39 protein-coding genes and 1 tRNA gene are annotated in these 40,816 nt (G+C 65.9%); 26 read left to right on the forward strand and 14 right to left on the reverse strand.

What is annotated here, in order from left to right; genetic code table 11:
* Positions 1-127: 127 nt before the first annotated feature.
* Positions 128-985, reverse strand: coding sequence for a maleylpyruvate isomerase family mycothiol-dependent enzyme (locus ACWDTF_RS22815; protein ID WP_240862277.1), 858 nt, complete (start codon positions 983-985; stop codon positions 128-130).
* Between the two features lie 113 nt (positions 986-1,098).
* Here ACWDTF_RS22815 and ACWDTF_RS22820 point away from each other — a divergent pair, with 113 nt between their 5' ends.
* The 3 genes from ACWDTF_RS22820 to ACWDTF_RS22830 all read left to right on the forward strand — a co-directional run bounded on the left by ACWDTF_RS22820 (position 1,099) and on the right by ACWDTF_RS22830 (position 3,938).
* Positions 1,099-2,760, forward strand: a complete 1,662-nt coding sequence (locus tag ACWDTF_RS22820) for a serine/threonine-protein kinase (RefSeq protein ID WP_449755115.1) — start codon at positions 1,099-1,101, stop codon at positions 2,758-2,760.
* A gap of 56 nt (positions 2,761-2,816) precedes the next feature.
* Entirely contained in the window at positions 2,817-3,791 is a 975-nt protein-coding gene (locus ACWDTF_RS22825) for a helix-turn-helix transcriptional regulator (RefSeq protein WP_449755116.1), read from the forward strand.
* Between the two features lie 75 nt (positions 3,792-3,866).
* Positions 3,867-3,938, forward strand: a tRNA-Val gene (locus ACWDTF_RS22830).
* A 75-nt stretch (positions 3,939-4,013) separates the two neighbouring features.
* On the opposite strand, the gene ACWDTF_RS22835 is transcribed toward ACWDTF_RS22830, so the two are convergent.
* Positions 4,014-4,862: an oxygenase MpaB family protein gene (locus ACWDTF_RS22835; protein ID WP_449755117.1), complete on the reverse strand. Its 849-nt coding sequence runs from the start codon at positions 4,860-4,862 to the stop codon at positions 4,014-4,016.
* Between the two features lie 286 nt (positions 4,863-5,148).
* Between ACWDTF_RS22835 and ACWDTF_RS22840 the strand changes: the two genes are divergently transcribed.
* Positions 5,149-5,997, forward strand: a complete 849-nt coding sequence (locus ACWDTF_RS22840; RefSeq protein ID WP_449755118.1) for an SGNH/GDSL hydrolase family protein — start codon at positions 5,149-5,151, stop codon at positions 5,995-5,997.
* A gap of 157 nt (positions 5,998-6,154) precedes the next feature.
* On the forward strand, positions 6,155-8,800 hold the full coding sequence (locus ACWDTF_RS22845; protein ID WP_433255286.1) for an acyltransferase family protein: 2,646 nt from the start codon (positions 6,155-6,157) through the stop codon (positions 8,798-8,800).
* 50 nt (positions 8,801-8,850) lie between these two features.
* Here the strand turns inward: ACWDTF_RS22845 and ACWDTF_RS22850 are convergent, their stop codons facing one another.
* Positions 8,851-9,822 carry a GlxA family transcriptional regulator gene (locus tag ACWDTF_RS22850; protein WP_240862269.1) on the reverse strand — a complete coding sequence of 324 codons (972 nt, stop codon included), beginning with the start codon at positions 9,820-9,822 and terminating at the stop codon, positions 8,851-8,853.
* Positions 9,823-9,904: 82 nt separating this feature from the next.
* Between ACWDTF_RS22850 and ACWDTF_RS22855 the strand changes: the two genes are divergently transcribed.
* Positions 9,905-10,123 carry a hypothetical protein gene (locus tag ACWDTF_RS22855; RefSeq protein ID WP_240862267.1) on the forward strand — a complete coding sequence of 73 codons (219 nt, stop codon included), beginning with the start codon at positions 9,905-9,907 and terminating at the stop codon, positions 10,121-10,123.
* A 16-nt stretch (positions 10,124-10,139) separates the two neighbouring features.
* Here the strand turns inward: ACWDTF_RS22855 and ACWDTF_RS22860 are convergent, their stop codons facing one another.
* From ACWDTF_RS22860 to ACWDTF_RS22870, 3 genes are all read right to left on the reverse strand, one after another.
* Positions 10,140-10,622 carry a peroxiredoxin gene (locus tag ACWDTF_RS22860; protein WP_240862264.1) on the reverse strand — a complete coding sequence of 161 codons (483 nt, stop codon included), beginning with the start codon at positions 10,620-10,622 and terminating at the stop codon, positions 10,140-10,142.
* The gene (locus ACWDTF_RS22865; protein ID WP_240862262.1) at positions 10,619-11,053 is read right to left on the reverse strand and encodes a DUF3052 domain-containing protein; all 435 of its coding nucleotides are present in this window, start codon (positions 11,051-11,053) and stop codon (positions 10,619-10,621) included. Before ACWDTF_RS22865 ends, ACWDTF_RS22860 begins: the two co-directional genes overlap by 4 nt.
* 139 nt (positions 11,054-11,192) lie before the next feature.
* Positions 11,193-11,789, reverse strand: coding sequence for a hypothetical protein (locus ACWDTF_RS22870; protein ID WP_240862260.1), 597 nt, complete (start codon positions 11,787-11,789; stop codon positions 11,193-11,195).
* 220 nt (positions 11,790-12,009) lie between these two features.
* Here ACWDTF_RS22870 and aceE point away from each other — a divergent pair, with 220 nt between their 5' ends.
* From aceE to ACWDTF_RS22900, 6 genes are all read left to right on the forward strand, one after another.
* On the forward strand, positions 12,010-14,844 hold the full coding sequence (gene aceE, locus ACWDTF_RS22875; RefSeq protein WP_449755119.1) for a pyruvate dehydrogenase (acetyl-transferring), homodimeric type: 2,835 nt from the start codon (positions 12,010-12,012) through the stop codon (positions 14,842-14,844).
* 58 nt (positions 14,845-14,902) lie between these two features.
* Complete coding sequence (locus tag ACWDTF_RS22880; RefSeq protein WP_433255293.1) at positions 14,903-16,174, forward strand: helix-turn-helix domain-containing protein; 1,272 nt, start codon at positions 14,903-14,905, stop codon at positions 16,172-16,174.
* Between the two features lie 195 nt (positions 16,175-16,369).
* Complete coding sequence (locus ACWDTF_RS22885; RefSeq protein WP_240862253.1) at positions 16,370-17,278, forward strand: ACP S-malonyltransferase; 909 nt, start codon at positions 16,370-16,372, stop codon at positions 17,276-17,278.
* Between the two features lie 134 nt (positions 17,279-17,412).
* Positions 17,413-17,718 carry a meromycolate extension acyl carrier protein AcpM gene (gene acpM, locus ACWDTF_RS22890; RefSeq protein ID WP_240862251.1) on the forward strand — a complete coding sequence of 102 codons (306 nt, stop codon included), beginning with the start codon at positions 17,413-17,415 and terminating at the stop codon, positions 17,716-17,718.
* A complete protein-coding gene (locus ACWDTF_RS22895; RefSeq protein WP_308221091.1) occupies positions 17,715-18,986 on the forward strand; it encodes a KasA/KasB family beta-ketoacyl-ACP synthase in 1,272 nt (423 codons plus the stop codon). The genes acpM and ACWDTF_RS22895 overlap by 4 nt, the downstream gene beginning before the upstream one ends.
* Before the next feature lie 40 nt (positions 18,987-19,026).
* Positions 19,027-20,478, forward strand: coding sequence for an acyl-CoA carboxylase subunit beta (locus ACWDTF_RS22900; RefSeq protein WP_240862249.1), 1,452 nt, complete (start codon positions 19,027-19,029; stop codon positions 20,476-20,478).
* A 203-nt stretch (positions 20,479-20,681) separates the two neighbouring features.
* Here the strand turns inward: ACWDTF_RS22900 and ACWDTF_RS22905 are convergent, their stop codons facing one another.
* The 5 genes from ACWDTF_RS22905 to ACWDTF_RS22925 form a co-directional block, all read right to left on the reverse strand.
* Complete coding sequence (locus ACWDTF_RS22905) at positions 20,682-21,200, reverse strand: DUF3145 domain-containing protein (protein WP_240862248.1); 519 nt, start codon at positions 21,198-21,200, stop codon at positions 20,682-20,684.
* 253 nt (positions 21,201-21,453) lie between these two features.
* On the reverse strand, positions 21,454-22,272 hold the full coding sequence (locus ACWDTF_RS22910; RefSeq protein WP_449755120.1) for a serine hydrolase domain-containing protein: 819 nt from the start codon (positions 22,270-22,272) through the stop codon (positions 21,454-21,456).
* An 88-nt stretch (positions 22,273-22,360) separates the two neighbouring features.
* Positions 22,361-23,491 carry an NDMA-dependent alcohol dehydrogenase gene (locus ACWDTF_RS22915; protein WP_449755121.1) on the reverse strand — a complete coding sequence of 377 codons (1,131 nt, stop codon included), beginning with the start codon at positions 23,489-23,491 and terminating at the stop codon, positions 22,361-22,363.
* A 230-nt stretch (positions 23,492-23,721) separates the two neighbouring features.
* Positions 23,722-25,326, reverse strand: coding sequence for a fatty-acid--CoA ligase FadD5 (gene fadD5 / locus ACWDTF_RS22920; RefSeq protein ID WP_449755122.1), 1,605 nt, complete (start codon positions 25,324-25,326; stop codon positions 23,722-23,724).
* A 95-nt stretch (positions 25,327-25,421) separates the two neighbouring features.
* Positions 25,422-26,270: an enoyl-CoA hydratase-related protein gene (locus tag ACWDTF_RS22925; RefSeq protein WP_374247956.1), complete on the reverse strand. Its 849-nt coding sequence runs from the start codon at positions 26,268-26,270 to the stop codon at positions 25,422-25,424.
* A 218-nt stretch (positions 26,271-26,488) separates the two neighbouring features.
* Between ACWDTF_RS22925 and ACWDTF_RS22930 the strand changes: the two genes are divergently transcribed.
* Positions 26,489-27,697 carry a TetR/AcrR family transcriptional regulator gene (locus tag ACWDTF_RS22930; protein ID WP_240862239.1) on the forward strand — a complete coding sequence of 403 codons (1,209 nt, stop codon included), beginning with the start codon at positions 26,489-26,491 and terminating at the stop codon, positions 27,695-27,697.
* A gap of 12 nt (positions 27,698-27,709) precedes the next feature.
* Here the strand turns inward: ACWDTF_RS22930 and ACWDTF_RS22935 are convergent, their stop codons facing one another.
* Positions 27,710-28,693, reverse strand: a complete 984-nt coding sequence (locus tag ACWDTF_RS22935) for a hypothetical protein (RefSeq protein WP_449755123.1) — start codon at positions 28,691-28,693, stop codon at positions 27,710-27,712.
* 116 nt (positions 28,694-28,809) lie between these two features.
* On the opposite strand from ACWDTF_RS22935, the gene ACWDTF_RS22940 reads away from it, so the two are divergent.
* Positions 28,810-29,949 (forward strand): acyl-CoA dehydrogenase family protein, encoded by a 1,140-nt coding sequence (locus ACWDTF_RS22940; protein WP_449755124.1) that lies wholly within the window; start codon positions 28,810-28,812, stop codon positions 29,947-29,949.
* Complete coding sequence (locus tag ACWDTF_RS22945) at positions 29,906-30,646, forward strand: GntR family transcriptional regulator (RefSeq protein WP_449755125.1); 741 nt, start codon at positions 29,906-29,908, stop codon at positions 30,644-30,646. The genes ACWDTF_RS22940 and ACWDTF_RS22945 overlap by 44 nt, the downstream gene beginning before the upstream one ends.
* 274 nt (positions 30,647-30,920) lie before the next feature.
* Here the strand turns inward: ACWDTF_RS22945 and ACWDTF_RS22950 are convergent, their stop codons facing one another.
* Both ACWDTF_RS22950 and ACWDTF_RS22955 read right to left on the reverse strand, forming a co-directional pair.
* Positions 30,921-31,346 (reverse strand): pyridoxamine 5'-phosphate oxidase family protein, encoded by a 426-nt coding sequence (locus ACWDTF_RS22950; RefSeq protein WP_240862230.1) that lies wholly within the window; start codon positions 31,344-31,346, stop codon positions 30,921-30,923.
* 58 nt (positions 31,347-31,404) lie between these two features.
* Positions 31,405-33,009 (reverse strand): DUF222 domain-containing protein, encoded by a 1,605-nt coding sequence (locus ACWDTF_RS22955; RefSeq protein WP_449755126.1) that lies wholly within the window; start codon positions 33,007-33,009, stop codon positions 31,405-31,407.
* 877 nt (positions 33,010-33,886) lie between these two features.
* Here ACWDTF_RS22955 and ACWDTF_RS22960 point away from each other — a divergent pair.
* The 11 genes from ACWDTF_RS22960 (at position 33,887) to ACWDTF_RS23010 (ending at position 40,717) form a co-directional block, all read left to right on the forward strand.
* A complete protein-coding gene (locus ACWDTF_RS22960) occupies positions 33,887-35,074 on the forward strand; it encodes a tyrosine-type recombinase/integrase (protein ID WP_449755137.1) in 1,188 nt (395 codons plus the stop codon).
* 293 nt (positions 35,075-35,367) lie between these two features.
* Positions 35,368-35,562, forward strand: coding sequence for an excisionase family DNA-binding protein (locus tag ACWDTF_RS22965; RefSeq protein WP_449755127.1), 195 nt, complete (start codon positions 35,368-35,370; stop codon positions 35,560-35,562).
* Positions 35,563-35,647: 85 nt separating this feature from the next.
* Positions 35,648-35,914, forward strand: a complete 267-nt coding sequence (locus ACWDTF_RS22970; protein WP_449755128.1) for a DUF6011 domain-containing protein — start codon at positions 35,648-35,650, stop codon at positions 35,912-35,914.
* Positions 35,911-36,189, forward strand: coding sequence for a DUF2742 domain-containing protein (locus tag ACWDTF_RS22975; RefSeq protein WP_449755129.1), 279 nt, complete (start codon positions 35,911-35,913; stop codon positions 36,187-36,189). The genes ACWDTF_RS22970 and ACWDTF_RS22975 overlap by 4 nt, the downstream gene beginning before the upstream one ends.
* Before the next feature lie 263 nt (positions 36,190-36,452).
* Positions 36,453-37,409, forward strand: coding sequence for an AAA family ATPase (locus tag ACWDTF_RS22980; protein ID WP_449755130.1), 957 nt, complete (start codon positions 36,453-36,455; stop codon positions 37,407-37,409).
* A complete protein-coding gene (locus ACWDTF_RS22985) occupies positions 37,406-38,047 on the forward strand; it encodes a hypothetical protein (RefSeq protein WP_449755131.1) in 642 nt (213 codons plus the stop codon). The genes ACWDTF_RS22980 and ACWDTF_RS22985 overlap by 4 nt, the downstream gene beginning before the upstream one ends.
* Positions 38,044-38,364 (forward strand): WhiB family transcriptional regulator, encoded by a 321-nt coding sequence (locus ACWDTF_RS22990; protein WP_449755132.1) that lies wholly within the window; start codon positions 38,044-38,046, stop codon positions 38,362-38,364. Before ACWDTF_RS22985 ends, ACWDTF_RS22990 begins: the two co-directional genes overlap by 4 nt.
* A complete protein-coding gene (locus tag ACWDTF_RS22995; protein ID WP_449755133.1) occupies positions 38,361-39,395 on the forward strand; it encodes a hypothetical protein in 1,035 nt (344 codons plus the stop codon). The genes ACWDTF_RS22990 and ACWDTF_RS22995 overlap by 4 nt, the downstream gene beginning before the upstream one ends.
* Positions 39,379-39,717 (forward strand): helix-turn-helix domain-containing protein, encoded by a 339-nt coding sequence (locus tag ACWDTF_RS23000; RefSeq protein ID WP_449755134.1) that lies wholly within the window; start codon positions 39,379-39,381, stop codon positions 39,715-39,717. Before ACWDTF_RS22995 ends, ACWDTF_RS23000 begins: the two co-directional genes overlap by 17 nt.
* On the forward strand, positions 39,714-39,932 hold the full coding sequence (locus tag ACWDTF_RS23005) for a hypothetical protein (protein WP_449755135.1): 219 nt from the start codon (positions 39,714-39,716) through the stop codon (positions 39,930-39,932). Before ACWDTF_RS23000 ends, ACWDTF_RS23005 begins: the two co-directional genes overlap by 4 nt.
* Complete coding sequence (locus ACWDTF_RS23010) at positions 39,929-40,717, forward strand: hypothetical protein (RefSeq protein WP_449755136.1); 789 nt, start codon at positions 39,929-39,931, stop codon at positions 40,715-40,717. Before ACWDTF_RS23005 ends, ACWDTF_RS23010 begins: the two co-directional genes overlap by 4 nt.
* Positions 40,718-40,816 lie beyond the last annotated feature (99 nt).

A 40,816-nucleotide genomic window follows, 5' to 3' on the forward strand; every position in this document is an offset into this window, starting at 1 on the left:
CGCCACGCCGATAGCCGGCACCCACGACAACCAGTGCCGAGTTGGAGAACGCGAGTGCTGCAGCACTCGCGTTCTCCAACTCAACTCGAGTTCTCACAGTTCGACGACCGAAACAGTCTTCTTCGAATCAGATCACGTAGTTCAGGTTCGTCAGAATCCGGTCGGCGATCTCCCGGTCACCCTCGACCGTCACTGCTGCGGGGTCGGCGTCGCGTCGTCCGCCGGCGAGTCGAGCCAGATCGATCGCGTCGAGCGTGAGCCGGACAGTGGCGGCGTCGTCGCCGGGCAGATTCGGCCCGCTCGCTGCGTTCCCGGCGCCGGCCTCGAATTCATCAACCGCGACGGCGCGCTCGGCGACCACGATCCGAACGTCGGTCGGCGCGGCGCCGGTGATCCGAAACAGGACCGAGGTGCCCGCGGGCGCACCTGCGCGTTTGCCGACCACGAACGGCAGCGAGGCCGCGATCTCGGCGATCGCCCACTGCGCAGCGCCGGTATCGGCCGGTGACGCGACGCCGATGCCGTCGCTCAGGTCGATCTCGTGCATCCAGCAGTCGAAGATGCGAATCCGCATGAACCGGCCGTAGGTGTCGGGACCGGCAGGGGTCATCGACGCGGCATCGAAGTCGTTCTGGCCCATCGCCGCAAGGGCCTCGGTGCGCAGGGCGACGATCTCGTCGAACGCTGCGAGCACATCTGCGCGTGGCTGCCCACGAAAATGCTCGACCCACTTCTCATTCAGTTCACCGATCGGATTGCGCACGTGCGCAAGCGCACTCACGTCCACTGCCGCGACATCACGCCCGGCGAGCAGGCTCTCGGTCCCGATGATGTGGGCCACGATGTCGGCGTTGGTCCAGCCCGGGAGCACAGATGGCACGCCCCACTGATCGGCGTCCATGGTCTCGGCGAGGCCGCGGATACCCGCCCAGGCGGCCACGAGGCCTTCGGTCACCGGGCCGATGGGCAGGATCGTCGTCGCCATCCGAACTCCTCACATGTGGGCTGTGCTTTCACCGTATCGGGCGGACATGGACGCATCGGTGCGATCGGCTGCAACGGTCGCGACCGTCGGCGTCGAGCCACTACGCTGATCACGTGCAGGAGGATCGATCCGGTTCTGTGTTGGGGCATTACAAGATCGACGCCCTGCTCGGACGCGGCGGTATGGGCGAGGTCTACCGCGCCACCGACACCCGCAAGGGCAGGGTGGTCGCGCTCAAACTGCTGCGCGAATCCGTCGCCGACGACCCCGCATTCCGGGATCGCTTCCTCCGTGAATCCCGGGTTGCCGCCTCGCTGAACGACCCGCACGTGATCCCGATTCATGACTGGGGCGAGATCGAGGGTCTGCTCTACATCGACATGCGACTGGTCGACGGCCACGATCTGCGGGCGTTGCTCGACGCAACAGGTCCCCTCGCGCCCAGTCGTGCGCTATCGATCCTGAGCCAGATCGCCGACGCCCTCGACACCGCGCATCGGGGCGGGTTGATCCACCGTGATGTCAAACCCGACAACATCCTCATCGACCGTCGCGATTTCGCTTACCTGGTGGATTTCGGTCTGGCGCAGGCAGACACGGACACCCGGATGACGAGCGCCGGGACCGCCATCGGATCGTTCGGCTACATGGCACCCGAGCGGTTCGGCGACTCCCCACTGGGTGCGCCGGCGGACATCTACGCACTCGGATGTGTGCTCTACGAATGTCTCGCCGGAGCGCACCCGTTCGCGAGCGCGACGACCGTCGAGCAACTCATCGCCGCCCACCTCGCCAAGCAGCCGCCCAGCTTGTCGTCGCCGCTGGACTCGGTGATCGCCCGCGCCATGGCCAAGGATCCGGCGCAGCGATACCTGAGCGCCGGGGACATGATCGACGACGCCCGGGCCTTACAGACTGCCACCGGCATCAAGACCTTGACGCCGCGCGTCGCTCCCCCGACGGTCACCCCTTCAGCGCCTCCGACGATGCCGCCCGCCTACCTCTCGACGGCCGCGCGCCCGGTGTCGCCTCCCCCGCCCACCGGGGGTCAACCGACGTTGCGGGCGTCCGCGGATCGCTTCTCCGGGCCGCATCCCAACCCGCAGTATCCGAATCCGCCGAATCCGAATCCGCAGTATCCGAATCCGCCGTATCCGAGCTACCCGGCTCCAGAGAAGTCACGGTCGATCGCGGTCCCGGCGGCGCTCACCGCGATCGTCGTGCTGGTGATCGCGATCGGCGCCGTCGGGTGGGTGCTTTTCACGTCGGGTTCCGACGACTCGAAGAACGCGGCCGACGTATCGCGGGAGCCGCAGACCGTGACCGTCGAACGCGCGACACCGCAGGTGACCGAGACGACCGCCGAAACGACGGTCGAGACGACGGCCGGACAGACCCCGCCGTTCGTGCCGACGACGACCCAGCCGACCACCCCGCAGCGGGGTGCCGGCGATCTCGGCCTGGCCACCCCGATCTCCCGCCCGGCCTGCGACGGCACCGGGATCGTTGTCGTCGCGAACGCCGTCACACCGGGGCAGTACGCGTCCGAGGTCCAGGGCTACCTGAATTCGTATCCGGGCTTCAGCTACCTGCGCACCGACCAGTCCTGTCCGTCACTGCGGCAGAATCTCAACGGCAATCCAATCTACGCCGTGTACAAAGTCGCGGGTACAACGCTGAGCGAGATCTGCGCCCTGCGCAGCCAGATCGGCGGCGACGCCTACGGCAAGTGGCTGGACACCACCTCCAACCCGACGTCGTACATCACCTGCTGATCCGCTCTTGTCAATGCGGTCAGAAGTTGTCCGCAACATGCGGCAGCATGTGAACCATGCTGGAAACGTCGGCTCGTCTTCTCGCCCTGCTGTCACTGCTGCAGATGCGGCGTGAGTGGTCGGGCAACGAGCTCGCCGACCGTCTGAACATCACCACCCGGACCGTCCGCCGCGACGTCGACAAGCTGCGTGAACTGGGGTATCCGGTCGATGCGACGGTCGGCGTCGGGGGTGGTTATCGCCTGGGCGCCGGTGCCGAGATGCCGCCCCTGCTGCTCGATGACCAGGAAGTGCTCGCGGTCGCGCTCGGGCTCGACGCGGTGACCACCGGGCCGGTCGCCGACATGGCCGAGGCGTCCGCCGGGGCGCTCACCAAACTGCGGCAGGTGATGCCGTCGCGACTACGCCACCGTCTCGACGCGCTGCGGGTCGAGGCCGTGCCCCGCGAGCAGCCGCACAGCGCCCTCTCCGCGGACACGCTGACCGAAATAGCGACGACGTGCCATCGCCTCGAGCTTCTGCGCTTCGACTACCGACGCCGCAACGGCGAGGAAAGCCGCCGCGAGGTGGAGCCCTATCGTCTGGTGCGCAACGGTTACCGCTGGTATCTGGTGGCGTGGGATCTGGCCCGGGAGGATTGGCGTTCGTTCCGGGTCGACCGGATGACGCCCAAGACACCGACCGGTCCGCGATTCACGCCGCGAGAGTTGCCCGACGACAGCGCCGCCGCCTACCTGGCCCGCAATCTCGGTGCCGTGTATCGCCAGGCCACCGCACGCGTTCGGATCCACGCGCCCATGGAGACGGTCGCCGCGATGGTCGACGACTCCTGGGGCGTCATCGAAGCCGGGGACGACCACAGTTGCGAGCTGATCGTGTTCAGCACGTCGCTCACCTCGATCGCGCGCTGGCTGCGCGCGTTCGACGCGGATTTCACCATCATCGAGCCCGACGAGCTACGCGCCGAATGCGCCGAGGTCGCCGCCTACCACGAACGCGCGGCGCAACGGTACCGGCGAGCCGTCGGCTGACGCCTACTAACGGTTTTGCCGTCCCGGCAGGTGAGCCGCTACATTCGTTTGTTGGCGCGCCCAGCAGGCGCCCGAGCGCGTATAGCTCAGCGGTAGAGCTCTGGTCTTACACACCAGCGGTCAGGGGTTCGAATCCCTTTGCGCGCACCGTTACACCCTTGCCGGCCTCCGACCGGTGTGCTCCCACTGACGTGTGAAAAGAGATATACGCGGGCGCACCGTCTACACGGGACAGCCCGATCGCCCCTCTGGGACGGCGAAGGATTCCAAGCCGTACTTGCGGTGCGCCCTCACCAGCTTCTCGTACTCGAGCCGGTTGCGAGCGAGTGGCAGTAGCAGGACACGGTCCGGAAGTACCTTCCAGGACAACTGCAGGAACGCACAAATGATGGCGAACTCGACGTCGTGGTGCGGTCGCAGGCGGAACCCGGTGAGCTTCTGCACGCCCGGATGCATTGCCTTGGAACAGGAGACAACAATGGCGCGGCCAACCACCGGGCGCAATGCATACCAGAGGGGCCGCATCACCACCCGTTCCAGGGGCTTCATGCCCAAGGTGGGCATCGGCAGTCGGGTGAGCCCGGCAAACTGCTCCACCAGGAAAGGTGTCGATGCCAGCTTGGTCTCGACCATCTCCTCGTAGTACGAATCGGCGTCGGCGAGCGTCGGCGGCAACTTTCCCGCAGCGCTCGGCAACTCCAGGTCCATGAACACCTCGCGCAGCATCTGATAGCCGACTTCGCGCTCGGCGGCATTCATCCGGATGCCGGTGCAGAACTCGAAAGTGTTGAGCGACAGCATCATCCCGCTGACCGCGATCCACTTCCAGTTCTCCGGTTTCAGGGCGCTGTACCGGACATCGCGATATGCGCCCCGACCACGGCCACGAACTGCCTTGTGTTGCTCCTTGAGCCACCGAGCCTCGGCAGCGCGGTCGGCCGGGTCGCCCCATGTTGCGAGCATCGCCGACAGACCCCCACGAAAGCCACGATCACTGAAGTTCTCGGCAAACCTGCCCGAGCGGTCGACCGCCGCAGCAACCTCGGGCAAGGCAACCTGATCGAAGGCCACGCCACCGAAGAGTCCCCCAAGCGCACTCCCGGTGTGCTCCGGAACTCTTTCATGACGTCGGCGCGCACCTCTGCGCTGTCCGAACTCGCTACCGGTGCCACCCCGACGTTTGTCGCCACGAAAGCCGCCCCTTGCCTCGCTCGATTGACGCTTGATAGACGCAATGAGTGAATTCTATCACCCATCGAGGGGCGTCGAGGTTGCACTTCCGCGACGTCCGCTTGACCCAATCGTTGTGCTCTTCGGATTGCCAGCACTGTTACAGGTGTTGTTTAGTGGGGTCATTGTGACTAACAGACGCCCACGCCCCGCCCGCACGCTGGTTAGACGTGCGGGCCTCGTCGCTGCGGTCGCTGCAGCGCTGACCGCTTTCGGCGCGGCCGGTGCCCACGCCGCCCCGAACCCCGACATCAAAACCCCAGACGCCAACAGCTCCGTCGACCTGCTCGGCCAGCTCACGCAACTCCCGATCATCCGCGACCTCCTACCGAAGCCGGGTACCGGCAACGGCCGCACCGGATGCGATCGAGTGATCCAGATCGGCGATTCGACCTCGGTCGGCGTCGATGACGCCGCACGCGTGCCGACTCCCGGCGATCGCCTCACCGCGCAGTACCAGCGAGTGGGCGCACGCACGGTGACGCTCGACGCACTCGGCGGGCGCTCCATCGTGGAACGCGTGAACGGCGAACCGAATGCTGCCGACGCCACTGCGGCGCACCTCGCCAAAGGCGAACGCGGCTGCTGGGTCATCGCGATGGGGGTCAACGACGCGGCGAACATCGCGGTGGGCAGCCGGGTCAACGCCGATCAACGCATCGACCGGATCATGACTCAACTTCGCGGACAACCTGTCCTGTGGCCGACGGTCTCCACCACGCCGGCGGCAAGCAACAAGGCGTACAACGCCGCCGCCATGCGCGGCTTCAACGACGCGCTGCGACGAGCGACCTCGAGGTACCCCAACCTCGCCGTCTACGACTGGGCAGCACACGCCAACGCCAACCTCTTCTCCGACGGCATCCACTACACCGCGGCCGGGACCGCCCAACGCAACGCTCGATTCGCCGACGCGCTTGCCACCGCATATCCCAACCCGTCTCCGACGACGCCGCGGATGAACTGGATCGCCTGACCGCTCGCTCCTGCCCCCAACTATTCGACCGACCGGGGGACGCGGAACTGAAGTCGGCCCGTATACACTCGCAAGCTGACTCCACTGGTTCGTTCGACGCTGCCGTCGACGATTCCAGGCTTGTTTCCCATCCCCCACCGAGGTTGAGCCACAACCAATGCCACGTCCCGCCCACGCGGGGACGACCTACCTGCCAGCGCTGGACGGACTCCGTGCGCTGGCAGTTGCCTTCGTCGTCCTCTATCACCTTCATGTGCCCGGGTTCACCGGTGGGCTTCTCGGCGTCGGTGTCTTCTTCACGCTCAGCGGCTACCTGATCACGTCGCTGCTGCTGCGTTCGCGCGAACGCACCGGCGGGTTCGAGCTGAACAAGTTCTGGCTCTCCCGCGCGCGCCGTCTGTTGCCGGCACTGATCCTGGTGCTCGTGACGTCGCTCGCCGCAGCGGCCATCGCTCGACCGGCAAAGCTCGGCGAGTACTCACAGCAAGCATTGAGCGCGTCGTTCTATGTCAACAACTGGCACAACATCGCCGTCTCCGACGACTACTTCAACCGCTTTCTCGGCCCGGGGCCGTTCGATCATCTGTGGTCGCTGTCGATCGAGGAACAGTTCTACATCGTGTGGCCGCTGCTCCTTCTGGGACTGATACTGCTCTTGCGGCGCCGGGTCTTCGTGACGGTGGCGATCATCGGACTCGCACTGATTTCGTTCCTTCTGCTCGACGCCGTCGCGCACGCAGGAATCGACAACACGCGCGCCTACGAAGGCACCGACACCCGCGCCGGCGGCCTTCTTCTCGGTGCGGCGCTTGCGTTTTGGTGGCCGGCCCGCCCACGGACGGTGACACACAACCAGCGCTGCGTGATCGACGTGATCGCCCTGATCGGACTGGCGACAATCGTGCACCTGGTCCGCGCCACCCCAGACGGCGCGATGTCGCTCTACAGCAGTGGCATCGCCGTTCTCACGATCGCGACCTGCGCGGTCCTGGTCGCCACCGTCGTCCCCGAGACCCTCGTCGCCAGCGCGCTGGGAATCGCCCCGCTGCGATGGATCGGCGAACGGTCCTACGGCATCTACCTGTGGCACATGCCTGTGATCGCCTTCCTGCCGGCCAACGTCCGAGTCGGGCATCCGGTCGCCGCGGGCACCCTCGTCATTCTGGCCACTCTGTTGCTGTCCTGGGCCTCGTGGCGCTACGTCGAAGATCCCATCCGCCGCCACGGCCTGCGCGCCGCCTTCAGTACCCAACCGATTGCGAGGAAGCCCATGGGCCAGCAGCTGGTACAGAAGCTGATCGACCTGCTCACCCGCCTGCTCGGTGTGCTGACGGGGCTGGCCGCCCGGCTGGAAGCGCGCGGCGAGAAGAGCCCGAGGCCTGACGCCGTCGAATCCCCGGTGCCAGTACTCGACTCCGACGCGCATGCCCCCGACGCTGACTCGCCCGACACCGACGCCCCCGACGCTGACCGGACAGACGAGCCGATCGAGGTGGAGATCGCCCTCGACGAGACCGTCGCACATGCGCCCGACGATGGACCCAAGTACGACACGCCCGAGCCGGTTGAGTGTGAGGACGCCGAAGGCTCCGACGGTGAACTTGCCGAGGACGCACCGGTCAGCGAGCCTGCTGACGCGGTTGTCCTCAACGAGACTGCCGACGACACCGTCGACGAATCCGACTCCGAGGTCCGCGTCATCGAGACGGCAGCGGTCGACGCCGATACCGATACCGGTACCGACAGTGCCGAACCGGACGGCGAGATCGCGGCGTCCGCCGACCCCGCACCTGACACCGACCCTGCTCCGGAGACCGACCCCGCACCTGACACCGTCAGGGCCCTCACCGACGAACGCGAACTGGAGACGGTCCCCGCAGGTCCGCCCGAGTCGCAACGACTGTTTGACCGGGTGCCGCGATTGGCGGTCTCGCTGGTTGTGGTGACAGCGCTGGCGGTCGGGACGCTGGTTGCCATCAGCGCTATCAAGGCGTCTGCGCCCGACGACGGGGGCGCGGACCCGGCACTGGCCACCGAGCTCGCTCCAACGTCACCCGCCGTCCGATACGGCCCGACGATCCCCGTTGTCGACCGGCGCACCAGGTGCCGAACGGTCATCCACATCGGCGACTCCACCTCGATCGGCATGAACAGCATCGACACCCTCCCGCGGGCGTCCGAGCGGATCACCGGCCGCTACCAGCAGGTCGGGGCGCGGACGGTCATCACCGACATCGTCGGCGCACGGTCGAGCCTGGAGACGGTCAACGGCGAACCCAACGCGGCCACCGCGATTGCCGGGCATCTTGCTCGTGGGGAACGCGGATGCTGGGTGATGGCGATGGGCATCAACGACACCGCCAACATCGAGGTCGGCGGCCCGGGTCCGCTCAGCATGCGCATCGACCGACTCCTCGGGCCACTGAAGGATCAGCCCGTCATGTGGCCGACGGTGATCACCAGCAGCCTCAACGAGAATCCGGCCTACAACAACGCAGCGATGCGCCGATTCAACCGCGCACTGGTGAAGGCCTGCGAGCGGTACCCCAACCTGCGCATCTACGACTGGGCCGCCGAGACCAAACCGTCGTGGTTCATCGACGGCATCCACTACACCGCACCGGGATACGTCGAACGCGCCTACCGGTTCTCGATCGCGCTCGCGACCGTCTTCCCCGCCACCGACTTCCCGCCGGCGACGTGCCTGCTGCGGTCGTCGGACGTGGTTGCGGCCCCCAAGCCTGTCCCGCCGCCGGCCGCGGCCCCGCCGAACCGGCTCGCCATCGGAACTCCGACGCCCTGACGCGAGTCGGCAACCGGCGTTGCCTTGAATCTGCGTCGGCGTGAGTCCCATCATTGCGACACGGGGACGTCGCTCGCACACGCGAACCGACGCCGATAGGCCAGCGGCGCGACGCCGACTGCCGAGGCGAAGTGATGCCGAAGAAGCGTTGCCGACGCGAACCCGACGAGCCTCGCCACCTCCTCGATGGGCAGGTCGGTCTGTTCGAGCAGCCCCTTGGAAGCCAGCACGCGTTGTTCGGTGAGCCACCGGCGCGGTGCGACGCCCACCTCGTCGACGAATCGCCGAGCAAAGGTCCGCCCCGACATGTGCATCCGGGCCGCCAGATCGTCGACGGTGAGATCGCGGTCGAGGTGTTCGACCATCCACTCCAGCAATTCCCCGAACCCGGCGTCGGCGCAGGTCGGCATCGGCATGTCGACGAACTGTCGCTGGCCGCCGTCGCGGTGCGGTGGCACCACCATGCGCCGAGCGATTCGGTTGACCACCGCCGGACCCCACGACTCGCGCACGAGATGGAGTGCGGCATCGATCCCGGCGGCCGTGCCCGCGCTGGTGGTGATCGGACCGTCGTCGACGAACAGGACATCGGTGTCCACCCGCGCCTGTGGGTACATGCGTCCCAGCTTCGCGCCGTAGCGCCAATGCGTCGTACACCGCCGACCGTCGAGCAGGCCGGCCGCGCCGGCGACGAAGGCGCCCGAACACACGGTGAGCACACGTCCTCCGTTGTCGACCACCGTGCGCAACGTCTCGAGGATCTCGCTCGGGTAATCGCCTGAGGTACTGCCACCGGGAATCGCCACCAGGTCGACGTCGCGGCAGTCCTCGAGCGAGTGCGGTGCCGCGATCGTCACCCCGTTTCCCACATTCAGCGCTGCGCCGGGTTCGGGCGACGCGACGCGGAAGTCGAACGCAGGCACACCGTCGTCGGTGCGGTCGAGGCCGAAGACCTCACTGAGCACGCCGAACTCAAAGAGCGCGACGTCTCCGAACAGGAGTACTCCGATGGATCGCAACACACACCCAGTGTGGCAGATTCTTTGCGAACAATGTCTTTCCCGCCTCTGTTGGCAGGAACTTTATGCGCGCATGATTTCTTCCATGACCGCACTCACCATCGTTCTCGCCATCGCCATCGTGCTACCGATCGCCGTAATCGTGTACCGCACGCACCGCCGGGTCGACGACCCGAGGCCGATCCCACTGGGATATCTCGTCGACTGGGCAACCCGCGCCCAAACACGTCGCTACGGACCCGACACCGACCGCATCATCGCCGAACTCGACATCCTCGCCCGGTCCGATCGCACTCGGAACTGAACCACTGGGGCGTGTCTCAGCCCAGCGCGGTGAATGCCTTGTCCCACAACGCTTGTTCGCGCACCTCACCGGGGCCGACCACGTCGGAGAACACGATGTCACCGTCCGGTCCGACGAGGAAGGTGCCGCGGTTGGCGATCCCCCGCTCGGCGTCGAACACCCCGTAGGCCTGTGCGACCGCACCGTGCGGCCAGAAGTCCGACAGGATCGGGAACAGAAATCCCTGCGCCGACGACCAGACCTTGTGCGTGGGTGATGCCCCGACCGATACCGCGACCGTTGTGAGCGCGTCGTTGTCGAACTGCGGCAGGTTGTCGCGGATGTGGCCGAGTTCGCCCTGACAGGTTCCGGTGAACGCCAGCGGGAAGAACACGACCAGCACCGAGCCGTCTGCGCGGAGTCGTTCCAGCGACACGACCTGATGATTCTGGTCGCGCAATTCGAAATCGGGCGCGCGGGTACCGACGGGCAACGGCCCTGTCGGTGACGCGTCGTTCATGCGCGCTTTCCGGGGCGGGCCTTGGGCTGAACGAGCCGGGACCCCGACCACTCACCCAGGTTCACCACCGACGTCTGCGTCAATCCGGCAGTCGTCGCGGCCTCGGCGATCTCGCTCGGATCGACATAGCCCGTGTTCCCGGTCTTCGGCGAGACCACCCACACGAACCCGTCGTCGGCCAGCGGCGAGATCACATCCATCAACTCGTCGACAAGATCGCCGTCATCGTCGCGCCACCAGAGGAGGACCATGTCGATGACGTCGTCGGCGTCATCGTCGAGCATTTCGGCTCCGATGGCGTCTTCGATGTCTGCACGCAGGTCGTCGTCGGTGTCCTCGTCCCAACCCAGCTCCTGCACAACCATGCCGGATTCCAGACCGAGTTTGTCGGCCCTACTACCCCCCGAGCTACCGTCTGTGGCGGCTACCACCGCGCGAAACCTCCTACAAGTGCCAATGTGGTGCTGGACGAACTTAGAGAACAGCCTAGGGCATGTCTTTCAGTTCCACTGGGAGGCATGAACGGATTCGTTTTGTTGCACTCCCCCGGCCACTGCGTCGAGCGGGCGCTCACCCGGGCGTCGCCGACGGACGCGGTGTCGCGGACGTGGCCGCGGGCATGGGTACGTACGGTGCACAGGCATCGAGGAGGCGCTGCTTGTCGCCGGTCCAGCCGCTCGCGATCGGGTTGAGTGCGACCAACAATTCGCGACGGATGCCGTCCTCCAACCGCCCACTCGACGCCAGGAACGCCCGGGCCGGAGCAGCGACGTCTGCCGGGGTCACGCCGGTGATGTGCGGACGAATCTGATCGGCACCGGCGATGAGGCTTGCACGGGCCTTGTTGTCCAGATCGCCCACCGCCGGGTAGTTGTGCGCCTGGTTCAACCGACCGACGAAGGTGTTGTAACCCCGCACCATCACCACCATCGCGGCCATCGCCTCACGACACAGCTCGACACCGGCCGTCTTCGCCTTCGACTGACGCGCCGCGGTCACCTCGGACCGGTAGGCGGCAACCTCGCCCGGCGCCGCCACGCCGTGTCCGGGCAGCGTCGTCGCGCACGACGACAGCACGAGAGCACCTGCGGCGAGACCCACGAACAGCGCCACCAGACGAGTCGCCGACGCCGCGGCGAAACGTCTCCGCGCCGGTCCGCCCCACATGCTCAACTCCTTACGCGTCAGTAATAAGGACCAAACGCTACCGCACCCATGACGCGCGAGATGGCCAACACCGCCGCACCCGGTGCCAAGCGACCTCACATGGGGCACGATGTGAGAGGGACACCGCAGTTCTCACCATCTCCGAGGAAGCGGCGCCCATGTCATCGGACGCCGGACCTCCACCCGTTGGCCCGGCCGAGTCGAGGGAGTAGGCAACACAGTGACCCATGAGGCACCGACCGAACAGGCAAGCGCGAGCGGAAGCGACACATCGACAGGGAGCGACGGCACCGTCGATCTCTCGCGGAATGGTCACTCCAATCGCGTCCGCGTCATCCGTGAAGGAGTCGCGTCGTACCTGCCCGACATCGATCCAGAGGAGACCGGCGAGTGGCTGGAATCCTTCGATCAGCTGATCGATCACGCCGGACCATCCCGAGCGCGCTATCTCATGCTGCGGCTGCTGGAACGGGCCGGTGAGAAGCAGGTCTCCATCCCGTCGCTGACCTCGACCGACTACGTCAACACGATCACCACCGAACGCGAGCCCTGGTTCCCGGGCGACGAGGCGGTCGAACGCCGGTTCCGCCGCATCCTGCGCTGGAACGCCGCGATCATGGTGCACCGTGCGCAACGACCCGGCGTCGGCGTCGGCGGCCACATCTCGACCTACGCGTCCTCGGCCACCCTCTACGAGGTCGGCTTCAACCACTTCTTCCGCGGCCTCGACCACTCCGGCGGCGGCGACCAGATCTTCATCCAGGGCCATGCCGCGCCGGGAATCTACGCACGTGCCTTCCTCGAGGGCCGCATCGACGAGGCCCGCATGGACGGCTTCCGCCAGGAACACAGCCACGCCGGCGAGGGTGGCGGCCTGCCGTCGTATCCGCACCCCCGACTGATGCCCGAGTTCTGGCAGTTCCCGACAGTCTCGATGGGTCTGGGACCGATGAACGCCATCTACCAGGCCCGGTTCAACCACTACCTGCACGATCGGGGCATCAAGGACACCTCCGACCAGCACGTGTGGGCGTTCCTCGGCGACGGCGAGATGGACGAAACGGAGTCGCGCGGATTCGCGAGCTTCGCCGCCACCGAGGGTCTCGACAACCTCACCTTCGTCGTCAACTGCAACCTGCAGCGACTCGACGGCCCGGTCCGTGGCAACGGCAAGATCATCCAGGAGCTCGAATCGTTCTTCCGCGGCGCCGGCTGGAACGTCATCAAGGTCATCTGGGGCCGCGAGTGGGACAAGCTGTTCTACGCCGACCACGAGGGCGCGCTGGTCAACCTGATGAACACCACGCCCGACGGCGATTTCCAGACCTACCGCGCCAACGACGGCGGTTTCATCCGCGACCACTTCTTCGCCCGCGACCCGCGGACCAAGGAACTCGTGAAGAACATGTCCGACGCCGACATCTGGGAGATGAAGCGCGGCGGACACGACTACCGCAAGGTCTACGCCGCCTACGCGGCAGCGATGGCCCACAAGGGGCAGCCGACCGTCATCCTCGCGCACACCATCAAGGGCTATCTGCTCGGCAGTCACTTCGAGGGACGCAACGCGACCCACCAGATGAAGAAGCTGACCCTCGACGATCTCAAGGCCTTCCGCGACAACAACCGGATCCCGATCACCGACGAGCAGCTCGAAAAGGACCCCTACCTTCCGCCGTATTACAACCCCGGGCCCGAGTCGGCGGAGATCCAGTACATGCTCGACCGCCGCAAGGCGCTCGGCGGATCGCTGCCGGAACGGCGGACCAAGGCGAAGGCACTGAAGCCCGACGTCAGCCAGGCGCTCAAGACGAGCGGCAAGGGATCCGGCAAGCAGCAGGTGGCCACCACCATGGCGCTGGTCCGCATCTTCAAGGACCTGTTGCGCGACAAGGAGATCGGCAAGCGCATCGTCCCGATCATCCCGGACGAGGCCCGCACCTTCGGCATGGACTCATGGTTCCCGAGCCTCAAGATCTACAACCGCAACGGGCAGCTGTACACGGCCGTCGACGCCGAGCTGATGCTCGCCTACAAGGAGAGCTCGGAAGGGCAGATCCTGCACGAGGGCATCAACGAGGCCGGATCGGCGGCGTCGTTCACCGCCGTCGGCACGTCGTACTCCACGCACGGCGAACCGATGATCCCGCTCTACATCTTCTATTCGATGTTCGGTTTCCAGCGGACCGGCGACAGCTTCTGGGCCGCCGCCGACCAGATGGCCCGCGGTTTCGTCATCGGCGCGACAGCCGGACGCACGACGCTCACCGGTGAGGGACTGCAGCACGCCGACGGGCACTCACCGCTTCTCGCGGCGACCAACCCGGCGGTGGTGGCCTACGACCCCGCGTTCGCCTTCGAACTCGGCCACATCATCGCCGACGGTCTCAAGCGCATGTACGGCGAGAATCCGGAGAACATCTACTACTACCTGACCGTCTACAACGAGCCGTTCAGCCAGCCCCCGCAGCCGGAGAATCTGGACGTGGCCGGCGTCCTCAAGGGCATCTACCGCTTCGCCGACGCGCCGGAGGGCAAGGAACACCCGGCCAGCATCCTGGTGTCCGGGATCACCATGCCCGATGCCCTGCGCGCCCAGGAGATCCTCGCCGAGGAGTGGAATGTCGGCGCCAACGTCTACTCGGTGACGTCGTGGAGCGAACTCGCCCGCGACGGCATCCGGGCCGATCGGGCCGCGGTGCGCGAACCGTCGACCGACGGCGGCCGCGCGTACCTGACCGAGGTTCTCGGCGAGGTTCCCGGTCCGTTCGTCGCGGTCAGCGATTACATGCGCGGCGTGCAGGAACAGATCCGCGCCTACGTGCCGGGCACCTACCTCACCCTGGGCACCGACGGGTTCGGCTTCTCCGACACCCGACCGGCCGCGCGGCGATTCTTCAACGTCGACGCGCAGTCGATCGTCGTCGGCGTTCTGGTCGCACTCGCCCGCGACGGGCACATCCCGATGACCGTCGCACGCGAGGCGGCGGACAAGTACAAGATCACCGACGTCTCGGCGGCCGAGGTCTCGTTCGCGGATACCGGGAGCGCCTGAGCAGACCGGACCGTCGAGCACGGTCTCGACCACCTCCACCGACCACTACATTGGAGTGGTGTCGGACGCACGGATCAACCAGCAGCCCCCGAGCATCGACGTGTTCGGGGAGCGTGGTGCACACGTGCCTGCGCCGGCCACTGTGCACGACGCCCTGCCGGACACACTGCTGCGCCGGGTGAAGCAGTACAGCGGCCGTCTCGCCACCGAGGCGGTTCACTCGATGCAGGATCAGCTGCCGTACTTCGGCGACCTCGACGCCGCGCAGCGGGCCAGTGTGCAACTGGTGGTGCAGACCGCCGTCGTCAACTTCGTCGAGTGGATTCAGGACCCCGAGGGCAACGTCAAGTTCACCGTCCAGGCATTCCAGGTGGTGCCGCAGGATCTGGCCCGACGCATCACGCTGCTGCAGACGGTCGAGATGGTGCGGGTCGCGATGGAGTTCTTCGAGAAGTGGTTGCCGCTTCTCGCCCGCAACGACGCGCAGCTCCGAGCGCTCACCGAGTCGGTCCTGCGCTACGGCCGCGAGATCGGTTTCGCCGCGGCCTCGATCTATGCGTCGGCGGCGGAATCACGTGGCGCGTGGGACTCGCGCCTGGAGGCACTCGTCGTCGACGCCGTGGTCCGCGGCGACACGGGGCCGCAGCTGCTCTCCCGAGCCGCAGCCTTGAACTGGGATTCCGACGCCCCCGCTACGGTCATCGTCGGCGCGCCACCGCCCGAGCAGAACGTGTCGGTCCCCCTCGCGATCCACAACACCGCACGTGCACACGACCGGTCGGCGCTGTCGGTGGTGCAAGGCTCGCTGCTGGTGGCCATCGTCAGCGGCCCGATCAAACCGACCGAGAAGTTCACGACCGCCCTGCTCGGCCATTTCGCCGACGGTCCGGTGGTGATCGGTCCCACCATGCCGAACCTGGGAAGTGCGCACGCGAGCGCCACCGAGGCCATGTCCGGAATCACCGCCGTGGTCGGGTGGCCGAACGCACCACGACCGGTGCACAGCCTCGAACTTCTCCCCGAACGCGCTCTGAACGGGGATGACTCCGCGATGGCCGCATTGAGCGAATCCCTCGTCCGACCGCTGGAGAAGGGTGGGGCCACGCTGAACTCCACTTTGGAGGCATACCTCGACTCGGGCGGTTCGGTCGAGTCGTGCGCCCGTGTTCTGTATATCCATCCAAATACGGTTCGTTACAGACTGAAGAAAATTTCAGAAATCACAGGACGTGATCCAACTAACCCGCGCGACGCGTACGTACTGAGGATCGCAGCGACTGTGGGTCGACTGACACACTTCCGACACGAATCGCCTTCACAAGCAACATAGGAAACATCCGTAACACGGCCATTTCGACGTTTCCGCAGTTAGAGCGCCCGAAGACACGGTTGGGTAACGAATCTCAGTGTGATGACGAACCAGGTGACGCCAAGGTGAAGTTTGTAGGAACCCCACAAAAGTGCTCGACAAGGTTCATGCTTCTCTACACCCACATATGTCGTTCAAACGGTGTTCTCTGGTCACGTGCTAACGATGCTTGCCCCCGGACAGGGTTCCCAGACGCCCGGCATGCTCACGCCGTGGCTGGATCTTCCTGGCGCGCGTGATCAACTGGCGACCTGGTCGAAGCTGACCCGCCTCGATCTGGAACGCCTCGGCACCTCCGCGACCGCGGAGGAAATCACCGACACCGCAGTCACCCAGCCGCTCGTCGTCGCCTCGGCGCTCCTGGCCTTCGACGAGGTGCGCAAGGGTGGCGAACTCCCCGACGACGCGGTCGTGGCCGGCCATTCGGTCGGCGAACTCGCCGCGGCCGCCATCACCGGAGTCATCAGCTCCGACGAGGCTGTGACCCTCGCCGCCGTCCGCGGCGCCGAGATGGCCCGGGCCTGCGCACTGGAACCGACCACGATGGCCGCCGTTCTCGGTGGTGACGAAGCGCAGGTGCTGGCACGTCTCGCCGAACTCGACCTCGTACCGGCCAACCGCAATGCCGCCGGGCAGATCGTCGCCGCCGGCGCCGAATCGGCGATCGACGAACTCATCGCCGCTCCGCCGGAAAAGGCGCGCATCCGTAAGCTCGCCGTCGCCGGTGCATTCCACACCCGCTACATGGCGCCGGCCCAGGAGGCTGTCGCCGAGGCGGCTGCGCGGATCACCCCGGCCGACCCCAACCGCACCCTGCTGTCGAATTCCGACGGTCAGCCGGTCGCGAACGGCGCGGACGCACTGACGAAGCTCGTCGCCCAGGTGACCAGCCCGGTCCGCTGGGACCTGTGCTCGGCCTACCTCCGCGACAACGCCGCGAACGCAATCGTCGAACTCCCGCCGGCCGGCACGCTGGTCGGCATCGCGAAGCGCGAGCTCAAGGGCACCCCCGCGGTCGCCCTCAAGGCGCCCGCCGACATCGCGAAGATCACCGAACTTGGATAGCGGTCACGGCTTAGTTGCCTGACCCCCGGAAGATCGGCAGTGTGCCGGTTGTCCAAGCGCCCGTGGGCGAATGCTGCCCTCGTCGCGCTCCGGAGCGAGTAATCACCCAAGAGAATCAAGAAGGGAACCACACAGTGGCTGCCACCCAGGAACAACTCATTGCCGGCATCGCCGAAATCATCGAGGAAGTCACCGGCATCGAGCCGTCCGAGGTGACCTTGGAGAAGTCGTTCGTCGACGACCTCGACATCGACTCGCTGTCGATGGTGGAGATCGCCGTGCAGACCGAGGACAAGTACGGCGTGAAGATCCCCGACGAGGATCTCGCCGGCCTGCGCACCGTCGGTGACGCGGTTGCCTACATCCAGAAGCTCGAAGCCGAGAACCCCGAGGCCGCAGCTGCCATCGCCGCCCAGGTCGAGGCAGACAAGAACTCGTGAGCTCCCCCTCCCTCCGCGAATATTCGACGCTGGGCGGGAACTTCCCGAGCGTGGTGGTCACCTCCATGGTGGCCACCACCTCGCTGGGCGAAGACCTCGACTCCACGTGGAAGGGTCTTCTCGCCGGCGAGTCCGGCATCCGGCTGCTGACCGACGACTTCGTCACCCAGTACGGCGAACTGCCGTGCCGTATCGGCGGGCGGATGCTCAAGGACCCCGCCGAGGAGGTCACCCGCATCGAGGCGCGTCGTATGGCCTATGTCGAGCGCGTGTCGCACGTCATGAGCAAGCGTCTCTGGGCGCACGCCGGTGAGCCCGAGGTCGATCCCGAGCGTCTCGCTGTCGTGATCGGTACCGGTCAGGGCGGCGGTGACGCGATGGTCGACAACGTCAAGGCGATCGAGCAGTCCGGCAACTACCGCAAGGTCTCCCCGCTGGCCGTCTCGATGGCGATGCCCAACGGTCCGGCCGCGGTTGCCGGCCTCAATGTCGGCGCGCGCGCCGGAGTGATCACCCCTGTCTCGGCTTGCTCTTCGGGCGCCGAGGCGATCGCACACGCGTGGCGTCACATCGTCATGGGTGACGCCGACATGGTCGTCGCCGGTGGCGTCGAAGGTCATATCGATGCGATTCCGATCGCGGCCTTCTCGATGATGCGGGCGATGAGCACACGCAACGACGATCCTGCGGGCGCCTCCCGGCCGTTCGACAAGGACCGTGACGGATTCGTGTTCGGCGAGGCCGCCGCGATGCTGATCCTCGAGCGTGAAGAGCACGCCAAGGCGCGCGGCGCTCACATCCACGCCCGCGTTCTCGGTGCGGGCATCACGTCCGACGGTTTCCACCTGGTTGCCCCCGACCCCAGCGGTCAGGGCAACGCGCGGGCCATGGCCCGCGCCATCCAGACCGCAGGTCTGAGCAAGACCGACATCACCCATATCAATGCCCACGCCACGGCGACACCCATCGGTGACACCGCCGAGGCCGTCGGCATCGTGTCGGCGGTCGGCCAGCACGCTGCGGTCTATGCACCCAAGTCGGCACTCGGACACTCCATCGGCGCAGTCGGGGCGCTGGAGTCGGTGCTGACCATCAAGAGCGTCGAAGAAGGGGTCATCCCTCCCACGCTCAACTTGGAGAACCAGGATCCGGAGTGCGACATCGATGTCGTCCACGGCGAGCCCCGCTATGGACAGATCGACTACGCGATCAACAACTCCTTCGGATTCGGTGGGCACAACGTGGCGATCGCCTTCGGTCGTTACTGAATCCGCCAACACACCCCCGACACCCTGCAGGAGACCGCGAATGACGACCTTGGCTCCGATCAGCGGCCATGAAGAAGCTGCCGACCCCCGCGACCCGTTGCTGCGGTTGACCAACTTCTTCGACGAAGGCTCGATGTCGTTGCTGCACTCGCGCGACAAATCGGGCGTTCAGGCGGCGATCGGCCTCGTCAACGGCGTTCGTACCGTCTCCTACTGCACCGATGGCACCGTCATGGGCGGTGCCATGGGTGTCGTGGGGTGTGCCCACATCGTCAACGCCATCGACACCGCCATCACCGAACAGGCGCCGGTCATCGGCATCTGGCATTCGGGCGGTGCTCGACTGGCCGAGGGCGTCGAAGCTCTCCACGCGGTCGGCCAGGTCTTCGAGGCGATGGTCCGCGCGTCGGGCTACATCCCGCAGATCTCCGTCGTCGTCGGTTTCGCCGCAGGCGGCGCCGCCTACGGTCCGGCACTCACCGACGTGGTGATCATGGCTCCGGCCGGCCGGGTGTTCGTGACCGGCCCCGACGTCGTCCGCAGCGTCACCGGCGAAGACGTCGACATGGAATCGCTCGGCGGGCCCCTCACCCACGGCAAGAAGTCCGGCGTGTGCCACATCGTCGCCGACTCCGAGCCCGACGCGTTCTGGCGCGCACGGCGTCTCGTGTCGACCTTCAGCCGACAGGGCCACTTCAACCGCGAGCAGGCGCAGGCCGGTGACACCGACCTCAAAGCCCTTCTCCCCGAGTCCAATCGACGCGCTTACGATGTGCACCCCATCGTCGAGCAGCTGCTCGACACCCAGCTCGCCGCCGACGGCGAAACCGAGATCTCCAGTTTCGAAGAGCTGCAAGCCCGTTGGGCCCCGAACATCGTGACCGGATTCGGCCGGCTCGCCGGCCGCAGCGTCGGCGTGATCGCCAACAACCCGCTCCGCATGGGCGGCTGCCTCAACTCCGAGAGCGCCGAGAAGGCGTCCCGATTCGTCCGCCTCTGCGACGCGTTCGGTGTTCCCCTCGTGGTCATCACCGACGTCCCCGGTTACCTGCCCGGTGTCGGCCAGGAATGGAACGGCGTCGTTCGACGCGGTGCAAAACTGTTGCACGCCTTCGCCGAATGCACCGTTCCGCGGGTCACCCTGGTCACCCGCAAGATCTACGGCGGCGCCTACATCGCGATGAACTCGCGTGCCCTCGGCGCCACCGCCGTCTACGCCTGGCCCGGCTCCGAGGTCGCCGTCATGGGCGCCAAGGCAGCCGTCGGCATCCTGCACAAGAAAGCCCTCGCCGCCGCACCCGACGACGAGCGAGAGGCCCTGCACGAGCGTCTCGCAGCCGAGCATGAGGCCATCGCGGGCGGCGTGGGACGCGCTCAGTCGATCGGCGTGGTCGACGAGATCATCGATCCGGCCAAGACCCGCAGCATCATCGCCGAGGCCCTCGCGGCCGCACCGGCACGACGCGGGCGGCACAAGAACATTCCGCTGTAGGCTGCCTGCCACCACTGCCTGAGGTGTGAACCACCACTGCCTGAGGTGTGAACCACCACTGCCTGAGGTGTGAACCACCGCTCCCTGAGGTGCGAGCTTGCGAGCCTCCACCGCTCCCTGAGGTGCGAGCTTGCGAGCCTCCACCGCTCCCTGAGGTGCGAGCTTGCGAGCCTCGAAGGGCAGCGCCCGCCCGCTGACGAAATTCAGCCGACCCGTTGCTGTAGCCAGGTGACCTCGGCGCCCGCACCGCCCATGCGATACGGCTCCAGCGCCTCGTCCCACGCGGTTCCGAGAGCGGCTTCCACTTCACCGGCGAGGCCGGCGCTGTCGGGCTGCGCCTCGATCATCGTCCGCAGCTGCATCTCCCCGATCACCACGTCGCCGTTCGCGCTCGTCGAACCGCGCCACAGACCAAGACCCGGTACGTAGCTGAAGCGTTCGCCGTCGACGCCGTCGCTGGCGTTCTCGGTGACCTCGAAACGCAGCGCCGACCACTCGCGCAGCGCAGTGACCAAGCGGGCCGCGGTACCCACCGGGCCTGCCCAGTCCACCGTCGCGCGCTGCAATCCGCGGTCGGCCTCTTGCGCGGACCACTTGAGGTTGGCCCGCGCATTCAGGGTCGACGACAGAGCCCACTCCACATGCGGGCACAGCGCCACCGGCGCCGAGTGGATGTACACCACTCCAGTCGTCATGTCCGCAAACTGGTTCAGATTGCGCACCGTCTTCACCTCCGGTTGTCGACGAGGAACGTCTTCCCCAACACACCTCGCGATACCGGATATCACATCGTTGTGGTTTATTGTGCCCCATGGTGCACGTGTTGCGCCAGTTTCTCGTGCGATTATCTATCACTTACGTGACGAAACTGCCGTCGGAAAGCGGTACGCCCCGGCCCGACCGACTGCACTGTGCACTTGGGCGGCCTCGCACGTACAGATTCCCGTAGCTCAACGGCCCCGGTCACCGGCCGGATCAGTCCGACGACCGGATCGCCGTTACCACGGCGTCGTTGAACTCACTCCACAGCGGCTTGGCCCAGGCTCCGAAGTCGCGGTCGGTCAACACGACACATGCGGCGCCGAGTTCGGGGTCGACCCACAGGAATGTGCCGGACTGGCCGAAATGCCCGAACGTCCGTGGCGAATTCGACGATCCAGTCCAGTGCGGCGACTTGTTCGAGCGAATCTCGAACCCCAGACCCCAGTCGTTCGGGCGGTGCTTGCCGTAGCCGGGCACAAAGCCGTCGAGCCCCGGGAACTGCACGGACGTCGCCAGATCTGAGGTCTCCCGGGACAAGAGCTGTGGCGCCAAGAGTTCGGACGCGAACGCCGTGAGGTCGGTGACACTCGACCGCGCACCATGTCCGGCGGGACCGGCCAACTCCGAGGACGCCATACCCAGCGGCTCGAATACCGCACCGGCGAGATACTCCGGGAAGGCGATCTGCGTGGCCGATTCGACGACCTCGGCCAGCACCTCGAAACCCGCGCTGGAGTAGATGCGCCGTTCCCCTACCGGCGCCTCGACGTCGCGTGTGCCGAACGCCAGGCCCGACGCGTGTGCGAGCAGATGCGCGACCGTCGCGCCGGGAGGCCCGGCGGCATCGTCGAGCTCGACCGCCCCCTCCTCGACGGCGACGAGTACCGCCTCGGCCACGAGAAGCTTGGTGACCGAGGCGAGTTCGAAGACCGCACCGGTGTCGCCGAACTCCTCGACCACGCCGTCGGGCATGATGAGCGCCCCTGACACACGGTCAACCGGCCAGTCCGCCAACGCTTCGAGTGCCGCCACAACAGGCCACGTTACCGCCGCGCTCCGGCCCAGACACACCGATGGCGGCCGAGTACGAGACCCGACCGCCATCGCAACTTACGAACGGCTAGTGATCTTCGTCGGTGTAGCGGATGACGCCGCGAATGTTCTTGCCGTCGAGCATGTCCTGGTAGCCCTCGTTGATCTGGTCGAGACGGTACTGCCGGGTGATCATGTCGGCGATGTTCAGTTTGCCGAGCTTGTACATCGACAGCAGGTTCGGGATGTCCAGCTTGGGATTGGCACCACCGAAGATGGAGCCCTGCAGGTTCTTCTGCAGCAGGGTCAGCATCGCGAGGTTGAGGGTCACATCGCTCTCCATCATGTTGCCCATGCCGGTGAGCACGCAGGTGCCCGCCTTGGCGGTGATGCCCATCCAGGTGTCGACGTCCTTGCCGTGGACCTCGCCAACCGTGACGATCACCTTGTGGCACATGTGCCCGTGGGTGATCTCCGCGATCGACATCGCCGCTTCCTCGACCGACGCAAAAGCATGGGTGGCGCCAAACTTCAGGGCCTGCTCGCGCTTCCACTCGACCGGGTCGATCGCAAAGATGTTGCGGGCGCCCGCGATCAGCGCACCCTGCAGCGCGGCGGTGCCGACACCGCCGACGCCGACGATCGCGACATCTTCGCCCGGCCGCACGTCACCGCTGCGGGTCGACGAGCCGTAGCCGGTGGGGATACCGCAGCCGCACAGGGCGGCGACCTCGAACGGGATGTCCTTGTCGATCTTCACCGCCGACGCCTCGTGCACCACCATGTACGGCGAGAAGGTGCCGAGCAGCGTCATCGGGTAGACGTTCTCCCCCGCCGCGGTGTGGATGCGGAAGGTGTTGTCCGACACCGCCTCGCCCTGCAGGAGCATCGCACCGAAGTCACAGAGGTTGGCCAGACCGGCCTTGCACGACGGGCACTTGCCACACGACGGGATGAACGACAGCACCACGTGGTCGCCGACCTCGAAGTCGGTTACACCCTCACCGACCTGTTCGACGACGCCCGCCCCTTCGTGGCCACCGAGGATCGGGAAGCCCGCCATCGGGATGCCGCCGGTCATCAGATGATGATCCGAGTGGCACATGCCGGCCGCTTCCATGCGGATCTTGATCTCACTGGCCTTGGGGTCGCCGATCTCGATCTCCTCGATCTGCCACGGCTTGTTGAGTTCCCGAAGCAGTGCACCCTTTGTCTTCACGTCACATCCTCCATTCGCCCCGACGACATCGATCCGCCGGGAATTCCACCCGCAATGGTGATTTCTCCTGTGAGGGTAGTCACTGAATCCGAAAAATGAAACGTGTTCTAATGTGCGTTTCTTGAGATTCGCATATTCGCAGGTCACACGCAGTTATCGACCACTTCGACGCGAACGACCCGGACGCCGTAACAGGCGTCCGGGTCGGTGTCCGGTGATGCGGTGCGGCGTCAGTTCGCCAGTCCGGCGTCCTTGCTGCCGTAGCTGCTGCGCAGCGTCGGCTTGACGACCTTGCCGCCCGCGTTACGGGGCAGCTCGTCGACGATCACGATGTCCTTGGGGTGCTTGAATCGCGCGAGGTTCTCGTTGAGGTACGGCTCGAGGTCCTCGAGGGTGAGGTCGTCGACGCCCTCGGCGAGCACGACGACCGCCACCGGCACCTCGCCCCACTTCTCGTGTGCGCGGCCGATGATCGCGGCCTCCACGATCTTCTCGTGGCCGAAGAGCACGTTCTCCACCTCGGCGCAGTAGATGTTCTCGCCGCCGGAGATGATCATGTCCTTGGCGCGGTCGACGACGTAGATGAAGCCCTCTTCGTCCTGGCGGACCAGGTCGCCACTGTGGAACCAGCCGCCGTGGAATGCGTCGGCGGTGCCCTGCGGGTTCTGCCAGTAGCCCTTCATCATGTTGGGTCCGCGGTAGACGATCTCGCCCACGACGCCCGGTTCGACGTCGTTCATCTCCGGGTCGACGATGCGCGCGGTGACCGCAGGCACGACCTTGCCGATGGAACCGATCTTGCGCAGGGCATCGCGGCCCTCGAGCACGCAAGTGATCGGCGACATCTCGGTCTGACCGAAGACCGCCACGTTCATGGCATCCGGGAACGTCTCGTTCATGGCGTTGAGCACGCTGTCCGAGGCGGGCGCGGCACCCCAGCTGATGACACGCAGCTTGAGGTCACGCGGCTTGGCCTGCTGCACGGCACACACGGCCTGCCACTGAGCGGGCACCAGGAAGATGGAGGTGGTGCCCTCCTTCTCGAGGGTGTCGAGCATGTCGTTGGGGTCGAACGCCCCCAACGGGTGGATCACCGAGAGCGCACCCATGTAGAACAGCGGCGCCATCGCGCCGAGGCCGGCAATGTGGAACATCGGCGCAACACACGAGCCCACATCGTCGGACCGGGTGTTCAACGCCTGCAGACAGGTCACCGCCTGCGCCTGCAGGTTCTGGTGGGTCAGCATGGCGCCCTTGGGCTTTCCGGTGGTGCCGGAGGTGTACATGATGAGGGCGACGGTCTCTTCCGGGACGTCGATCTCCGGCAGGTCCGAGGAGTCCTCGGCCACCAGGTCCTCGAGCTTCAGGTGCGCCTCGTTCTGGGTGTCGCCCACCACGACGGTGGCGTCGATCGCGCCGGTCGCGGCGCTGACCGCGTCGGCCAGCGGTGCGAGCAACGACTCGGTGACGATGACCTTCGCGCCGCTGTCGGTGACGAGGAACGCGATCTCGGCGGGACTCATCCGGATGTTGACCGGCACCGGAATTGCGCCGATGAGGTTGGCGCCCAGCGTCGCCTCGACATACTCCGAACGATTCAGCAGGATCAGCAGGATTCGGTCACCGAACTGCACGCCTCGACGGCTGAGGGCGGCGGCGAATGCGCGCGACCGTTCGTCGAGCTGCTTCCACGTGGTGACCTGCCCCATGAACTTCAGCGCAGGCTTGTCCGGTGTCATGAACGCATGGCGGCGAATCTGGTTGTTCCAGTGATTGCGGCGGGAGCGCAATGGCTCGGTGACGAGATCGCTGCTCGAATCGAGGGTGGCGGTCATCGGTGTCTCCTTCTTCTTCGGACGTGCGAATTGATTGTCGAGTGGTATCGGTGGCGAGCGAGATCAGCTCGGCCACAACACTTTTGGTCGGCAGGCTACCTGCCGGTGAAGGCCGCGAGTGCGGCCTGGAACTCGGGTGACTGCAACAGCGACGTCTGACCGGCGAGTTCGCGTTCGAGGGCGGCTTCGAACCCGGCCATGGTGTGCGCGTCGAGCGCGGCCTTGGTGAGCCGCATCGCGGCCGGGCTCGAGGACGCGACCTTGTTCGCAGCCTTGTCGACCGCGGCGTCGAGGGCGGCACGGTCGTCGAGGACAGCCGTCACCAGTCCGGCGTCGTAAGCGGCGGACGCCCGCAGCTTCTCGCCCAGCAAAGCCATCGCGTTGGCACGCGCACGACCCACCGACACGGCCGGCAGCATCGAGGCCGCGCCGTCGGGCATCAGCCCGATGTTGATGAACGCGAGCAGGAAGTACGACCGCGACGTCGCGTAGACGAGGTCGGCCGCAATGGCCAGCGAAGCACCGATACCCACGGCCGCGCCGTCCACCGAGGCGATCACCGGCACCGGCACCCGGCGCACGGCACGCGCCAGCTCGGAGCCACCCGAGATCGTCTGGCGCGCCTGCTCAGGCGTGAGGCCGGCCGACCCCGACGCAGCGTTCTTGGCGGCATTCTCGGCGATCGCGATGACGTCTGCGCCGGTGCTGAAGCTGCCGCCGGCACCGTCGATGACCACCGCACGGACGTCGTCGTCGGACGCCCACGCGTCGAGGGCCTCGATGATCGCGGCCGACGCCGCACCATCGAGCGCATTCATGCGTTCGGGCCGCGAGATCGTCAGACGCGCGACGCCGCGCTCATCGACGTTGGTCCCGATTCCGCTGGCCCCGATCCCCGTCGTCGGCTTATCCGTCACCTTCTCCGTCACCGCACCGTCGCTCACAGCACTCCTCGTCCGCCATGACATTCCACGCCACGGCATCGATAGACACAACCGGACATATCCGTCCCATCGGGTCCTGACCTTACTACCATAGTGCGACCCACATCACGAGAATACCGGTTAACTTATCACGGCCACACACGCGGTCTTCCTGGTCTTTTTGTCCTTGCGACATAAATCGGTCACGCGAAGACTGCATCCGGCTAGGCTGAACCGTCATGACCGCACAACCAGGGACCACGCCATCCGACGTGCCTGCCGCAGACGCCGGCGCACCTCGTCGGCGACGCCCTGCTGCGCGGCGACAGTTCATCCTCGACGCGGCCGCCAAGGCGTTCAGCGCCGGGGGTTTCCACACTGTGCGGCTCGAGGACATCGCCGACGCGGTCGGCATCTCCGCGCCCGCGCTCTATCGCCACTTTCCGACGAAATACGCACTGTTCGCGGAGACGACCGCACAGTTGGCGCACGGGCTGAGCGGCGCCGTCGACGGGGTCGAACCGGGTTCACCCACCGAACTCGACGACCTGCTCAGCGCCATCACAACCACGTCGATCGAGAACCGCCGCACCGGTGGCCTCTATCGCTGGGAGGCCCGCTACCTCGAAGGTGCCGACGCCGACCTCGTGCGAGAGGTGGTCATCAACCAGCACCGGCGCATCCGGGCCGCGCTACAACGACGCCGACCCGGCCTGAGCGACGCCGACGCCGATCTGATCACCGCGGCAATGACGAGCGTGGTGGCCAGCCCGGCCACGCACCGAGCGGCGCTCCCGGCCCGCGAGGCACATACCCTGATCCGTGACGCGGCAACCGATCTCGTCCAGGTCGATCTACCCCCGCCGACCGACCCCACCACAGCCACACCCGGCACCGGACTGCTCCCCGCGGCCAAGCGGGAGGTGGTCCTGGCCGAGTCGATCCACCTGTTTGCCGCGCGCGGATTCCGGGACGTCACCATCGACGACATCGCGCGCGCCGCCGGGATACCCGCATCAGGTGTCTACCGGCACTACCCGAGCAAGTCGGCGATCCTCGAGGCCGCGTTCTGGCGTGCCGCCGAGCGAGTGACCGCGTCGATCACCGACGCACTCGCCGCGTCGAGCACCCCTCGCGAGGCGATCGTCGCACTCGTCACCCGCTATGTCGGATTGACCTGCGGCAGTACCGAGTTGATCACCGTGTATGTCACCGAGATCGGGCATGTCGGGCCGACGCAGCGCACGGCGCTGCGCAACCAGCAACGACTCACCGTCGAGGAATGGGCGACTTGGGTGACCCGGTGGCGACCCGATCTGAGCGCAACTCAGGCCCGCTTCCTCGTGCACGCGGCACTCAACGTGATCACCGACTTGGCGCGACTCCCCCAGCAACCCTCCGAGGCGCGGATCACCGCGCTGAGCTCACGAATTCTGCTGGGCGAATGAGATTTCCGAGACTCAGACGACGTCGAAATCGTCGATGAGCCAGCGCCCGTCGTCGGACTGGACCAGCGTCATCTTCACGCGGGATTGGTAGAGAATTCCGTCCGGCTTGGCCTTCCGGATCTCCGGCGACGTCACTGTCTGGTCCAGCGTGAGCAGCACGACGTATTTGCCCTCGTCGACCGACATGATCGCGGCGTTGTCGGCCTTGGCCGACGACACCGCTTTGACCTGCGCACTGCCCCGACGCGCATCTTGCGACGACGCGATGTACGACTGCGCGAACTTGGGTGTCGAGACCGCCTCGATCCGACGATCGAGGTCGGCGAAGTTCGCCGAGTCGTAGCTGGTGAGTTCGACGGCGTACTTACGCGCGGCATCGACGGCCGACTGTGTCGTCGGGTCAAAGCCTGACGACGCCGCGACGTTGTCCGACTTGGCATCTCGATACGCCACGGCCAGCCACGCGGTGGAGACCGCCAATGCGACCACGAGCGCCGCCAACGCTGCGATCACCAAGAAGGTCTTCCGACTACCGCCCACCCGGAAGCGACTCCCCGTTGTCGCGGCACGATCGCCTGCCTCGAGTTTGCGAGGTATCCGATCCACGGCCATCTCGGCGGGGTCTGCCTCGTCTGCCGCGCCAACGGCATCGACTTTGTCCGAGGCATCGTCGGCGTCGTCCGACGCTCCCCGACGACCGGCCTTCCGGTCGGCCTTCGCCGCTTCGCGCGCCGCCTTGCGCTCCGCCTCGACTCGATACTTTTCTCGATTGGTGCGGTTGGCAGCCAAGAACGCCTGCCCGTCGAGCGGCGTCGGGTCCTTGACGAGGGACACCTCGGCCGGGTCGTCGGTCACGTCAGGGCCGTCGGCGGCGTCACCGTTGACGTCGGTATTGGTGTCGACGACGTCGGTGTCGATGACGTCGGTGTCGATGACGTCGGTGTCGATGACGTCGGTGGAATCCCCGGCGCTCGGTACGTGTCGAGACTTCGGCATCCCACCAATGTAGCGACAGTGATTTGTGTCCCAGCTCACGCTCAGTCGTATCAAATATATTTGATGTGATACCTTGGCCACCGATTTGGGCGTCAATCGAGAGGACAGGCACAACGATGGTGAATTTCACCGAGGAACAGACCGCGTTCGCGAAGGCCGTTGCCGACTTCTGCCAGCGTGAGGCGGGCACCCGGGAGCAGCGCGATCGTCTCACCAGCAACGGCGCCGAACTGCATTCGCAGGAGCTCTACAAGAAGATGGCAGAACTCGGCTGGGCCGGCATCCTCGTGCCCGAGGAGTACGGCGGCGCCGGCGCGGGCAACATCGAGATGTCGATCCTGCTCCACGAATCGATGCGGGCGATGGCTCCGATCGGCGGCATCGGGCCGACCCTGATCACCGCCGCCGCCTACCAGAAGTTCGCCGACGAGCAGCTCAAGAAGGAAGTCCTCACCGGCGTCGCGGAAGGCGACTCGCTGTCGATCTCGATGTCCGAACCCGAAGCAGGCTCCGACGTCGCCAACCTCAAGTGCCGGGCCGAGAAGGTCGACGGCGGCTGGATCATCAACGGCCAGAAGACCTGGTGCTCCAACGCGCATTTCGCGAAGTCGATCCTGCTGATCGCCCGCACCGAGAAAAGCGACAAGAAGCACGAGGGCCTCACCCAGTTCCACATTCCCGCCGACACCCCCGGGCTGGAGATCAAGGGCATCGACACCCTGGGCGGCCGCGAGGTCAACGACCTCTACTTCACCAACGTCAAGGTGCCGGATTCGGCGGTCGTCGGCCAGGTCAACAACGGCTGGAATCAGCTGATGGCCGGCCTCAACACCGAGCGGCTCATCCTGGCGGCGATGCAACTCGGTGTGGCCGAGCGTTCCTTCGCCGACACGCTCACTTTCGTCACCGAGCGCAAGCAGTTCGGCCGGCCGGTGGGTACGTTCCAGGCGCTGCGACATCGTCTTGCCGACCACGCGACCGAGATCGAATGCACCAAGCTGCTGGTCTACCGGGTAGCGGAGCTCGCCGACACGTACCCGAAGAAGCTGTTCCCGCGCGAGGCGTCGATGGCCAAGCTGAAGGCCACCGAGGTTTCCAAGGCGATGACGATCGACGCCATGCAGATGATGGGCGGCTACGGATACGCCACCGAGTTCGACGCGGAGCGGCAGATGCGCGGCGCCATCATCTCGACTGTCTATGGTGGCACCAATGAAATCCAGCGAGACATCATCGGCAAGACGTTTGGCCTCTGAGCCGGCCGACGTCGACGTGCCGTCTCGCGCTGCGGCCAAGCCGCTTCGGCGGCGGCCGCAGTTGTCCGAGGAGGTGGCCACGCACCTGCGTGGTCAGATCATGACGGCTGCCGTCCAACCGGGCGACTACATCCGGATGGACGAGACCGCCGAGGCGCTCGGTGTCAGTGTCACCCCCGTCCGGGAGGCGCTGCTGACGTTGCGGGGCGAGGGCATGGTGAACCTCGTCCCGCGACGCGGCTACGTGGTCGCCGAGCTGAGCCGCACCGACGTCGAGGATCTGTTCTGGCTCCAGGGCGCGATCGCCGTGAAATTGGCGCTGCGCACCGCCGACGTCATCACCGAGGAGCAGTTGGCCGAGCTCGAATGGTGCAACCGGCAGTTGCGAGCGGCCCTCGACGCGGGTGACGTGGACGCCGTGCAGGACGCCGAGTTCGACTTCCACCGCGTCCACAACCACATCGCCGACGGCCGGAAGCTGGCCTGGTTCCTCCTTGCCGCCACCCGCTACACGCCCGCGCACCTCTACGCGGCCGACCCCGAGTGGGGCGACGTTGCGGTCGACAGTCACGCCCGACTCATCGACGCCTACCGGTCGGAGGATCGCGACGCCGTGGTCGAGCAGACGCGTCGCCAGTTCGTCGACGGTTCAACGCGTCTCACGAGGCACCTGGAGAACTCAGGCATCTGGTCCTGACCGGGGTTCACCGTGCGCCAGCCTTGCTTCCGCTCCTTGAGGTGCGAGGAGCGCGATTCGAAGACTCATCCGCTCCCTGAGCTGAGGTGCGAGGAGCGCGATTCGAAGACTCATCCGCTCCCTGAGGTGCGAGGAGCGCGAGCGACGAGCCTCGAAGGGCCTGGTGAGACAGGGTATTTGGGCGACAAGCGCCATGCACCCCACCGCCGCCTGAGGTGCGACGAGCGCCATGCGCGAGGAGCCTCGAAGGCCCGGGCGACCTTGATATGCCAACTCAGACACTGCCGAGATCCAGCGACACCCACTGTCGCGGCTCGAGCGTCACTCTGGTCTGCGGACCGTGGTTGTCCCATGCGAAGTCGACGTACGGCCCGACCTTTTCCTCGGGCAGGTAGCGCGCGGCCATCTCCCACAGGTCATCTCGCGTCGCATCGTCATATCCGACGACGTCGCCCGACACCGACGCGTACCGGATAGTCGGTTCGACGCGTTCCACCATCAGAGTGAATCGACCTGCGGCCCTGATCAATCCGAGCTTTCGTGATTCGGTGCCGGTGAGCAGCCATGGCCTCTCCCCCGGCGTGTACTGGTACCAGATCGGAACGGTCAGCGGTGCCCGTCCTGGTTCTGCTTCCACCGACAGTGCAGCGATGTGCGGTTCGGACAGGAACTGTTCTCGTTCGGTGACGGTGAGTGCCATGCCTCCACCGTAGATCCGAGCACCGACACACCTGTGCGCGTCGGCACCGCGAGCCGTCTTACAGGTACTTCTCGACCAGCGCCATGGCCAGGCGTGCTTCTACCGCCGAGACCGGTGGTGGGATGGTCTCGGTGAGTTGGTATGTGGCCGACGGTGGCGGGTCGGGTTCGGTGTGGTGGATTCGGCCGCGGGCTTTCTCGAGTTGTTGGTCGAACAGTGCCCGGATGTCGGGGCGCCGGTTCACGCGCGCCGGATTGGGTGGCGCCCCGGGTCGGTGGTTACGCCGCCACCAGGTGCGTCCGGCGAGATCACCGCTGCGATACACCCCGGTGGTGTAATCACCGAGCCGATCACTGACCATCCGATTGTGCTTCGGACACGCCGGCGCAAGGTCGACGATGTCGGTGCGCCCACCGTCGGCCCAATCACGGTGCGCGTGATGCATTTCCACGTGCGTGGCCGGCTGATCACAGCCCGGTGCCGAACACACCTCCCCGTCCTCACGGGCAAACGACATCAACCGCTGTGCCATGGTCGCGCACCGCTTGGACCGGCCCTCGTACAGGGCGAGTGGAATGTTGTCGGCGAACACCGCCAAATACTGTTCGGCCTCGGCCGCCAACCGCACCACATCCGACATCGGCAGCAGCGATCCGGTCGCCGTCGTACCGAACCCGGCCTTGGCGATCAGGTCCTCGAGTTCAACCTTGATGATCAACTGCACCGGCAACCCGCGATGGGTTTTGCCCAGCAAGCCGTCTGTGAACACTGCTTTCAGCAGCGCCGAAAGCGCATCATGATTACGTTGAGCCTGCGACCGGCCATCACGGGCGGCGGCCGCTTTCAACTGGTCGGGGTCGGCGTCGTCCTCGGCACCACTGGGCGAGTCGGGATCGGACGGGTTGTTGAGACCGGGTTTGGCCCAGACCGCCAACAGCATGTCCACCAGCGCCCGGGTTTCCGGGTCGAGGTGAGCGGTCAGCTTCGACATCTGTTGCGCGTTCTGCCGATTCAGCCACAGATTGCGTTGCCGTTTACGGTCGGCGTCGTCGGACAGTTCCCCATCCGGATCCAGATGCGCCAGGATGCGTTGCCCCAACGTGTTGATCTCGTCCGGTGTGTGTTCGGCAGCCAACCCCGACAGTGTCGCTTCGGCGGCGACCTGCTTGTCGTGGGACACCTTGTGCGGGATGGCATCCAACATCTCCGCGGCCTTGCGTACATGGCCGGGCCCCACGAGTCCGTCGGCGAACGCGGTCGCCAGCGTCGGATACCTCGGCTCCCTCAGCTGCCCATCGAGTTCCCGGAAGCGGCCGGTGGCCGCCATCTGGTCTTTGCGTCGCGCCGGGTCCGACACCCGCAGCTCGACGTTCAGGAAGTTGGTGAGACTACGAAACCCCATCGCGCGGGGCACATTCCGATCCGACAGCTCCAGCACTTGTCGATTGCCTTGAAACGTCATCCGATTGATGGCACGCTCGTGAACCTGCGCAACAGCCACCAACTCGGCATCAGAACAGCGCGTCAGATCCGCGGCCGCCAACCGATCCAGCAACCCGTCGATCTCGGTGAGCAGACCAGGAACCTCCGACAACGACGACTCCGCCGCTTGGCCGATCTGCTGATCCATGCTCACCCCCGAATCCGGATCACTCGAACTCACATTCGAGAGTACATGCCTAGCGCCGGGTTCGCAAGTATTTTCGACGACACCTACACAACATCAGGAGACTTGTCGAATCATGTTGAACCACAGCATTTTCGACAAATCGACAGATCGTCCGACCACTGCGGCCCCTCCGAATGACGGCGTCGCCCAGGAGTTGTCGTCGACGAAGCGGTCAGGCCGGTCACTTTGGGCGGACCCATACTCCGTCGAGTAGAGACCGTTCATCGTCTGGGTTTTCAGGGTCCACGTCGCACACCGTGAGTGAGTGCATGGTGAACAGTCCCCAGCCCGGGAAGTCGTGCCCGATGGCGGTCTCCTCACCACAGAGACCGATAGCAGCGAGCTCAGCGATGACATCGTCGTACGCCCGGCAACTAAGCCGGATTCCCTGGACGACCAGCACTGGTTCGCCTGGCCGTGAGTACGACAACTGGGCGAAAGGCACGCGACCTGCGCTGTCGAACTCGACCTCGATCGCATTCTCGCGATAGAGGAGATTGCCACGCGCCTCGGCTGAAGGCGCGCCGATGACAGCTTCAACCTCTGTGCGACTGCCCCAGGACTACCGGGCCGATCCGCCTCCCGGGAACGACTTCAAGAATCTCCGTCATGTGATCGATCCTCACACATTTGGCGGCACCCGAGTCTTCTCGGAGAGCCAGTCCGGCACCAACAGAAAAGGCCCGGTGAAAACCGGGCCTGACCTGCTGCTACTCTGCTCCCCCAACTGGACTCGAACCAGTAAACCGGGCTCTGTGGATTTGTGTGGCTGACCAGCGGTCTAAGTACTCTGACCTGCGGTCACGGATGACAGTACACGAGAAACATGCGGAATGTCACGGAAGCAGATGTAATCTGATCTGGCACGTATCTGGCACACCAGACAGGAGCGACCGTGAGCAAGCGCGGATTCGGCAGCATCCGCAAGCTGCCGAGTGGCCGATACCAGGCCCGCTACACCGGCCCCGATGGTGCCGAACACAAGGCCCCGAAGACCTTCGGCGCCAAGCTCGACGCCGAGTCATGGCTGTCAGACCGACGCCGCGAGATCGATCGGAACCTCTGGAACCCGCGCGAGGCCGACCAGGCCGAGTCACCGATGTTCGAGCCTTACGCCGACGAATGGCTGAAGACACGCATGGTCAACGGGCGGCCTCTCAAAATCCGCACCCGAGACCACTACCGGCAGCTACTCGACCTCCACCTCCTGCCGACGTTCGGGACGAAGCACCTGAACCAGATCACTCCCGCCGACGTCCGGGCCTGGCACGCCGAGCTGCTCCCCGACGCGCCGACGATGCGCGCGCACGCCTACAGCCTGTTGCGGACGATCATGACCACCGCTTTCAACTCCGAGCTGGTCGACGCGAACCCATGCCGCGTGGAAGGCGCCGGTAGCGCCCGCCGACGATCGCGCACAGTGCCCGCCACCATCGACGAGTTGACGACGATCGTCGAGACCATGCCTGCAAGGTATCGGCTCATGACGTTGCTCGCGGCGTGGTGTGCGCTGCGGTTCGGTGAACTCATCGAGATCCGGCGCCGAGACGTGGTGCTGGAGTACGAGGTCGACGATGACGGAGCGCGCCAGCTCGTCGGCGGGTATGTGTCGGTGAGCCGCGGGGCTGTCCGGGACGCCACACGCAACGCCTACGTGCAGCAGGACAGCGCGAAGTCCGACGCCGGCACTCGCGACGTCCACATACCTCCCCATGTCCTGGCCGATGCTGAACGGCATCTCGCCGAGTACACCGGACCGAAGGCCGACGCTCTCCTATTCCCGGCACCCGAAGGCGGATACCTTACGCCGACAACGCTTTACAGCTACTTTTACCCAGCCCGCGAGGCCGCGAAGCGCACCGATCTACGCTTCCACGATCTGCGCCACACCGGCGCGGTACTCGCAGCCGCCACCGGGGCCACACTCGCCGAGCTACAACAACGCCTCGGACACTCGACCGTCTCGGCCGCCATGAGGTATCAGCACGCGGCAAAGGGCCGTGACAGGAAGATCGCCGAGGCACTGTCGAAACTGATTGAGGGAGACACGCCCCGGTGAGTCTTTGCGTTACGCGGCAATTCGTGCTGTATTGGTTCCAGGCACGGAATACCGCGCCGCATAACTGAACACCGACCCGCTACGTCAAGTAGGAGATTGGCCGGATAGCCCTGGAGGCGACCGACATTCACTGAAAGACCGAACGGCGTTGGAGGTGAAACGAGCCCTGGACGCTCGTCACCCGCTCCGCGCAAAGACCCTGGAGGTCGTATCGGAGAACGTCGAGCAGAACCACGCAAAATGAGCCCGTGGTGAATGCTTGGTGTTCTCCGTTTTCGTCTCTGGAGGATTCAGTGGCCAAGTCCACACTGCCCCGTCGCTGGGCAACTATTCAGGAAACCGCCGCCTACATCGGCGTCACCCCGCGCACCATTCGACAGATGATCGCCGACGGCCGGATGCGCGGATACCGCAACGGCCACAAGGTAATCCGCGTCGACCTGAACGAGGTTGACGCCTCGATGACCCCGATGGGTGGCGCAGCATGAGCGGCCCCGACTACGAACACCTCGACTGGCTCGACGATCTCGGCATCACCGACCACCAGGCCGACCAGATCGGTGGTGATTGCGAATGAGTCCCGGAAATGACGCCGCCCCCGGTCGGGCAACCGAGGGCAGGCAACAAGATCCATGTGGTGGGCGGATCAGTGCTGATTCTATCACCGAACTCGACCTCGACCAGTACCTCGACCCGGCAGACAAACTGATGTTGGCCGCGTTGCGCGAGGGCAACTACGTCCTCGCCGTTGTGTGCCGTGTCTGCGGTTCCCCGCTCACCGCGAAACGATCACGCCAGCTCGGTGTCGGCCCTGCCTGCCGGAAGCGGGTGGCCGAATGAGCATCACGTATCCCGAAGCCCTCGACCTCCGTGCGCGGCTGGTGCATCTGCCGATGCCCGAAGGCGTCGACCGAGCACAGTTCAACGCGCTCTTGACGGCCGGTGTCCGCGATGTGCTGCTCGCCGAGCTGGACGCGCTCGACGAAATCCGCGCCATCAAGGACGCCGCGGTCGAGGTGTCCCAGGCGATCGAGTGGAGAGAGGCTGGCCGGCGGATCGCCACCCGTCGCCAGTGGCTGGCCGCGAACCCCTGGGCAATCAGGAGGCCGATGTGAGCGAGTACCACCCCGGTACTGGTACCGGAACCAGTACCGTACCGGCTGACCAGCACGAATCAGAACCAAGCGGGGCCAGCAAACCCCAGGTGGTACCGGTACCAACACCCGGTACTGGTACCGGTACCACCCCCACCAACAGCACAGCGGTACCGGTACCCACCCCAGTACCGGGTACCGGTACCACCCCGGAGCGGGCACCGTATTTCGACATCGCGGCACTGCTCGCTGGCGATCTCCCTGACCCGCCGACACCGACTGTGATGCGCCGCGATGACGGTCCGGGCATCTTCTACCGAGGGCAGCTGAATCTGTTGTTCTCCGACCCGGAACACGGCAAGACGTGGCTGCTGCTGTGCGCGCTCGCTGAGACCTTGCAGGATGGCGGTCGCGGCCTGTTTGTCGATATGGATCACAACGGCGCGGCCTCCACCGCGGCGCGTCTGCTGCAACTCGGAGTGACGGCCGACGTGCTCGGGGACCTCGACCGGTTCCGCTACATCGAACCGGACGGTCCGCTCGAACTGATCCAGGTCGTCATCGACTGCACGACCTGGACGCCGGACTTGATCGGGCTGGACTCGCTCGGCGAGCTGCTGCCCATGTTCAAGGCGTCCAGCAACAGCGGCGACGACTTCACCGTCACCCACACGCGGGTGATCAAGCCGCTCGTGCGTACCGGAGCGTGTGTGGTCCTCATCGACCACCTCGCGAAAGGCGCAGAGTCACGCGCATCCGGGCCGACCGGTTCACCAGCGAAACGACGCGCTGTCGGCGGTGTCTCGCTTCGCGTGAAGGCCAAGGACGCCTTTGTTCCCGGCCAAGGTGGCACGGCGTACGTGACGATCAACAAGGATCGGCACGGTGGTCTGCGAGCGAAGTCTCCTGTCGGAGAACGCGAACCACTCGCAGCGGTGTTTCGTCTACGCCCCGGACCGGGCGACACGCTCACCTGGTCACTCCGGCCAGCGAAAGACGGCGAGCACGCACCTGCTGATTCGGCCTCGGCTGATTTGGTCGCGAAGATCGCTGCACTGCGCCCACCGCCAAGCTCTGGGAACGACGCTCACCGCCGGATCGGTGGGCAACGTCAATCCGCGCTCGATGCGTACAAGGCATGGCAGACAACACAATCCTGCCGCGTCTGCCGCTTCCCAATGACCCTCGACGCTGACCTCTCGGCCGGCATCCATGAATCTTGCAAGGAGAACGACCAATGACCGATCGCACCGACAACCTCCGGATCGCCGCCGACATCCTCGCCGAAGAGGCGGGTGCGCGTTCTGCTGACCCGGCCGACCGCGACGAGCGCATCACCGAACTCAACCATCAAGCAGCCGAGGCCCGCCGACTGATCGACCACATCGAACAATCGCGTGCGGAGCAACCGGCACGCCTAGCCGAGATGCGCGCACAGGCCGACTCCGAACGAACCCTGGCGCGCGTCACCGAACCCTGGGCACACACCGTTGGTGCGATCCCCACCGTCGACACCAACGGCCAGTTGAACGGGATGCTGGGACTACCATCCCTCGATGCGAAAGCGGTCTGGGGTGCACGGCTGGCATTCGATCTCGTCTCGCGAGGACTGCCCGCGAAAGACGTTATCTCAGAAGCGTTCTCCGACATCCACGACGTGGATCACCTAATGCTCGTATTCGCCGACGCCTGTGAAACTCTCGCAGAGAGCATCGTCGCGCCCCTCCTGGATATGATCGAGCACCGCGCAAGCGACTTCGACACACGCGTACGACTCGTCGACGCCGCCCGCAACGCCTGGTCGGTTCGCTGCAAGGACCTCGCCGGCACGATGCCCGCCGACGCAGCCGACGATGACCCGCTGGACGAGCCGTGGTGAGCCAACACCGCGGTCCGGCTCGCCGGGAGGGTGGCTGGGTTGACCTCACCGCCGAGATACTGCGCGGGACCGCCGACCTCTCTGGCGCGAACTGCGTCGGTTCCGAAGCGCTGTTCGATCCCAAGGCCCACAGCGAGGAATTCACCGACGCCGACTACCGCCACCAGGCCGCGGTCGAGCTGTGCCGCACCTGCCCCGCGGTCGACGCGTGCCACCAGTGGTCGACAACCCAGCCCGACGTCCACGCCGTCATCGGTGGCCGCCGACCCGCGCTTCCCGGCAAACCAGGCCGACCACGAAAGGCAAGTGCCGCATGAGCCCGATAGATGAGATCCGCGCCAGCGTGCTGCGATACGCCGAGGAACGACAACTGCGGACCTACTCGCCCGCACTCTCCCTGTTCATCGACTACCTGCGCGACGGCCGCCCCGTCATCGTGGAGACCGGAATACTCCGCGCCGCTCGGATCGACTTCAACCTACTTCAGATGGCGGGATTCCGGCTGTTCGGCGACGACCCATTCGCACCGGATGCACCGAAACAACCACTGTGGCAACTCGACACCGCCGAGCTGTTCCCCGTCGAGATCAACTGGAAAGCGGCAAGCGAAACGCCGATCGTTGATCGTCACGTCGGGTGGCGCGTCTGGAAAGTCACCGACGATGGGGCCCTCGTTCCGCCGTTCGTGGTCCGAACTTTCAGCACGCACCGCCGTGGCCTCCTGTACACCGCGACCTGCGAGTATCACGACCTTGACGAGATTCCCGCGGCGGAATGCCTGTGCGGAATTCACTCGGTCACCAACTGGGCCAGCTTCTGGCCCGGAGTGGAAGTCAATATCCTGCAACAACTTCTGCTGCGAGACAAGGATGCGGTTCTGCGGCTGATCATCACCTATGGTCGCGCCGAGGGCCGGATCGCGCTGGACTCGCAACAGCGGGTCTGGGATTCCGCACGCTCGACCCGCTACCGAATCCTGGGAGCGTTGGTGCCGCGCGGAATCGAACACCTGCTGCCTAAGTCGTTCGATGTGCCCCTCCGACGCATGGATTGGAGCGCATCACCCGACGAAGGTCAAGCGCGCGTCACAGGCGCTCGTCGAGCAGATCGCCCTACAACAGCAAGGAACACCATGACCACCGACAACGGCCATGTCTGCGGCGTGTGCCGTGGCCCCGTCCGCAGCTACGCTGGATCAGTCTGGAAATGGACGTGCCGCGCCTGCATCCGCGAACAGGTGCTCGCCAATGCCGAACCACCACAACCTGATCCGCTACCACTGCTGAGTGGCCTGCGCTCGCGCAACTCGATCGCCAACGGGGTACGCCTCGATGCCGACGACTCTTGACACCGCGCAAACCAAGGTCGCGCTGTGGGTGCTCGCCGAGTTCAAGCGCCGTCGTCGCATCGTTGGTCAACCGATCCCGACCGCGGTCGCCGAACTCCACACCCACCTACTCATGTCCGGCAACGGACCAGCCCCGGAACCGGCACGCGCACAATCGAAACCAGCCGAGCAGGTCGACACCCACCAGGCCGCCGACCTGCTCGGTATCACCCCGCGCCACGTCCGACGCATCGCCGCCGACCTCGACGGCCACCGCATCGCCGGAAGATGGATCTTCCATCGCCACAACATCATCGACTACGCAGAGAGCAGGAACCAATGACCACACCCACGCAACCCCGACGTAAGGACCCGCTCGCCGCCCTCGTCGCAGGCGTCGAACAGATGCTGTCAGAGCTCGATGACGACCAGTGGCAGCAGCTCGTTGCTCGCGTCCGACCGCCAGCCGACGACGACAAGCCCGCCGAGCAGAAGCCCAAGCCGAAGGACGACGGCCCCGCGTACCCGGCCTCGTGGGGATTCGGAGACAAGAAGTGAGCACCAACGCGCTACCCGGCGACATCGCCAACCTCGTCGAGCAGACCACCAACCTCGGCGGAGCCATCCCCGCCGAGCTGGCCGCGATCACCGACGCCATGGCCGCGGTCGCCGCGTGGTCGCCACCAGAGCCCACCGACATCGCCAGCATCGTCCGCCGCGGTGACCTCGACGCCGACAACGCCGCAGCCATTCTCGACGACGCTCTCGTGCAGCCGAACCGCAATCCGGCCGACCTCAAGGTCACCGCGAAGCACGAACTCACCCAACAGTTCGCGCGCACCCTCCAAGGCAAAGCAGGCGACCAGCTCATCGAATCCATCCGGCCGACGTTCACCACCGCGTGCACCGCGATCGCGAAGGCAGCAGAACTCGTCCCCGCCGGCGCGACACCCGCCGACCTCGCCGAAGCTGACGACCAGTTCATCCAGGCGTGGCGCACCCTCGGCGAACACCGCGGAACCCTCGACCAGGTTGCCGGCGTGCTCGGCATCCTGGTCGAACGGTTCGACGTCCTCGGCGCCCCGCAGCCATGGCATGGCCCCCGCTGGATCGACGCCGCCTTCCACGTCACCGACGTGTCCTGGCTCGAACGCTGCGGCCGCGCACTCACCGCACCCAACGGCGCAGGAGGCGCACGCGGCGGCAAGTGGCACAGCATCAGCAGCGCGCTCACCCTCAACACCGTCACCGACGCACGCGCCATACTCGCCGACGCACACACCGCACACCGCGAAGCCGAAGCCGCCGAATACGCCCGCACCCACGGCGCACTCACCGGCTAACCACAGACCGCGCGACACTCAGCGTCCGATGGTGCGGTCCGCGAGAGTCGCGCACCGGCTGGCCCCGACACACAGACCCCGGAGGTCGTCGGGGCCAGC

The sequence above is a fragment of the Gordonia sp. NPDC003422 genome, from assembly GCF_053588675.1.

What these genes read in the sequence shown, in the direction of transcription:
- ACWDTF_RS22995 (WP_449755133.1), top strand. Translation starts at nt 38,361, where the DNA reads ATGAGCCCGATAGATGAGATCCGCGCCAGCGTGCTGCGATACGCCGAG.
- ACWDTF_RS22825 (WP_449755116.1), top strand. Translation starts at nt 2,817, where the DNA reads ATGCTGGAAACGTCGGCTCGTCTTCTCGCCCTGCTGTCACTGCTGCAG.
- ACWDTF_RS22975 (WP_449755129.1), top strand. Translation starts at nt 35,911, where the DNA reads ATGAGCATCACGTATCCCGAAGCCCTCGACCTCCGTGCGCGGCTGGTG.
- ACWDTF_RS22980 (WP_449755130.1), top strand. Translation starts at nt 36,453, where the DNA reads ATGCGCCGCGATGACGGTCCGGGCATCTTCTACCGAGGGCAGCTGAAT.
- ACWDTF_RS22950 (WP_240862230.1), bottom strand. Translation starts at nt 31,346, where the DNA reads ATGGCACTCACCGTCACCGAACGAGAACAGTTCCTGTCCGAACCGCAC.
- ACWDTF_RS22900 (WP_240862249.1), top strand. Translation starts at nt 19,027, where the DNA reads ATGACGACCTTGGCTCCGATCAGCGGCCATGAAGAAGCTGCCGACCCC.
- ACWDTF_RS22945 (WP_449755125.1), top strand. Translation starts at nt 29,906, where the DNA reads ATGAAATCCAGCGAGACATCATCGGCAAGACGTTTGGCCTCTGAGCCG.
- ACWDTF_RS22935 (WP_449755123.1), bottom strand. Translation starts at nt 28,693, where the DNA reads ATGCCGAAGTCTCGACACGTACCGAGCGCCGGGGATTCCACCGACGTC.
- ACWDTF_RS22970 (WP_449755128.1), top strand. Translation starts at nt 35,648, where the DNA reads ATGAGTCCCGGAAATGACGCCGCCCCCGGTCGGGCAACCGAGGGCAGG.
- ACWDTF_RS22930 (WP_240862239.1), top strand. Translation starts at nt 26,489, where the DNA reads ATGACCGCACAACCAGGGACCACGCCATCCGACGTGCCTGCCGCAGAC.
- ACWDTF_RS22940 (WP_449755124.1), top strand. Translation starts at nt 28,810, where the DNA reads ATGGTGAATTTCACCGAGGAACAGACCGCGTTCGCGAAGGCCGTTGCC.
- ACWDTF_RS22855 (WP_240862267.1), top strand. Translation starts at nt 9,905, where the DNA reads ATGACCGCACTCACCATCGTTCTCGCCATCGCCATCGTGCTACCGATC.
- ACWDTF_RS23000 (WP_449755134.1), top strand. Translation starts at nt 39,379, where the DNA reads ATGCCGACGACTCTTGACACCGCGCAAACCAAGGTCGCGCTGTGGGTG.
- ACWDTF_RS22985 (WP_449755131.1), top strand. Translation starts at nt 37,406, where the DNA reads ATGACCGATCGCACCGACAACCTCCGGATCGCCGCCGACATCCTCGCC.
- ACWDTF_RS22870 (WP_240862260.1), bottom strand. Translation starts at nt 11,789, where the DNA reads ATGTGGGGCGGACCGGCGCGGAGACGTTTCGCCGCGGCGTCGGCGACT.
- ACWDTF_RS22815 (WP_240862277.1), bottom strand. Translation starts at nt 985, where the DNA reads ATGGCGACGACGATCCTGCCCATCGGCCCGGTGACCGAAGGCCTCGTG.
- ACWDTF_RS22845 (WP_433255286.1), top strand. Translation starts at nt 6,155, where the DNA reads ATGCCACGTCCCGCCCACGCGGGGACGACCTACCTGCCAGCGCTGGAC.
- ACWDTF_RS23005 (WP_449755135.1), top strand. Translation starts at nt 39,714, where the DNA reads ATGACCACACCCACGCAACCCCGACGTAAGGACCCGCTCGCCGCCCTC.
- ACWDTF_RS22860 (WP_240862264.1), bottom strand. Translation starts at nt 10,622, where the DNA reads ATGAACGACGCGTCACCGACAGGGCCGTTGCCCGTCGGTACCCGCGCG.
- fadD5 (WP_449755122.1), bottom strand. Translation starts at nt 25,326, where the DNA reads ATGACCGCCACCCTCGATTCGAGCAGCGATCTCGTCACCGAGCCATTG.